The organism is Sphingomonas sp. BT-65 (genome assembly GCF_026107375.2).
Lineage (GTDB): Bacteria > Pseudomonadota > Alphaproteobacteria > Sphingomonadales > Sphingomonadaceae > Sphingomonas.
Window position 1 is genome coordinate 1914840 of the sequence record NZ_JAPCIA010000001.1, and the last position, 57671, is coordinate 1972510.

49 protein-coding genes, 1 tRNA gene and 1 pseudogene (2 of these 51 cut by a window edge) are annotated in these 57671 nt (G+C 65.9%); 24 read left to right on the forward strand and 27 right to left on the reverse strand.

Going from position 1 to position 57671, the window contains the following annotated elements; translation table 11 throughout:
- The 4 genes from OK349_RS09225 to OK349_RS09240 all read left to right on the forward strand — a co-directional run.
- Positions 1-356: the final stretch of a glycosyltransferase family 2 protein gene (locus OK349_RS09225; protein ID WP_265117520.1), read on the forward strand. 373 nt of this gene lie to the left of the window's left edge; the window shows 356 of its 729 coding nt (coding positions 374-729); its start codon lies beyond the left edge, outside the window; the stop codon is at positions 354-356.
- A gap of 27 nt (positions 357-383) precedes the next feature.
- Positions 384-1538 (forward strand): NAD-dependent epimerase/dehydratase family protein, encoded by a 1155-nt coding sequence (locus OK349_RS09230; protein WP_265117521.1) that lies wholly within the window; start codon positions 384-386, stop codon positions 1536-1538.
- A gap of 66 nt (positions 1539-1604) precedes the next feature.
- A complete protein-coding gene (locus OK349_RS09235; protein WP_265117522.1) occupies positions 1605-2126 on the forward strand; it encodes a serine O-acetyltransferase in 522 nt (173 codons plus the stop codon).
- Positions 2107-3120, forward strand: a complete 1014-nt coding sequence (locus tag OK349_RS09240; RefSeq protein ID WP_265117523.1) for a WaaS/CpsH family glycosyltransferase — start codon at positions 2107-2109, stop codon at positions 3118-3120. The genes OK349_RS09235 and OK349_RS09240 overlap by 20 nt, the downstream gene beginning before the upstream one ends.
- A gap of 15 nt (positions 3121-3135) precedes the next feature.
- Here OK349_RS09240 and OK349_RS09245 read toward each other — a convergent pair whose 3' ends face one another.
- From OK349_RS09245 to gmd, 6 genes are all read right to left on the reverse strand, one after another.
- Positions 3136-4497, reverse strand: a complete 1362-nt coding sequence (locus OK349_RS09245) for a lipopolysaccharide biosynthesis protein (protein ID WP_265117524.1) — start codon at positions 4495-4497, stop codon at positions 3136-3138.
- 50 nt (positions 4498-4547) lie between these two features.
- Positions 4548-5495: a GDP-mannose 4,6-dehydratase gene (locus OK349_RS09250; protein WP_265117525.1), complete on the reverse strand. Its 948-nt coding sequence runs from the start codon at positions 5493-5495 to the stop codon at positions 4548-4550.
- Positions 5492-6601: a glycosyltransferase family 4 protein gene (locus OK349_RS09255; RefSeq protein WP_301531113.1), complete on the reverse strand. Its 1110-nt coding sequence runs from the start codon at positions 6599-6601 to the stop codon at positions 5492-5494. The genes OK349_RS09250 and OK349_RS09255 overlap by 4 nt, the downstream gene beginning before the upstream one ends.
- A complete protein-coding gene (locus tag OK349_RS09260; RefSeq protein ID WP_265117526.1) occupies positions 6598-7317 on the reverse strand; it encodes a class I SAM-dependent methyltransferase in 720 nt (239 codons plus the stop codon). The genes OK349_RS09255 and OK349_RS09260 overlap by 4 nt, the downstream gene beginning before the upstream one ends.
- A 151-nt stretch (positions 7318-7468) precedes the next feature.
- Positions 7469-8458, reverse strand: a complete 990-nt coding sequence (locus OK349_RS09265) for a GDP-L-fucose synthase (protein WP_301531114.1) — start codon at positions 8456-8458, stop codon at positions 7469-7471.
- Entirely contained in the window at positions 8451-9527 is a 1077-nt protein-coding gene (gene gmd / locus OK349_RS09270) for a GDP-mannose 4,6-dehydratase (RefSeq protein WP_265117527.1), read from the reverse strand. Before gmd ends, OK349_RS09265 begins: the two co-directional genes overlap by 8 nt.
- A gap of 414 nt (positions 9528-9941) precedes the next feature.
- On the opposite strand from gmd, the pseudogene OK349_RS09275 reads away from it, so the two are divergent.
- A pseudogene (locus OK349_RS09275) lies at positions 9942-10630 on the forward strand (IS5 family transposase); the annotation flags it as partial.
- A gap of 84 nt (positions 10631-10714) precedes the next feature.
- Here the strand turns inward: OK349_RS09275 and OK349_RS09280 are convergent.
- The 3 genes from OK349_RS09280 to OK349_RS09290 form a co-directional block, all read right to left on the reverse strand.
- Positions 10715-11884: a DUF2235 domain-containing protein gene (locus OK349_RS09280; protein ID WP_265117529.1), complete on the reverse strand. Its 1170-nt coding sequence runs from the start codon at positions 11882-11884 to the stop codon at positions 10715-10717.
- Positions 11885-12004: 120 nt separating this feature from the next.
- Positions 12005-13375, reverse strand: a complete 1371-nt coding sequence (locus tag OK349_RS09285) for an exopolysaccharide biosynthesis polyprenyl glycosylphosphotransferase (RefSeq protein WP_265117530.1) — start codon at positions 13373-13375, stop codon at positions 12005-12007.
- 206 nt (positions 13376-13581) lie between these two features.
- Positions 13582-13746, reverse strand: coding sequence for a hypothetical protein (locus OK349_RS09290; protein WP_265117531.1), 165 nt, complete (start codon positions 13744-13746; stop codon positions 13582-13584).
- Between the two features lie 197 nt (positions 13747-13943).
- Here OK349_RS09290 and OK349_RS09295 point away from each other — a divergent pair, with 197 nt between their 5' ends.
- The 4 genes from OK349_RS09295 (at position 13944) to OK349_RS09310 (ending at position 19427) form a co-directional block, all read left to right on the forward strand.
- Positions 13944-14879 (forward strand): hypothetical protein, encoded by a 936-nt coding sequence (locus tag OK349_RS09295; RefSeq protein WP_265117532.1) that lies wholly within the window; start codon positions 13944-13946, stop codon positions 14877-14879.
- Positions 14880-15010: 131 nt separating this feature from the next.
- Positions 15011-15868 (forward strand): UTP--glucose-1-phosphate uridylyltransferase GalU, encoded by an 858-nt coding sequence (galU, locus tag OK349_RS09300; RefSeq protein WP_265117533.1) that lies wholly within the window; start codon positions 15011-15013, stop codon positions 15866-15868.
- Positions 15869-15914: 46 nt separating this feature from the next.
- Positions 15915-18047 (forward strand): GumC family protein, encoded by a 2133-nt coding sequence (locus OK349_RS09305; RefSeq protein WP_265117534.1) that lies wholly within the window; start codon positions 15915-15917, stop codon positions 18045-18047.
- A 6-nt stretch (positions 18048-18053) separates the two neighbouring features.
- On the forward strand, positions 18054-19427 hold the full coding sequence (locus OK349_RS09310; RefSeq protein WP_265117535.1) for a hypothetical protein: 1374 nt from the start codon (positions 18054-18056) through the stop codon (positions 19425-19427).
- Here OK349_RS09310 and OK349_RS09315 read toward each other — a convergent pair.
- The 4 genes from OK349_RS09315 to OK349_RS09330 are packed head-to-tail and all read right to left on the reverse strand — an operon-like array spanning position 19369 to position 23371.
- On the reverse strand, positions 19369-20097 hold the full coding sequence (locus tag OK349_RS09315) for a TylF/MycF/NovP-related O-methyltransferase (RefSeq protein ID WP_265117536.1): 729 nt from the start codon (positions 20095-20097) through the stop codon (positions 19369-19371). The genes OK349_RS09310 and OK349_RS09315 overlap by 59 nt on opposite strands.
- Positions 20084-21100, reverse strand: a complete 1017-nt coding sequence (locus tag OK349_RS09320; RefSeq protein WP_265117537.1) for a polysaccharide pyruvyl transferase family protein — start codon at positions 21098-21100, stop codon at positions 20084-20086. The genes OK349_RS09315 and OK349_RS09320 overlap by 14 nt, the downstream gene beginning before the upstream one ends.
- Positions 21097-22578, reverse strand: coding sequence for an oligosaccharide flippase family protein (locus OK349_RS09325; RefSeq protein WP_265117538.1), 1482 nt, complete (start codon positions 22576-22578; stop codon positions 21097-21099). The genes OK349_RS09320 and OK349_RS09325 overlap by 4 nt, the downstream gene beginning before the upstream one ends.
- Positions 22568-23371 carry a glycosyltransferase family 25 protein gene (locus OK349_RS09330; RefSeq protein ID WP_265117539.1) on the reverse strand — a complete coding sequence of 268 codons (804 nt, stop codon included), beginning with the start codon at positions 23369-23371 and terminating at the stop codon, positions 22568-22570. The genes OK349_RS09325 and OK349_RS09330 overlap by 11 nt, the downstream gene beginning before the upstream one ends.
- Positions 23372-23584: 213 nt before the next feature.
- Between OK349_RS09330 and OK349_RS09335 the strand changes: the two genes are divergently transcribed.
- The 4 genes from OK349_RS09335 to OK349_RS09350 are packed head-to-tail and all read left to right on the forward strand — an operon-like array spanning position 23585 to position 27634.
- On the forward strand, positions 23585-24460 hold the full coding sequence (locus OK349_RS09335) for a glycosyltransferase family 2 protein (RefSeq protein ID WP_265117540.1): 876 nt from the start codon (positions 23585-23587) through the stop codon (positions 24458-24460).
- Positions 24457-25413, forward strand: coding sequence for a glycosyltransferase family 2 protein (locus tag OK349_RS09340; protein WP_265117541.1), 957 nt, complete (start codon positions 24457-24459; stop codon positions 25411-25413). The genes OK349_RS09335 and OK349_RS09340 overlap by 4 nt, the downstream gene beginning before the upstream one ends.
- Positions 25410-26333 carry an endonuclease/exonuclease/phosphatase family protein gene (locus tag OK349_RS09345; protein WP_265117542.1) on the forward strand — a complete coding sequence of 308 codons (924 nt, stop codon included), beginning with the start codon at positions 25410-25412 and terminating at the stop codon, positions 26331-26333. The genes OK349_RS09340 and OK349_RS09345 overlap by 4 nt, the downstream gene beginning before the upstream one ends.
- Complete coding sequence (locus tag OK349_RS09350) at positions 26330-27634, forward strand: outer membrane beta-barrel protein (RefSeq protein WP_265117543.1); 1305 nt, start codon at positions 26330-26332, stop codon at positions 27632-27634. The genes OK349_RS09345 and OK349_RS09350 overlap by 4 nt, the downstream gene beginning before the upstream one ends.
- Here the strand turns inward: OK349_RS09350 and OK349_RS09355 are convergent.
- The 3 genes from OK349_RS09355 to OK349_RS09365 are packed head-to-tail and all read right to left on the reverse strand — an operon-like array spanning position 27621 to position 30120.
- Entirely contained in the window at positions 27621-28379 is a 759-nt protein-coding gene (locus OK349_RS09355; protein WP_265117544.1) for a serine acetyltransferase, read from the reverse strand. The genes OK349_RS09350 and OK349_RS09355 overlap by 14 nt on opposite strands.
- On the reverse strand, positions 28379-28933 hold the full coding sequence (locus OK349_RS09360; RefSeq protein ID WP_265117545.1) for a polysaccharide biosynthesis/export family protein: 555 nt from the start codon (positions 28931-28933) through the stop codon (positions 28379-28381). The genes OK349_RS09355 and OK349_RS09360 overlap by 1 nt, the downstream gene beginning before the upstream one ends.
- A complete protein-coding gene (locus tag OK349_RS09365; RefSeq protein WP_265117546.1) occupies positions 28933-30120 on the reverse strand; it encodes a glycosyltransferase in 1188 nt (395 codons plus the stop codon). The genes OK349_RS09360 and OK349_RS09365 overlap by 1 nt, the downstream gene beginning before the upstream one ends.
- A 204-nt stretch (positions 30121-30324) precedes the next feature.
- Between OK349_RS09365 and OK349_RS09370 the strand changes: the two genes are divergently transcribed.
- Positions 30325-30657 (forward strand): hypothetical protein, encoded by a 333-nt coding sequence (locus OK349_RS09370; protein ID WP_265117547.1) that lies wholly within the window; start codon positions 30325-30327, stop codon positions 30655-30657.
- Here the strand turns inward: OK349_RS09370 and OK349_RS09375 are convergent.
- From OK349_RS09375 to OK349_RS09410, 8 genes are all read right to left on the reverse strand, one after another.
- The gene (locus OK349_RS09375; RefSeq protein ID WP_265117548.1) at positions 30635-31783 is read right to left on the reverse strand and encodes a glycosyltransferase family 4 protein; all 1149 of its coding nucleotides are present in this window, start codon (positions 31781-31783) and stop codon (positions 30635-30637) included. The two genes, OK349_RS09370 and OK349_RS09375, sit on opposite strands and share 23 nt — an antisense overlap.
- Before the next feature lie 11 nt (positions 31784-31794).
- Positions 31795-32802 carry an NAD-dependent epimerase/dehydratase family protein gene (locus OK349_RS09380; RefSeq protein WP_265117549.1) on the reverse strand — a complete coding sequence of 336 codons (1008 nt, stop codon included), beginning with the start codon at positions 32800-32802 and terminating at the stop codon, positions 31795-31797.
- A gap of 11 nt (positions 32803-32813) precedes the next feature.
- Complete coding sequence (locus OK349_RS09385) at positions 32814-34172, reverse strand: UDP-glucose dehydrogenase family protein (RefSeq protein ID WP_265117550.1); 1359 nt, start codon at positions 34170-34172, stop codon at positions 32814-32816.
- Positions 34173-34411: 239 nt separating this feature from the next.
- Positions 34412-35575, reverse strand: coding sequence for a Gfo/Idh/MocA family protein (locus tag OK349_RS09390; protein ID WP_265117551.1), 1164 nt, complete (start codon positions 35573-35575; stop codon positions 34412-34414).
- Positions 35576-35611: 36 nt separating this feature from the next.
- Entirely contained in the window at positions 35612-36874 is a 1263-nt protein-coding gene (locus tag OK349_RS09395) for a Gfo/Idh/MocA family protein (protein ID WP_265117552.1), read from the reverse strand.
- Positions 36871-37722 (reverse strand): FAD:protein FMN transferase, encoded by an 852-nt coding sequence (locus OK349_RS09400; RefSeq protein ID WP_265117553.1) that lies wholly within the window; start codon positions 37720-37722, stop codon positions 36871-36873. The genes OK349_RS09395 and OK349_RS09400 overlap by 4 nt, the downstream gene beginning before the upstream one ends.
- An 8-nt stretch (positions 37723-37730) precedes the next feature.
- Complete coding sequence (locus tag OK349_RS09405) at positions 37731-39044, reverse strand: Gfo/Idh/MocA family protein (protein WP_265117554.1); 1314 nt, start codon at positions 39042-39044, stop codon at positions 37731-37733.
- A gap of 13 nt (positions 39045-39057) precedes the next feature.
- Positions 39058-40464 (reverse strand): 3-keto-disaccharide hydrolase, encoded by a 1407-nt coding sequence (locus OK349_RS09410; RefSeq protein ID WP_265117555.1) that lies wholly within the window; start codon positions 40462-40464, stop codon positions 39058-39060.
- A 289-nt stretch (positions 40465-40753) separates the two neighbouring features.
- On the opposite strand from OK349_RS09410, the gene OK349_RS09415 reads away from it, so the two are divergent.
- Together OK349_RS09415 and OK349_RS09420 are read left to right on the forward strand one after the other, a co-directional pair.
- Positions 40754-41500 (forward strand): FadR/GntR family transcriptional regulator, encoded by a 747-nt coding sequence (locus OK349_RS09415; RefSeq protein WP_265117556.1) that lies wholly within the window; start codon positions 40754-40756, stop codon positions 41498-41500.
- A 317-nt stretch (positions 41501-41817) separates the two neighbouring features.
- Positions 41818-44802, forward strand: coding sequence for a TonB-dependent receptor (locus OK349_RS09420; RefSeq protein ID WP_265117557.1), 2985 nt, complete (start codon positions 41818-41820; stop codon positions 44800-44802).
- A gap of 122 nt (positions 44803-44924) precedes the next feature.
- On the opposite strand, the gene OK349_RS09425 is transcribed toward OK349_RS09420, so the two are convergent.
- Positions 44925-45011, reverse strand: a tRNA-Leu gene (locus OK349_RS09425).
- Positions 45012-45144: 133 nt separating this feature from the next.
- On the opposite strand from OK349_RS09425, the gene OK349_RS09430 reads away from it, so the two are divergent.
- The 7 genes from OK349_RS09430 (at position 45145) to OK349_RS09460 (ending at position 54930) form a co-directional block, all read left to right on the forward strand.
- On the forward strand, positions 45145-46077 hold the full coding sequence (locus OK349_RS09430; protein ID WP_265118573.1) for a complex I NDUFA9 subunit family protein: 933 nt from the start codon (positions 45145-45147) through the stop codon (positions 46075-46077).
- 57 nt (positions 46078-46134) lie between these two features.
- Positions 46135-46935, forward strand: coding sequence for an undecaprenyl-diphosphate phosphatase (locus OK349_RS09435; protein WP_265117558.1), 801 nt, complete (start codon positions 46135-46137; stop codon positions 46933-46935).
- A 140-nt stretch (positions 46936-47075) separates the two neighbouring features.
- Complete coding sequence (locus tag OK349_RS09440) at positions 47076-48545, forward strand: NAD(P)-dependent oxidoreductase (protein ID WP_265117559.1); 1470 nt, start codon at positions 47076-47078, stop codon at positions 48543-48545.
- The gene (locus tag OK349_RS09445) at positions 48542-49192 is read left to right on the forward strand and encodes a DUF2059 domain-containing protein (RefSeq protein ID WP_265117560.1); all 651 of its coding nucleotides are present in this window, start codon (positions 48542-48544) and stop codon (positions 49190-49192) included. The genes OK349_RS09440 and OK349_RS09445 overlap by 4 nt, the downstream gene beginning before the upstream one ends.
- On the forward strand, positions 49185-53699 hold the full coding sequence (gene gltB / locus OK349_RS09450; protein ID WP_265117561.1) for a glutamate synthase large subunit: 4515 nt from the start codon (positions 49185-49187) through the stop codon (positions 53697-53699). Before OK349_RS09445 ends, gltB begins: the two co-directional genes overlap by 8 nt.
- A 70-nt stretch (positions 53700-53769) precedes the next feature.
- Entirely contained in the window at positions 53770-54198 is a 429-nt protein-coding gene (locus OK349_RS09455; RefSeq protein ID WP_265117562.1) for a hypothetical protein, read from the forward strand.
- 63 nt (positions 54199-54261) lie between these two features.
- Positions 54262-54930, forward strand: coding sequence for a glutathione S-transferase family protein (locus OK349_RS09460; RefSeq protein ID WP_265117563.1), 669 nt, complete (start codon positions 54262-54264; stop codon positions 54928-54930).
- Positions 54931-54939: 9 nt separating this feature from the next.
- Here OK349_RS09460 and OK349_RS09465 read toward each other — a convergent pair whose 3' ends face one another.
- Positions 54940-55512, reverse strand: a complete 573-nt coding sequence (locus tag OK349_RS09465) for a hypothetical protein (RefSeq protein ID WP_265117564.1) — start codon at positions 55510-55512, stop codon at positions 54940-54942.
- Positions 55513-55604: 92 nt separating this feature from the next.
- Between OK349_RS09465 and OK349_RS09470 the strand changes: the two genes are divergently transcribed.
- The gene (locus OK349_RS09470; RefSeq protein WP_265117565.1) at positions 55605-56480 is read left to right on the forward strand and encodes a bifunctional helix-turn-helix transcriptional regulator/GNAT family N-acetyltransferase; all 876 of its coding nucleotides are present in this window, start codon (positions 55605-55607) and stop codon (positions 56478-56480) included.
- A gap of 9 nt (positions 56481-56489) precedes the next feature.
- Here the strand turns inward: OK349_RS09470 and OK349_RS09475 are convergent, their stop codons facing one another.
- Positions 56490-57671, reverse strand: the 3' portion of a protein-coding gene (locus OK349_RS09475) for a transglycosylase domain-containing protein (protein WP_265117566.1). It continues 918 nt past the right edge of the window; 1182 of the gene's 2100 nt are visible here — the last part of the coding sequence; its start codon lies beyond the right edge, outside the window; it ends in the stop codon at positions 56490-56492.

Below are 57671 nucleotides of genomic sequence, written 5' to 3' on the forward strand. Positions count from 1 at the left end.
CGGCGCCGTCGCGACTGCGCGCACAGATCCTTTTCCGTAACTGGTGCCAGCAGAGTCTATTCTACAGCCGCCAGTATCTCGCTGCGCATCCATTCGACACGCGCTATAGGATTCAAGCAGACCACAAGGCGAATATCGAGATCCGCGCCGATCGGTTGCGCCGCTTTGGGCTGTCGCGCGAAGTGGTGGCCTATTTTTCCACCGGCGGGACGTCTCAGACCAGCTATGACATCGCGTTCAGGCGCGACCTGCCAGCGATCGCGCAGGCAAATTTCGGAACGACGTATCGGCTCGCCGTCCAGCTCAAGCAGCGGCTCGCCGATCTTATCAAGGGGCCGCCGGATGCTCGGTGCTGATGGGGCCGGTTAATAGGAGTATCGGATGTGACCACCAAGAACGTGCTGATCACAGGCGGTGCCGGGTTCATCGGTGGAGCCGTCGCGCAGCGGCTTGTCGCGGCGGGGCACGCTGTAACGATTCTCGACAATTTCAGCGAACAGGTCCACGATACGCAGCAGCTTCCTCAGGCCTTGGCCGATGCGGTGACGCTCATCCGCGCCGACGTCCGCGATGCCAATGCGCTACGCGAGGCGATTCGCGGCCAGCATTGTATTGTCCATCTCGCCGCCGAGACCGGCACCGGCCAATCGATGTACCGCATCGAGCATTATTTCGACGTCAATGTCCAGGCGACCGCGACGCTGCTCGACATTCTTCAAAACGACCCCGATAAATCGCTCGAGACGCTCGTGGTGGCGTCAAGCCGAGCGATCTATGGAGAGGGTGCCTATGCCTGCGCTAAGCATGGCACCGTCTATCCCGCCGCCCGCGGCGCGGCGGAAATGGCGGCCGGACAGTTCGACCCGCTCTGTCCCCGATGCGGCGGAGGGGTTACGCTGGTCCCGACAAGCGAGACGGCGCCATTCTCGCCCTCATCCTTCTATGGGCTGACCAAGCAGGTGCAGGAGCAGGCGGTGCTGCTGTTTGCGCAGACGCGCAACATCAACGGCTTCGCGCTACGCTATCAGAATGTCTACGGTCCGGGACAATCGCTTCAGAACCCGTATACCGGCATTCTGGCTGTTTTTTCTAATCTTGCGCGCCAGGGCAAGGATATCGAAATCTATGAGGACGGCGCGGAGTCGCGCGACTTCGTCTATATCGACGACATCGCTGAAGTTACAGCGCGTTGCGTCGAGTATGACAACCGCTTCGTCGGTGCCGTCAATGTCGGTTCGGGGGTCGGCACCGATGTGCTGACGGTCGCATCGCGCATCGCAACCTTTTTCGACAGCCCTGGAAAGATCGTCGTGACCGGCGCCTACCGCATTGGCGACATTCGTCACAATGTCGCCGACGTCGCGCAGCTCGAAGCGCTGCTGGACATCCGTCCAGCGACGCCGTTCGAGGCTGGCCTCGAAGCATTTCTGTCGTGGGCTCAGGGACAAAATGCGCGCGACAAAACTGCATATGACCGTTCGGTCGGTGAGTTGCGGCGTCACAACTTGTTAATCGATACCCGTTCCGACGGAGGTTGATCGGTGGAACGACCCAGTTTCCGCCTACGGGCGACTCTCGCCGCAGATCTCACGGCGGCACATCGCATGGTCCACGGTCCCGATGTCACGCCGCCACGGGGTTGGCGCCTGTGGCTCGGCTTGGCGTCGCCGCGGTTCGTGCCGATCTTGAACTGCCGACTCGCCTATTTTTTCTATATCCGGCGTTTGGTGGTGATCGCAAAGCTGTTCTCGACGGCGAACTTTTTTCTTTATGGGCTTGAGATCGCGATCCGCTGTCCGATCGGCCCTGGACTATTCCTACCGCATACACAGGGAACCGTGATCGGTGCCGCGAGGATCGGGGCGAACGTGACGATCTATCAAGGCGTTACGCTCGGGGCACGTGAAGTTGATTTTGCCTATGGTCAGGATACACGTCCGATCGTCGAGGACGGCGTCATCATTGGTTCAGGCGCAAAGGTGATCGGTGGCGTGACGCTGGGACATGGTGCGCGGATTGGCGCCAATTCAGTAGTGCTCGCTTCGGTACCCGCCGAGACGCTGGTGATCGGCATTCCCGCGCGTGACACGGCGCTGACCGTTAAGGATGGTCATGCCAATACTTAAAGGTCGTCGAATCCTATTTATCGCACCGCGTTTCTTCGGGTATGATCTCGAGATCGCGAATGGGTTGCGCAAACGCGGCGCCCATGTCGATTGGCTGGCCGATCGTCCCTACGACACAGCGGCAATGGCAGCGTTGACCCGCTTTGTGCCCCAGATGATCCTGCCCTTCGCCGACCGGCTTTATGATCGACAGCTGTCTGCCCTGGGTCCAGCCAGCTATGACCATATCCTCGTACTCAATGGGCAAACCGTTTCACGCGAGTTCCTGAAATCGCTGCGCGCGCAGTTTCCCTCGGCAGTTTTCACGCTGTACATGTGGGACTCACTCGAAAATCGCGGGCGAACGATCGAGAATTTTCCGCTGTTCGATCGGCTCCTCAGCTTCGATCCGCAGTCGGCAGACCGATATGGCATGCAGTTGCGGCCATTGTTTTTCACACGCGTCGCACCGCCGGTGGCGCTGCAAGATGCTCGCTACGATGCGAGTTTCGTCGGCACCGCACACAGCGACCGTTACGCCGTGATCACACGCTTGAAGCAAGCATTGAGTCCTGAACTACGAGCCTTCTGGTATCTGTATCTTCAGTCTAATTGGCTTTTCAGTGTCTACAAGACGATCAAGCCAGGCATGCGCTCCGCCAAGCGCACCGATTTTCGGTTCGTCCCGATTGATAAAGACCGACTACAACAGGTAGTCGAGCAATCACTCGCAGTCGTAGATATCGAGCATCCCCGTCAGCGCGGTCTCACCATGCGAACCTTCGAAACGATGGGCCTCCAGCGCAAGCTGATAACGACCAATCGGTACGTGGAGCAGTACGAGTTTTTTGACCGCGACAATATCATGGTGATCGATCGGCAATCTCCAGTCGTCCCAACGTCCTTCTTCACGACGCCATATCGACCATTGTCACCCGAAATGTACCGTCGCTACAGCCTGGAGGGCTGGATCGACGATGTGCTTGGGACCGATGAATCCTGCGGTCGGCATTGATGTCGCGTCTGCGGGCTACGCCGGCACTGACAGGACTCGCGCGATACTGCGCCGAAGCGTGAATGCGTAAACGATCGCCAGCGTGCCGAGATAGATGACGGCGGTTACAAACGGGATCATCGAAAAGCTTATATTGACGATCACCCACGCCTTGAGCGGAATCGACAAAAGCACGAAGACGACCACCGTCCAGAGCTGCTCTTTCAGCAGATGGGCACCGTTCAGGAACATCGCCAGCGCGTTGGCCGCGCAATCGATGGCAGTCCAGATTGCGAGCCCCCAAATCAGGACGCGATCGTAACGAAGCGCTCCACCGCTAAACAATTGCCACAGAACGGGACTTGCCAGCACCATCGCAAGTCCAAACATGGTCGCGCCGCCTAGCGTTGCCAGCAACGATATGCGCAGCGTCCGCCGCGCATATTCGCGATCGCCGCGATCCAGCGCTTCGGCATAGGCGGCCCACAAAGGGGCATTGATGATATAGAAGGGAATCGAGACCAGCATGAAGATCCGCGCTCCCACCGCATAGACCGCCGCGTCGGCGGGGCCGCTGAGCGCGGAAACGAGGATCTGGTCGCTTCCCCAACCGATCAAGGCACCGAATTGAAGCGCGAGGAACAACCCGCCTGCCGAGAACATCAGCCGGAAGTCGCCGCCAGCACCGCATCTGAGCGCCGCTGGACGGATCAATCCTTCGCGCGCGAGAAATCCAAGTGCAATGAGGCCGGGAAGCTGGGCGATGCCGAGCGTGAGCAGGATATAGCCGACGAGGTCAAATTTCTGGGACTGGGTGGCGAACAGGACGATGAGCGACAGCGTCGAGCAACCCAGCGAAAGGAAATGAGAAAGATATGCGCGTTGCATTCCTGCCAGGATGCGGTGCACTGTCTGGAGCGGCAGCGACAGGCCGAGCAACGTCGCGAAGACGAGTAGCGCCTGCCCCGCTTCGACCAAAGCGCCCGAACTGGCGCTTTTGAACAGCCACCGCCAATCTGCATAAAGTGCCGCGGCCACCAGTAACAGCGCCGCGATGGCGCCGATCACGAGCGTGGTGAGCAGCCCGAGCGTGACGATCCGCTGCAGACCGGCGACGTCGTTGCGTCCGACCCGGCCAGCGACAGGAACGACCAGCCCATTGCCGATGCCGAAATCAAGCAGATTGAGGACCGACAGCAGACTCGCGATTGTCATCCAGATACCAAAGCGCTCCGTTCCGATGTCGGCCAATGCAAAACGTGAAGCGACGAGGATGACCGCAAACGAGGCGACGCGCGCCCCAACATTGCTCGTGATCGACAAGAGCACGCGGCGTCGGCGTTCGGCCGCTCGCATCAATGCCTCGCCTGCTGTGCCATCCGCCGGCGCGGTCATCATCGGCGCGTGACCTCCTAGCCAACCAATCAGTACCGAAAAGGCGCGCAAGATTAGGGCTCGATGATCATCTTGGCGATGAGTTCGGGCATCCGGGTGCGCGCGCGCCAGCCCAATTCGGTCGCCGCCTTGCTCGGGTCGCCCGCGCTGATCATGATGTCACTGGGCCGGATCATCTGGTCGTCGATTGCGACGTGGTCGCGCCAGACCAAGCCTACACTGGCGAAGGCATCGGCGACGAACGATTCGAGCGAACAGGAATGGCCGGTTGCTACGATGTAGTCGTCAGGTTCGGTGCGCTGGAGCATCATCCACATGGCTTCGACATATTCGGGTGCCCAGCCCCAGTCGCGCACAACGTCGAGGCGTCCGAGTTGGAGCGTCTCCGGCGAGCCGGCCGCGATCCGGTGCACTGCACGAACGATTTTTTGGGTTACGAACCGCTCGGGCCGTAGCACTGATTCATGGTTGAATAAAAAACCGGTGCAGGCGAATAGGCCATATGCTTCGCGATAGTTGTGTACTAGCCATGCTGCAGACGCCTTTGCGATCGCATAGGGACTGCGCGGATTGAATGGTGTGTCTTCGCGGGCGGGCGCGTGAGTGCAATCGCCGAACACCTCGCTCGATCCGGCGTGATAGAGGCGTGCACTCGGATGTGACAGACGGCAGGCCTCAAGTAGATTGAGCGTCCCTAGAACGATGCTGTTCATCGTCTCGCTGGGCTGTTCAAACGACAGCGCGACCGACGATTGGCCCGCCAGGAAATAGACTTCGTCGGGTTCGACCCGGTCGATCGCCACGAGCACCGATCGGAAGTCCTCCGGTACCATCGACAGGCGAGCGACACGGTCCAAGATGCCGAGCCGTTGGAGATTGGTGAACCGGTTGCCTTCGGCGTCTCGCGAGGTCCCAATTACGTCATAGCCTTTGTCCAGCAACAACCGGGCGAGCCACGCCCCGTCCTGACCGCTGACGCCGCAAATCAACGCACGAGTCATCGTTGTCCCCGCACTGTCTGATAGACAGCCAGCGTTTCGCGCGCGCACTTCTGCCAGGTCAAGACGCGCACGCGTTCGCGGCCGCGTGCGACCAGCGTGCGGCGTCGCTTTTCGCTGCTAAGAACGGTTTCGATCGCGCGAGCCATTGCGGCTTCGTCGGCAGGATCGAATGTCTCCGCAGCATCCTCGACCACTTCGGGCAAGGAACTGGTGTTGCTGCAGACGACCGGACAATCGTGCATCATTGCCTCAAGAGGTGGCAGTCCGAACCCTTCGTAGCGTGATGGATAGACCAGAGCAGCGGCGGCGGCATAATGCGCCGCCAATGCCATGTCGTCGCCGGCCACCTGTCGGATGCGCGGAGTCAGACGAAGTTTTGCGATCAGCTCAGCTTCGCCGGTAGTGAACGCACCACCACCGAACGCGACGATCTCCACCTCCTTGCGAAGCATCGGGCTCGCCGCAACGGCGCGCACGAAGCCGTCGAAATTTTTGTATCCGGCGCGGACGCCGACAAAGAGAAGCGTCGGACGGCCGGACGGTGAAGCAACGGGCACCGGCACGGCCGCCGTTGCGGGAGCGTCGACACCAAGCAGCACGGCGGAGGTCTTCTTTTCGTCGACACCGAAGAGATCGATCAGATCGCGCTGGGTCGAGCGCGATATGCAGATGATGTGATCGGCGCGAGCGACCGCTTTGCGCTTCGCTTCGGAAGTCGGATCATCTGCAGCAAAATCGGCGCGGCAGACCTCGTGCGTCATATCATAGACGGTCAGGATAAGGGGAACGTCCCGGACGCGGGAGGAGGAGGATGCGTAATAGGTCTCGTGGACGATGTCGGGCCGCCAGCGATGGAGACCCGGCCGACTAACGACGCGATTGAGAGCCAGAAAGGGGCGCGTAGTCCGGCGCGGATATCGATCGACATGGCGGCCGTGGATAGCGCTGGATGGCAGATCGCCGAGATAGCCGTTCTGGTAGAACGGGGCGAAGATGCCTACTTCCTCTCCCGCGATGAGCAGTTCGGCCGCGGTGCGGGCAAAATAGCGGGAAATCCCTCCATAGCGTTGTAGCGTGAAGGTCTGATGGTCGAACGCGATCCTCACGAAACCTCGTCCGATGCCATCAGTAGGTGATCGCTATGGACGCGTGTCGTATAGCGACGCTTCAGCACGGGCGCGATCAGACTGCTCCAACGCAGCGCGGCCTTGAACGCCGCCGGCGACACCTTGCTGTCGGTGATCAGATGATAGTTGCGCCCGTTGGACAGGACATGCTTACCGGATTGACCCGCCAAGCGCTGGAGGCTGTCAATGGTGAAGAAGCCGATATGCTGGCCATGCTCACGGCCGAAATACCACCAATCGTCGGGAATGTTCGTTGGCGCAAATTCGGTCGAGATCAGCACATTCGGGGAAAGCGCAAGCATCCGTTCGAGTTCGGATCGAGGGTCGATTAGATGCTCAAATACCTCGAAGGCGGTCAGAAGGTCATAAGACACGCCCGCGCTGTGTTCGAAGCCGGCGGCCAGCTTGTTCTCACAATAACCGTCCATCCAATATGCATCGATCCCGAAATCACGCAGCAGCCGCACCAATACGCCATAGCCGCCGGCGAAATCGATCACCTTTCCTCGCGGTTTGCCCAGCAGTGTCACAACGGTCGCGACCACGCTTCGATTGTACAGGTTTCGCGCCATGATCCCGGTATCGCTGAGGTTGATCGGAACCGCATAAGCTTCGTCCAGCCAATAAGGCTTCTCGGTCTGCAGATAGCCACATGCCGGGCAACGGAAATATGCGACTCGATGACCGATCAACATACCCTCCATCAGCCGGCGCGCGGACGTCTTGCATATCCGACATGGTTGTTCAGTATCATCAATCATCGCATCGTTTCCGGATCTGGAAATGACCTTTTGGTCAGCTAGTCTCGCACTTTCGCAGGACGTCGAAGGAAAGGAACGGGCGCGCTCAGGCGATCGAGCGTAATTCACTCTGATCGAGGAACCAGCGATAGGTAGCGGCGATGCCATCCTCAAGGGTGATCCGCGACGACCAGCCCAAGCCCGTCAACCGCCCGGTATCAAGCAGCTTGCGCGGCGTCCCGTCCGGTCGCGTCTGATCGAGCACAATCTCTCCCCTGAAGCCGATGATTCGCGCAACCAACATTGCCAGTTCGTGGATGCTGATATCGCTCGAAACGCCAACATTGACGTGATCGTCGTCCGAATAATGCTGCAGGAGATAAACCAAAGCGTCGGCGCAATCATCAACATGCATGAATTCGCGTCGCGGCGTACCCGATCCCCACACAGTCATGCTCTCGGCCCGCGCGATTTTGGCCTCATGCGCTTTGCGGATCAGTGCGGGCAGCACGTGGCTGCTATTAAGATCAAAATTGTCGCCTGGACCATAAAGATTGGTCGGCATCGCCGAGATATAATCGCGTCCATATTGGCGTCGATAGGCTTGGACAAGCTTGATCCCAGCGATCTTAGCGACCGCGTACCATTGGTTGGTCGCCTCGAGCGGGCCGGTGAGCAAGGCATCCTCGCTGATTGGCTGATCTGCTAGGCGCGGATAGATACAACTCGATCCGAGGAACAACAGCCGCTCCACGCCAATACGATGCGCGGTACCGATAATGTTCGTTTGGATCAGCAGATTGTCTTCGAGGAAATCGACGGGATAAGTGTCGTTGGCAAGGATGCCACCGACACGTGCCGCGGCAACGACGATCGCATCGGGTCGAGCTTCGCTAAGCCAGTCCGCAACTTCGTCCTGGCGTCGTAGATCGAGCCTGTCGGGGCGGTCAGGCACGACTACGCAACCCAGCGCGGCAAGTCGGCGGGCAACCGCCGAACCGACCATACCGCGCTGCCCAGCGACCCACACGCGCTTGCCGGACAAGGGATAGATCGGATCTCTCGCGGGTAGGGCCTGCTCCGTCTGATCAACCATTGCCACGCCCTTCGTGTGCAACGACCTTGAGATCCTCCGCAACCATCTCGCGGCACAGGCTCTGCCAGTCGGTCTGGTGCTCCCAGCCCAGCTTCTCACGAGCCTTGGTCGGGTCACCGAGCAAGAGCTCGACTTCAGTGGGGCGAAAATAGCGAGGGTCCACCTCGACGCGAACCGCGCCGGTCTTGCGGCACACGCCCTTCTCGTCCACGCCGCTACCCTGCCAATCGAGGTCGATGCCAGCTTGTTGAAACGCCAGCGTAACGAAATCACGGACCAATGTAGTCACACCCGTGGCTAACACAAAGTCATCGGCTTTCTCTTGCTGCATCATCAGCCACATGCCGCGGACATATTCGCGCGCATGGCCCCAATCTCGCTTGGCGTCGAGATTGCCGAGATAGAGCCGCTCGGCGATGCCATGTTTTATCGCTGCCGCGCCGCGCGTGATCTTGCGCGTCACGAAGGTCTCTCCGCGAAGCGGACTTTCGTGATTGAAGAGAATCCCGTTCGCGGCGTACATTTCATAAGCCTCGCGGTAGTTCACCACGATCCAGTATGCGTAGAGCTTGGCAGCAGCGTAGGGGCTGCGTGGATAGAAAGGAGTAGTCTCGCGCTGAGGAACTTCTTGGACGAGGCCGTAGAGTTCCGAGGTCGAGGCTTGATAGAAGCGGGTCTTCTTCTCCAGCCCGAGGATGCGGATAGCCTCAAGCAACCGTAGCGTACCGACGGCATCGGCATTAGCAGTGTATTCAGGAGTTTCGAAGCTAACCGCAACATGGCTTTGTGCGGCAAGGTTGTAGATCTCGTCAGGTTGGACAGCCTGCACAATGCGGATCAGATTGGTGCTGTCCGTCATGTCGCCATAATGTAGGATGAAGCGCGAATTCTCAACATGCGGATCGCGATAGAGATGCTCGATGCGACTCGTGTTGAACGACGACGACCGACGCTTTAGGCCGTGAACCGTATAGCCCTTTGAGAGCAGCAATTCGGATAGATAGGCACCGTCTTGGCCGGTAACGCCTGTAATCAGTGCAACCTTTCCATCATGGTCGTGCTTCGGCATTCATGGACTCCTGAAAATCATTGAGAACAGTGACAGGGCCGGACAACATATTCACACCGGCGAGGGGGTACCTCGCCGATGCCTTGGAAACCGACGAACGCCCCCGTTATACACTGACCGGTACTCACTCGGCCGCGTGCTTAATGCCAATTACGCGATGTTGCCATAGCGCGATGCGCCTGTGCGGCGTGCCGACGACACGAGTGGGAGAATTCCACTGCGGCTTGATCGGGGCCGGTCCGGATCGTTCCTAACGTTCCCCTGCCGCCCGAGTTCCGGGCTGTCCGACGGTTTGATGACAAGCTGTTTGATCCCGGGCTTTGATCGTGCGGATTTAGGGTTAAAACCCAATCAATAGGTTGATTATATTGCCTGATTCTGATTCGATACAGCGTGAGACTGAGGAGGCGGCAGATGTCGGATCTGTATTGGTTGAGCGATGAGGCCGGGGCGGTGATCGAGCCGCATCTGCCGCACGGCGAACCTGGCGCGCGGCGGGTGGACGACCGGCGCGTGATCTCGGGCATCCTGCATGTCCTGAAGTCGGGCTGTCGCTGGCGCGATGCGCCTGCGCAGTACGGGCCGCGCACCACACTGTACAACCGCTACAACCGATGGGCTCGCCGTGGCATCTGGCGCCGGCTGTTCGAGCAGGTGGCGGGCACCGGCGGCGTCCCCGATGAGCTCGCGATCGACGCCACGCACGTCAAGGTCCATCGCTGCGCAGGCGGCGGAAAAAGGGGGAAACCACAGAGGCGACCGGCCGCTCGCGCGGTGGCCGGGCGAGCAAGATCCACGCGCTGGCTGACGCTTGCGGCAGACCCGTCGCCTTCATCCTGACACCCGGAAACACCGCCGACAATATCGTCGCCCCCGCGCTATTAGCCACCGTCACGCCGCCGCGCCGCCTGCTCGGCGACAAGGCCTATGACACCGACACGATCAGGCAGCTTCTCGCTCAGCGACAGGTCGAAGCGGTCATTCCCTCCAGCGCTCACCGCACCAGGCCAATCCCCTTCAACCGCATCGCCTACAAGCGCCGAAACCGCATCGAACGCATGTTCTGCCGCATCAAAGACTGGCGACGCGTCGCTACACGATACGACCGGCGAGCCGACAACTACCTCGCCGCCGTCGCCCTCGTCTCCACCGTCACCTTCTGGTGCTGATTGAGTCGTGACCCTAGGTCAGCCGTCCACCGAATAGTCGACAGGAATGTTCGAGCTTCGACCGCCAAGCTTCCGCTCACGCTCGACAACGGAGGCATGTAGCGTTGCGCCGGCGGAGATGAAGCGCCGCTCGAAAAGGGGCAGCGTCATGCCCAGAAATGCCGGGCGCGACGAATTCTTCGGTTTGCGCCGCGGCACGAACTCGAGCAGCGCCCAGCCGAACGTCATGGTGTTATGCGCCGCTCCGAGCGCGTCGGGCTTTACATATTCCGAGTTGACCGGCCGCCCCATCACCACCGCGTTCACGCTCTGCTGACGGAAGTTCAGGCCGCAGAGCTTCGCGCGCTCGATCATCCATAGAAGCGGCACCTTGCAGAGGGCGCTTTCCGCCTCGGGGTGGCCGCCACCCACATCGCCATGGCCCCCCGCGAACCAGACTTCCTTGACGTCCTGGGGTCGCGCCGCGGCGCGGTTGAACGGATTGCCCCAATATTCCTGGCCGGCCGGCCAGAGCTGCGGCTCGAACATCGTGCGCTTCTCGTCGATCGCCACGGCATGCGATACCGCTTCGACGCTGGCGTTCCTGCTGGTGAACGCGTGCGATTTGAGCCGGATGCCGTGCCGCCCGCTTTCGATTACCGACGCGACGGTGTCGAACAACCCCAGCATCCGGATCGGCGGCCGGTCGGGATTGAGGATGCGCTCGTAGAGACGCACTTCGGCGAAGGCCGCCTGCTTCTCGTCCTCGCCGATCGACTTGTATGCCCGATAGACATAGTCGAGCAGGTTCAGGTTGCGCGGCTCGATCAATCCCACCGCATGGATAAACCCGGCGAGCACGCGCGCGGCATAGGCGCCCCGGCTGAACCCGAAAATGAAGATGCGGTCGCGCTCCGCCGCCTTGCTGCCCCGTTTTTTGCCGCTGTCGTAATTCTCGACGAGGAAGCGATAGGCCTCCTTCACATTCTCATCGAACCCCCAGCCGGTGGCGAGGCCCCAGACTTCATGCGCCTTGCGCCAGAAGCGCAACCACGCGCCCTCCGCGCCGAATGTCCCAACGCCCGGATCATAATAGACGAGTTGCTCCGCGTCCTTGGCAAGAACGCCATAGAGCCGGAGGATATTGCTGCGATCGCACTCGATCTCGTTCGATGTCCCATCGAGCAGGATGACGATGTTCTTGGACATGGTTGCCTCGCCAGGTCAGGATAGAGAGGCTATCGCTTCAGTCAAAGGGCAGGAATACGTCGCGCGCCAGCTCCAGGCAGCGATGGCCGCGAGAACCGCGGCTTCAAGCCGGTCCTCCAGTCAGAAGGCCTTGCGATGTACGACCACCATCGCGGTCGAAACGAGGATGCTGATCTCGCGCCATATCGACCAGTCCTGGAGATATTCGAGGTCGGCTGCCAGCCTGTCCTCGAGATCCGCTTCGCTTTCGGTCGCGCCGCGAAAGCCGCGCACCTGGGCGAGGCCGGTGATGCCTGGTTTCAGCGCATGACGGAGCCAGTAGCGCTGGTCGATCTGCCAGAACAGCTTGTCGCCGGCCAGCGAGCCCAGGGCGTGCGGCCGCGGGCCGACCAGGCTCATGTCACCCTCGAGAACGTTGAAGAGCTGTGGCAGTTCGTCGATGCTGGTCCGGCGCAGGAAACGGCCGACCCGCGTGATGCGGTCATCGTCGCGGCTCGCCGACCGCGTGCCGGAATGGTCGCTCTGCTCGGTCCGCATCGTTCGGAACTTGTAGATGCGGAACAGCTGATTGCCGCGGCCCACGCGCAACTGGTTGAAGAAGACCGGCCCCGGGCTGTCGAGCTTGACCGCCAGCGCCACGATCAGCAGCAATGGGGTGAGCAGGAGGATCGCCGGCACCGTGATCGCAAGGTCAAGACAGCGCTTGGCGGCGCGGTTGCTGGTGCTGAGCGGCCCGCGCGACACGATGTGCGTGGCGTAGGACCCGACCCGGCCCAGGGCCATGACATCGGCCACCATCCGGTCGCTCAGCAGGAATTCGCCGTCGATGTTCGCGCCGCGCAGGAGCAGGGTCCAGGCGTCGCGCCGCTCGGGCGGGCACGACACCACCACCCGATCGAATCCGCGAAGGTGCCGGCCGATACGATCGAGCATCTCGGGGTCGTCGAGATCGGGGCTGAGCCGCAATGCGCGGGCGTTCAGCCGATGGGGAATGGGAAGCGGCGGCGTCTCCATGCCATCGCAGATCACCAGTTCGTTGAGCAGCGACCCCTCGAGACGGCGAAGCGCGACGCGGACGAACAGAGCGCGGCCGGTGACCAGGAAAGCGAGGGCCAGCACCGCGCCGAAACCAAAGGCGAGCCGCGAGATCTGCTGGCTGGCATGCGCGACATAGGTGAAGAACACCATCGCCACCAGCGCATAGAGAAGAGCCGAGACCGAGCGCCTGAGACTGGCGCGCGGATCGGTGAAGTTGGTCGCGCTATAGACATCGGCTGCCAGCGCGAAGCCCAGATAGCCAATCAGCGCCATCAGGGCGAGCTGCCAGCCGTCGAACACATTCGTGTCACCGCCGACGCCGCTGGAGATCAGGAATGCCGAGACGATCGCCACGCAATCCAGCGCCAACAGCTCGAGATAGAGCTGTATGCGCTGGAGACGTTTCGATCGCACACGCGGGGCGATGAACTCTCCGTGCGTAGATGCGTCCATCGTTGGCGGGATCCCTTTGGCTAGGACAGCTGTCCGGGCGGCCCCCAAGGGATATTTATATTGCGGTGCAAAATGCAACCCGCGGCACCGGCCGTCAGCGCCTATTAGCGACTGACCGTTTGCTCCGCCCGACGACGTGTTTGTCGCGGAGCAGGGATCGCGCATTCATCCGCAAGCACCGGCTCATCGCGGCGACGCGTACACGATCAGCGAAGAAGGAAGAACAGCACCCCGCCCGCAGCTGCCGCCAGCGCAACATAGCCGGCCAGCCGCGACAAGCCGCGAATGATTCGCTCGATGGGATCATCGTCGTGCGCCGCGGGCGGCGACAAATCCTGACGCTGCGCCAACGGAACGATCGGATCGTCCACGAACACGTCCATCCTCTCCAATGTCGATCTCTTGCTTAAGACAAGACGAGCTATAGCCGAGATGAGCAGAGGAGTAAAACCCTCTTGACGCAATCCTGCCGGTCGCAAAACGGGTCGGCCGCTCGTCCGGGAACGGGCTGCCGCACGCCCCGGCGCTCTCGTCGCATCAGCGTGGCGCAGCACGCCATCTCAAGTAGATGGACGCAATGCCCAGCCCCCCGCGCTCCCCCATCCTGATCGCAGCGGATGGCGAGCCCGTCTATCGCGTGCGGAGCGGCAGCGCGTATCGCACGGTCCGCGCGCACGACGTGGGCAACGGCCTGTTCGTGTTCGATTCGCCCGTGAACAATGTGGAGATCAGCGATGTCGAGGTGACCGGCGGCTATCGGGTGATCGAGAACAGTGCGAGCGGCGGCGGCAAGGCTTCGTGCGAGCAGCTGCTCGTGGCCGATGTGCGCGCGACGGGCCTGCGCCGCGGCTTTGCCCGCATGCGTTACGCCAGCCGCGGCGGACGGTTTCGCAACATCACGGCGGAGGGCGTGATGACGACCGGCGCGACCGACCTGCCCGTGGGAATCGCGCTCGACGGCACGGCAAATGATTTCCGGTTCGAGCGTTGCGTGATGCGCGGCTTCCGCTGGCAACGGCGGGCGAACAAATATTGGAACGGCGACGGCTTTTCGACCGAGCGCGGCAACCGCAATATCCACTTCGCCAGCTGTGAAGCCTGGGATAACAGCGACGGGGGTTTCGACCTCAAATCGAGCGGCACGGTGCTCGACGACTGCGTCGCCGGACGCAATGCCCGCAATTACCGTTTGTGGTCGGACATCACCGCCACGCGCCTCACCAGCATCGATCCCGCCAAGCTCGGCGGGACCGGCGATACCAACCATATCTCGCTGATGGCCTCCAAGACGGCAGGCGCCCCGCCGCTGGTGATTCGCATCCAGCACCTGATCGTACGCAGCGAGCGGGGCTGGCCGATCTTCGACATCCATGACGGATCGGCCCGGATCTTCGTCGAGAGTCACGACATCACCGTGCCCCCGGGCACGCCGCTTACCCGCTCGCGCGGGGGTGGCAAGGCGGTGGGCGGCGTCCAATTCGCAGGCGCGCCGCCACAGCTCTAGCGGCGGGGCTCGTGCCGGGCACGTTTCGGCGACAAGCGCTTGCTGCAACGCAGCGTAGCGGCTCACATCAAGGCACTTGATTTTCCGCGGTTGCGAAGGGCGCCGCATCGATCAGGGAGGATCATCGAGCAATGAAACCTGTACGCAAGGCGATACTGCCCGTTGGCGGACTCGGCACACGCTTTCTTCCCGCGACGAAGGCGATGCCAAAGGAAATGCTGCCGATCGTCGACCGGCCACTGATCCAATATGCCGTCGATGAGGCGCGCGAGGCCGGAATCGAGCAGCTGATCTTCGTCACCAGCCGCGGCAAGAGCGTGATCGAGGATCATTTCGACCATGCGTTCGAACTCGAAACCACGATGGAGCATCGCGGCAAGTCGATCGACATCTTGGAAGGCACGCTCGCTACGCCGGGCGACTTCCTGTTCATTCGGCAGCAGCAGCCCTTGGGCCTTGGCCATGCCGTGTGGTGCGCGCGCCGCGTGATCGGCGACGAGCCCTTCGCGGTGCTTCTGCCCGACGACCTGATGCAGGGTAGCCCGGGTTGCCTGCGGCAGATGGTCGAAGCCTATGCCAAGGTCGGCGGCAACCTGATCTGCGCTGAAGAGATCGCGCCCGCCGACACCCGCAAATACGGCATCATCACTCCCGGCACGCGCGACGGCGTGCTCACCGAGGTGAAGGGGCTGGTCGAAAAGCCGGATCCGGCCGAGGCGCCGTCCAATCTGGGGATCATCGGCCGCTATATCCTGCAACCCGAGGTGATGGACATCCTCGCGAACCAAGAAGAAGGGGCCGGCGGCGAAATCCAGCTGACCGACGCGATGGCGCAGCTGATCGGACGCCAGGCCTTCCACGGGGTCACCTTCCAGGGCCGACGGTTCGATTGCGGCGACAAGTCCGGCTTCGTCACCGCCACGGTCGCATTTGCGATGGAGCAGCGCGAAATCGCGCCGGCGCTGCGCGATTTCATGGCCCGGTACTGAACCTATGGATGCACGCGCCGGCCGCCGCGCCCCGATTCGTCCCGAAATGGCGGAGCCCGACGTCGATCAAGGGGCGCTGATCGACGTCCGGGCGATCGCCGGCATCCTCCGGCGTCGCGCGCTGATCATCGCCGTCGCAGTCGCGGTCGGCGTGGTGCTCGCACTGTCCGCCTATGTGGCGGCCGAACCGCGCTACACGGCGATTGCGCAAGTCGCGCTCGACCGCACTTCGGAACGAGTCATCAATGTCGATCAGGTGATCCCCACGGTCGACCCCGATTCGGCGGCGGTCGATACCGAAGTCGAGATACTCCGCTCGCCCGAGCTGATCGGGCGCGTCGTCGATGTGCTGCGGCTCGATAGCGATCCGGACTTCAACAGCGTGCTCGCCGATGATGCGACGCCCTCCCCCAATGTCCGTGCCGATCCCGTGGCACGCCAGCGGGCGATCGGCGCCGTGCTGGGCAACCTCGACGTGAAACGCGACGGCCTGTCCTATGCCATCAGCGTCGCCTTCGAGCATCGCGATCCCGTCAAGGCCGCGCGGATCGCGAACACGGTGGTCGAGCAATATGTCGCACAGCAGGTCGATTCGAAGTCGGGCGCCACTGGCCGCGCGACCCGCTTCCTCGAAGGGCAGCTCAACAATCTGCGCGGCCAGGTGCTCGCGGCCGAGCGCGCCGTCGCCGACTATCGCGCTGAGACCAGCCTCTTCGCCGTGTCCAAGGCGAGCACGGTCAGCCAGGAGGAGATCTCAAACCTCTCGACCCAGCTCGCGCAGGCGCAGGCGGAGAATGCCGCTGCCCAGGCACGGCTCAGCACCGCGCGCGCGCAGCTGCGCCGGGGACGAAGCGGCGAGGAGCTGGGCGAATCGCTCGATTCGCCGGTGGTGAGCCAGCTCCGCTCGCAGCGCGCCCAGATCGGGCGTGACGTCGCCTCGCTCCAGACGCGTTACGGTCCGCAGCACCCCCAGCTGCGCCAGGCGCTGAAAGCCCAGGCGGATACCGACGCGCAGATCCGTGCAGAAGTCGGCCGCATCGTCGCCAACACCACGATCCAGGCCAATATCGCCAGCCAGCGCGCCGCCTCGCTCGAGGGATCGATCGCGCGTGCGGAAGGCAAGCTCGCCAGCGACAATTCGGCGACGGTCCGGCTCAACGAGCTCGAGCGCAACGCCGAATCGGCGCGGACCCTCTATCAGTCGTTCCTCGATCGCTATCGCCAGACGGTCGCCCAAGCGGGGCTCGAGCGCAGCGATTCCAACGTGATCGCGAAAGCGCGCGTCCCGGGCGCGCCGACCTCGCCCAATCTGCTGCTCTATCTGGCGGCGGGCCTGGCAGGCGGAATGAGCGTCGCCGCGCTGCTCGTCCTGCTGCTCCAGATGCTCGAAGGCGGGATCACAAACGGCGAGGCGGTCGAGCGGCGGCTGGGCTTCGCATCGCTGGGGATGATCCCGGACGCGAAGTCCCTGCCCGGCTATCGCAAGACCGGCCTTCCGGCGCCGCCGATCGAGCTCGTCGTGCAGCGGCCGCAATCCGTGTTCTCCGAATCCTTCCGGTCGCTGCGAACCTCGATCCTTTCCGCCACGCCCAACCTCACCAGCCGCGTCATCGCGATCACCTCGGCCGTACCCGACGAAGGCAAGACGACCAGCACCATCGCCCTGTGGCGGTCGGCCGCTCTGTCGGGAACGCGGACATTGCTGATCGACGGCGATTCGCGGCGCCGCGCGGCGACCCGCGAGTTCGCCGGATCGGCCGCGATCGGCCTTGCCGATGTGCTCGCCGGAAAAGCCGAGCTGTCCAGGGCATTGGTCGAGGATCGCGCGACCGGCGCACATCTGCTGCCGCAGCGCTCCGATGGAGACGGCGCGCCGGTCGATGCGCAAGCGCTGGCCGCGCTGCTGCAACAGCTGCGCGAACGCTATGACCTGATCCTGATCGACACGCCGCCGGTGCTTGCGGCCGACGAGGCGCGAGTCACGGCCAGCCTGGCCGATGGCGTGGTGTTCCTCATGCGCTGGCGCAAGACGATGGCCAAGTCCGCGACGCTCGCGTTGAAGCAGCTCGACGACGTTCACGCGAACGTCCTGGGCGTGGTCCTCACGCTGGTCGATCTGCGTGAACGGGCCAGCGCGGCCGGCTATTTCCACGAGTATCGCAGCTATCACCAAGATTGAGCGCGAATGATGGAATCCGGCGCTTCCAGCTTCGGACCGGCCTTCGGGCTCGGGATCCTTATTCCGGTCACGCTGCTGCTGGCGATCCCGCTGTGGCTCGGGCTCAGCCGCATCGGCAACGCGCCGGCGCGCTTCGTATTGGCCGCGCTATGGCTGCGCTACATCGCCGGGGCCTATCACCTCTACATGTTCCGCCCGCTCCCCGGGGGACTTTCGGGCAATGCGCTATTGTCGATCCTGGTGACCGGCATCGGCCTGGCCCTGATCGTCCGGCCGGCCAACCTCGCCATGCGCCAGCTGGTGCCGGTCTGGCTGCTGATCCTGCTCGCACTGACAAGCGCAATCCTCAACGGCGATCCCAAGGCTGCGCTCGATGCGGTCGTCAAATACGCCTATTTCATCGTCATCACGCTCGCGACCTTCCAGGCGTTGCGCCGCGATCCCAGCGAGCGGATGGTGAGCTGGCTGCTGGTTGCGTTCCTGCCGCTGCTGGTGTTCCAGGCGCTTTCGCTTCTCCTGAACCTGCCCAAGGGATCCGAAGCCGGCGACGGACTGGTATGGATCGGTGGATATAATCATGAGGGCGCCTTCTCGGTCGCGCTGTTCGCCGGCTTCGTCGTCGCCTGCTTCGCGCGCACGGCAACGCCGCTGCTGCGCTTCCTGCTCCTCCTCTGGATCCTGGTGGGAATCCAGCTGGCGGGCTACCGCACCGCGATCCTCGCGCTCGCGCCGCTTGCCGCCGCGACCTTCTGGGTGGGGATGGCGCGGAGCGTCCGGCGCGAGCAGCGGATGCTGGTGGCGACGGCCGGCGGCGTCCTGGCCGTGGCCGCCATCGCGACGGCGGGAATCCTCTACGGCGATCGCTTCGTCGACCTTGCCGTGCTGCTGCATGATCCCGGCAGTTTCATCAAGCCGCCGCGCGAGTTCACGATTGCCGAGCGCCAGATCATGTCGGCGCGCGCCTATATCTGGAGCGGCTATCTCTACGCCTGGGCGGAAGGTGCGCCGTGGCAATATCTGCTCGGCTTCGGGCCGGGCAGCTGGGAAGGGCTGTTCAAGGTCTATCCGCACAACACGCTGGTCGCGATGCTCTACGAACTGGGGCTGGCGGGCGTGGCGGCCGTGCTGCTGCTGTGGGGGGTGATGCTGCGCGCCGCCTGGCGCGCCAGGGGCGAACGGCTGAAGCTGGTCGCCGCCCATCTCTCCTTCCTGATCCTCAACATGGCGACGATGCCGATGTGGCAGGTCGAGGGGCTCGGCCTCTATGGCTTCCTGTGCGGCTACACCCTGTACCGAGCCCGGGCGGCCGCCCGGAAAGCGGTCAGCTCGCGGCGCCTGCCACACGCTTCAGCAATGGATTTGCGCCGGGCTCCATCGTGAAATCCCGATGCTCGCGCAGAAAGCGATCGACGGCCACGCGGCAACCTTCATAGTCGTGATAGTCGTCGATCACGACGACACCGCCCGGCGAGAGCCGCGGCGCGACCGCCTCGAGGCAGAAATGCACCGGATCGTGCCAGTCGCAGTCGATATGGGCAAAGGCGATTGCCGTCACGTTATCGGCGATGCGCGGCCAGCTCTCCTCGAACAGGCCCGGGACCAGCCGGATACGATCGTCATCGACGGGCGCACCCTCGCGCGCCAGCAGCGCCGCGACATGCTCGACCAGATCGTCGCGATAGCCATAATAGGTATCGCCGCCGAGCCCCTGCGCCTCGCCCGCGGCGATCTTGGCATAGCGTTCTCGCGACTTGATATCGTCATGCTCGGATTCGGGCGGCGGGATCATCCCGAACACGTCGAACCCGATGAAACGGGCTCCCGCGCGACGGGCGGCGGGGGCGATCAGCGCCGATGTTCCTCCCAGCGCGACGCCGAACTCCAGATAGTCGCCCGGAACGCGCTGGCGCGCCACCGCTTCCAGCGCCCGCTCGATGCGCAGCAGCTTGATCGGCTTGAGATAGGTCATGCCGCCGCGCGCCAGGCGGCGTGCCGCCGGGCTCAGCTGCGCCTGGCGATACGTCCGGCGGAGTTGGTCAACCAAGCCCATGCGCGGTCTCCGTGTGGCGGCGAAGTTGGAGTGCCATGTCGATTGCTTCCCTTCTCGTTGTGGCGTGCGACAGTCCGGCATAGGCGCCGGTCCACTGCTCAGCGAAACCGCGGACCTTGCCGTAGCTGTTGTCGAGCAGGACGTGCGGGATATCGAGCAACAGCGACAGGATATGCGCGTGCAGCCGATCGGTCACGACCGCTTCGCCTTGCGAAAGCATCGCCAGGCCGCGTGCCAGCCGCCATTGCGCGAGCATCTGCTGGCGGGCGAGCCGCATCGCCTGCGGATCGCGCGTGAACAGACGGCGCAGCCGTAGCGACAGGCGGATGCGCCGGCGCTCGCGCGAATCCTCCTCCAGCCAGTCGTCCGCGATCACGCCCGGGGGGACTGCCTCCTCCTCGCTCCCTGCCCGCTCGTGATCGGTGCGCAGCAGGGCCATGACCGGGACGCGCGCCGGCGCCCGTCGCTGCCGGCCGAGCATCAGTGCCGCGTCCGGGCACAGCGCGACACGGCAATCGAAATGCCGCTGCGCAAAGGCGAGCGAACGCGCATCGCGGACCAGCAGCGTGAAATTGCCGTGCTCACGGATCGCGCCGGCCATTTCGGCGATCCCGGCCTCACCGGCATAATGGATCGACTGGGGCATCTGGACGATCGGCCGCCCCTTGTGGCTGCGCAGCAGGTGGAGCCGGAATGCTTCGTGCCTGGGCCACAAGGTGCCGAAATTGCCGCCCCCGTGGATCAGGATCGCGCCATCGCCGATCGCGGCGCGCATCGCCGTGTCATCGTGGTTGCCCAGCGCGGAGTGATAGGCCGGCAGCCGCGCGCGGGCGCGCAGATAGGCCATCTCGCCGAGCCAGATCGCCGAATCCCCCACATTGCTGTGATCGGGGAAGTCGACCAGCGCGAGCGGGCCGGGCGGCAATACAGCATCGACGCCAGCGGCGAAGCGACCGGCGAGTTCGGGCACGAGCTGGTCAGCGGGTTGGACAGGAGAAGTCATGCTTTGGCCTTTCGCAGGCTGCGGCCGGCATTGGCGACCATGGCCCGCCATTGCGGGGAAAAGAGAAGAAGCGTCACAACATAGACCGCGCCGCCTGCGGGGATGAGGAGCGCGAGCAGCGTGACGTCCGCGACCCTGCCGGTGAGCAGGGCGCGCCCGGCGAACAGCAGGATGCCCATCACGGTTGAGGCCGCCAGCGGCGCCGCGATGGCCTCCATTGTCGTCGCCGGTCCGATGCCCGACGCGCGGCGCAGCAGCAGCATCTGGAGCGGCACGGTCAGATAGGCGCGCGCCACATAGGACCAGGCGACGGCGAACAGGCCGAATGGCAGCGCTGCGAGCGTCAGCAGGCCGCTCGCGGCGAGCTGGACCGTCGATAGCCCGATCAGGCTGCGCCCCGCGCCCAGCACGCTCAGCGAGGGCGACGCGAAGAAGTTGAGCGTGAACGGAAACGCCATGAACGCAAAAATCTGCGCGAGCTCGCCTGCCTCGGTCCATTTCGCGCCGAACACCAGCGGCACGATCGTCGGCGCCAACGTGCCGAAGCCGACCAGCGCCGGAAAGGACAAGGCAGAGGCGCGCGCGATCATCCACTGATAGGCACGGATCAGCTCCGCCCGATCGTTCCGGACGCGCGCCAGGGTCTGCGTCGCGACCTGGCTGAAGGGCTGGATGGCGCCCCGTCCGATCAACTCGACGACGCGCCAGGCGGTTCGATAGATGCCCACCGCGGCCAGACCCAGGCCCGCGCCGATCGCCATTTCCTGGATCCGCGTCGTCGCCAGGAACGCCAGCTGGACATAGATGAGACTGGCGTTGAGCATCAGGTTGGCGCGCAGGATCGACCAGTCGAACCGCCAGCCCGGCTTCCACTGATAGGAGCGGCGCGACAGGACCACGCCCACCGCCTCGGCAACCAGCCGCTGCACCACCAGCGCCCAGACGCCCCAGCCCGCCAGCGCCGCTGCCACCGCCGCAACGCCGCCGAGCAGGCCGCTCACCACCGATCGCAGCGCGGTGGTGCGGTGGCCGAATTCGCGCAGCCGCAACGCCATGTGCGTGGTGCCGAGCGTGGAGAGCGGCAGCACGAGGCTCATCGCCATCAGCGGTCCCGCGATCAAGGGCGCATCCATCCAGCGGGCGATCGGGTGGGCGAGCAAGCAGATCGATACGGCGGACAGCAGCGCCAGCGCCTGCTGCCCGCGATACACGGTGTCGAGAAATTCCGGCCTCAGCCGATCCGCGCGCGCGATCGTCTGCACCAGTCCAGCGGTACTGAGGATACGGAACGCCTCGGCGGTGAACGCCATGATCGCGAACGCGCCGATCTCGCTGGGGGAGAGGATGCGCGCAAGGACGACGAAGACCGCGAAGGAAAAGAACTGATCCGACAGGAAGCGCAGCAGCGTCCAGCCCACCGATCGCTTGCTGTGCGACCGCAGCCTGGTGTCGAAGCGCGTGGGCAGCTCAGCGTCCAAGGAGACGCCTCAGCTTCAGCAGCCTGATCCGTTGCCGCTCCAGCTGCCGCCAGCCGCGCTGGCGAAGGCTGCGGAAGCTGGGATGCACTTTGGGCTGAAAACGATCGGCGCCGATGTCAGAAGGCACGGCCGCCTCGAACAACGGGGCTGGAAACAGCGCTAGATTCCGCAGGCCATGCGCCCAGGACCGATCCATCGCGTCATCGACCGGCCGTTCGATCACACGCAGCCGGTCGGCCAGCACGCGCGCGCCCGCCAGAGTGATCGCATAACCCTGCGTGCCATAGGCCGGGCCGATCATCTCGACCACGGTGCGCGAATGCTGGAGGAAGTCCTTGCGCACGACGCGCTGGAAGGTCGGCCGCTTGGCATAGAGCCGGAGATAGTCGAACCCCTCGGACGAAAGATCCGTGGCCGCCAACCGCGCCAGATAGGCCCAGTCGGCCACGACATCGTCCTCGAGCACGATCGCCTGGGGCGTGCCGCGGTCGATCATCTCGCGCCAGATCGAGTAATGGCTCGCATAGCAGCCGATCTCGCCGCGCGTCAGGGCCCGTCCCTTGTTGCGCAGCACCGCCGCCTCGTCGATCGCGAGCCATTCGGGGCGGGCGGTACAGGCGTCGAGGAAGCGCCACGAAAGGCTTGCGCCGGCGGCGCCAGCCGCGAATGCCGCACGCCGGGCATCGGCAGTCGCCAGCGAGATGACGATCACCTCGGTTAGCGGCTCATCCGGCGCGGGCGCTCGAGCGGGAGCAGACGGCATGACGATCGGTTCGTCCCTTGGCTGGAGCATCGGGGGGCGGATCACTGGCAAAGTCTAGTTTGCGCTGCAGCACAAGCCGGTGCTGCGACGATGCGAGGCTTTCGGGCGATAACCTCTCGGACAAAGGGGTATCCATCGAACATTTGGGGCAGTTGGCCTTCGCATGTGCAGCAGAGGATTGACCCCCGGGCACCTCGGGGAGAGATTGCAGCCTCTCCCCAGCGTCTGACGAGGTGACGATTCGTGACGGCGCCCAAAATCAGCGTCATCGTACCGGTCTGGAATGGTGAGGCAGTGCTCGCGCGCTGCCTCGCCGCGTTGGCGGCGCAGACGCTGCCGCGCCAGGCCTATGAAGTGATCGTCGTCGATAATGGATCGACCGACGCCACGCCTGGAATCGCGCGCGGCTTTGCCGGGGTGCAACTGCTCAGCGAGCCGGCGCCCGGCTCCTACGCCGCGCGCAATATGGCGATCGGCGTCGCCGCCGCCCCGCTGATCGCCTTTACCGATGCCGATTGCGTTCCCGACCCCGACTGGCTGGAGCGCGCGCTCGCCGCCGCCGAGCGTCATCCCGACTTCGGCGTGCTGGCGGGCCGGATCGACCTCTTCGACGAGGGCCAAGCCGATGCGCCCGCCTATGGCGATTACGAGCGGCTGTTCAGCTTTCCCCAGGCCCATGCCGCGCGCGGCAATTGCGCCACCGCCAACTGGATCAGCCGGACCGCCCTGCTACGCACGCTGGGCGGATTCGACGCATCACTCAAATCGGGCGGCGACCGCCAGATGGCGCTGCGCATCCGCACGGCGGGCCATCCGCTGATCCATGTCCCCGAGATGATCGTGCGCCATCCCGTGCGTGCGACGCGCGAGGCGTTGGTCCGCAAGCGGCGGCGGCTGAGCGGCGGCCGGTGGGACCGTACGCGCGCCGCGCCGCGGCTCGGCCGCGTGCTCTTGGTGACGGCGGTCGATACGGCACGGCGGCTGCGCCGGGCCGCCATCGCCCCCGGCCTGACGATCGGCCGCAGGATCGAGGTGATGAAGCTGACTCTAGAACTGGCGGGCGTCGCGACGGGCGAGTTCTTCCGTCTGGCACGCGGACAAGGAGCGCTGCGCGAATGACCGGCATGCCACGTTTCTCGGTGGTCATCCCGCTGTTCAACAAGGCGTCGCACGTCGCCGATGCGCTGGCGAGCGCGCTCGGCCAGTCCTGCCCCGCGCATGAAGTGATCGTGATCGACAACGGATCGACCGATGGCAGCCGCGAGATCGCCGCGGCGACAAGCGATCCGCGCGTTCGCCTGCTCGATCTCGCGACGCCGGGGCCGGGTGGCTATGCCGGGCGCAATTTGGGCATCCGCGCCGCCAGCGGCGACTGGATCGCGTTTCTCGATGCGGACGATCTGTGGACCCCCACGCATCTCGCCGATATCGCGCGAGCCATTGCTGACGATCCGGCCGCCGGATCGATCGCGACCCGGTTCGATCACGCCTTCGAGCGGCGCGCCCAGCCGCAGCGCACCGCACCGGCGCTGGGCGCGCCGGTGACGCTCGACTTTGCCGCCTTTCTCGAGGCCTGGCTCGCGGTCCGCGAATGCCCGATGTGGACGGGCGCGATCGCTGTGCGGCGCGATCTGCTGCTCGACGCCGGCCTGTTCGCAGAAGACCGGGGCGTGCGCGGCGGCGACAAGGAGTTGTGGCTGCGCCTCGTGCGCCGCGCGCCGCTTCGATATGTGCCACGGATCAGCGCGGTCTTTCATCGCGATTCGGAGAACAAGGTCAGCAAATCGACCACGACGCTCGATCTGCCGATGCTGGCCGGCACCGCGCGGGCGATGATGGACAGCGCGAGTCCCCGTGAAATCGCGTTGCTGCGCCGCCTGGTGAACCAGGAGATCGACCATTACGCGCGCTATTCGATGAAATATCCGGGCCGGACCGCGATTCGCCCCGGCGACGTCTATCTCCCCGAGGGACTGCGCACCGCCGCGCTCGTCCTTGCCGCGCGAATCCTGCCTCCAACGCTGCGGCGGGGCGGCCACGCGCTGCGCGACCGGCTGCTCGCCCGCGCGTGACACTGGTCCGCATCGCCGGCCGCCTGCTCTCAGCGGCGGGAGTGCTGGCCATCTGGCTCGCGGCGCTGGGTGCGTTCGTCCCGCCGCTCGACGCGCTGGCAAGCTTTCTGCCGGTCTCTCTGACCGTGATGGTGGCAGGGCTGGCCGCGGCCGGGCTGTGGCGGCACGGGTGGTGGATCGCAGTGGCATTGCTGACGCTGATCCCGGCGTTCCATGCCATCGGCTATGAAGCGATGCGACCGATCCCCGCCGCGGCTGGCGGCGGCGATCGGATCCGGGTGCTGACGCACAATCTTTACAAGGGGAATCGCGACCTGCCCACGACCGCGAAGGCCATCGCGAACGCGGACGCCGATATCGTGCTGCTGCAGGAGGTGACGCCCGGCACCCGCGCCCTGATGACCGGCCCCGGTGGTCCCTATCCTCATGCAACGCCCTGCCCTGGCGACCGCTGCGGGCTGCTGATCCTGTCGCGCTGGCCAATCCTGGCAAGCGGCTATTTCCTCGAGGACGCGCGCGGACGCCGCATGGGCCCACCGCTCTTGTGGGCGCGGATCGCGGCACCGGGCGGCGCGCTGGTCGCCGCCACAACCCATTATCCCTGGCCGCTTCCCGCCGCGGCACAGGCAGCGAAGCGGCGCTCGCTCGCGCAAGCGCTGGCTCGGACCGACCGCGACGCGCTGATCCTGGGCGGCGACATGAACCTGACGCCCTGGTCGGCGGCGATGCGCGAACAGGACGCCGCCTTCGCGCCGCTGACCCGGATGACGCGCGCCGCGTTCAGCTGGCCCGCGCAGCTGCCGCTGCTGCCGATCGACCAGCTCTATGCCGGGCCGGACTGGGCCAAGGCGGGCGTCCGGCGGCTGCCGGCCACGGGTTCGGATCATCGTCCAATTCTGGTAACGCTGGTGCGGCGATGAAGGCGCAGCTGTTCCTCCTTGCCTGCGCGGCAAATGCGGCGCTTGCCGGCACTGCGGCCGCCCAGGCTGGCGATGCGACGCGCGGGCTCGGTTCGCTTACCGCCGATGATCCGCTCGAGGCCGACGACCGCTATGTCACCGTGCGCGAGCGGCGGCATCCCGAATGGGAAGCGGAGCCAATCCGCTTCGACTCGCTCGAACTGATGCCGCAGCTCGCGGCCAGCACCGGCTATGACGACAATCTGTTCGCGACGCGCACGCAACGCGTCGGCGACGCTTTCCTGACCGTGCGCCCGCGCCTCACGCTCACTCGGCCCTCACCCAATCTCAGGCTGGTGCTCGACGCCACCGCCGATCTGACGCGCTATGCGCGGCGCACGAGCGAGAATGTCACCGACTATGCCCTTGAGGGCCGCGCCGACTACCGGATCAGCCAGGCGACGCGTTTCGATCTTGCCCTGACGCATGCGCGCGCCGCCGAGGAGCGCGTCTCGCCCGATTCGCCGAGCGGCGTGATACGCCCCAACCGCTTCACTGTCAGTCAGGCGGCGGCCACGATCAGCCATGGCATCAACCGGCTGCGGCTGCGCGGCGGCTTCGATATCGAGCGCCGCGACTATCGCGATGGCGAGACGCCCGCGGGAATCGAGGTCGATCAGGATTTCCGCGACCGCACCACCATCACCGCCACGGGCGCCGCCGAATATGCGCTGAGCCCCAGCGTCGCGCTGTTCGGCGCAGCATCGTTCAACCGGCGCGACTATCGCGAGCGCCAAGGGCTGGTCCCGGCCCGCGATTCACAGGGCTATGAGCTGGCGCTCGGCACGACCTTCGATCTCGGCCAGCGGATGCGCGGATCGGTCCGCGCGGGCTATCTGAAGCAGGATTATCGCGACTCCTTCTTCCGCGACATCGACGGGCTGCTGGTGCGCGGCGAGGTCGCCTATCTGGCGACGTCGCTGCTGACGCTCACCGCCTCCGTCGACCGCTCGGTCTCCGAGACGGGGATATTGGGCGCCGCGGGCTATCTGAAGACGGTGACCAGCCTGCGCGCCGACTACGAGTTGCTGCGCAACCTCATCCTCTCCGCCGAAGTGGAGCGCGAGCAGCGCGACTATGTCGACCTGACGCGGGAAGACGATCGCTGGACATTGCGCGGGAGCGCCAGCTACCGGCTGAGCCGTAGGGTGGCATTGAACGCCGGCTTCCAGCATCGCAACCAATCGAGCACCGGCACGTCGGCGGGGCGCGAGTTCGAGAAGACACGCTTCTCGCTCGGCGTGACGCTTACGGGAATGTAGCTCCGGCGGCAGTCGCCCTCAGCGCATCGGGATCGGCGAAGGCGCCTTCGCATGCCGCCAGCATCGCGGGCGGCGCCATCCGGTTGATATAGCCGTCCGATCCCGCCTGCGAGAGCAGCTTGGCGGGAATGCCAGCCGCCACGCCGCGATCGGGCACGTCCTTCGTCACCACCGCGTTGACGCCGATCGCAGCTTCGGCCCCCACCCGGATGCCACCAATCAGCTTCGCGCCCGAGCCAAGGAAGCTGCGGTCGCCCAGCACCGGCGAGCCGGCCCGCGCGCCGCGGTTCATATAGCCCAGCATCGTGCCGTGCGTGAGGTTGACGTTGCAGCCGATCACCGCGTCGCCATGGATATAGAATCCGCCGAAGCGATTGAGGAACAGGCCCGGCCCGATCACCGTATACTCTGGAATCGCGAACCCGTATTTGTAGCGGGCGCGCAGCAGCAGCCACTTGACCAGGGGATAGAGGCCGAAACCCATCGCCGGCTTCAGCTTGAGCCAGCCGCAGCTGCGCATCAGCACTGTGTATTTGAAGCCCGGGGTAAACAGATAGTGCCGGACGAAGCTCCCCGCATCCGCACGCCCGGCATAGCGATAGAGGTCGCAGGCCAGCAGCGCCTTGAGCTTGGCGAAGCTGACCGGGCAGCCGCGTCGGTGCGGCTGCCCGGTCTCCCGCTCGGCATCGGCAGGCGCGGGCGCGGACTCGGCGGCGTCCGCCACGCGCGGGGCGTGCGTCGCCATCAGAAGTAGCGCTCGCCAAAGCGGATCGTGTCGCCCGGCATCACGAGCAGATCGGCCGTCAGAGATACCATCTCTTCGCCCGCCGCGCCGGCGCGCTTGAGGAACACGCGCTTCTGGTTGGCGCGATAGGTGAAGCCGTTCGCCTTCGCGACCGCGCCGCGCACCGTCAGCCCCTGCGTATAGGGATATTCGCCCGGCTTGTTCACCTCGCCCAGGATATAGACCGGGCGATAGGCGGCGACCTCCACCGACACGCGCGGGTCGATCACATAGCCGCCCTCGCGCAATGCATTCTGGATCGACAGGGAAAGCGCGCCGGTATCGAGGCCGGCCGCCTTCACGCTACCGATCAGCGGGAAGGCGATGGTCCCAGCCGGGGTGATCGCGAACTCGCCCGCCAGCGATTCCTCGCCGAAGGTCGCGATCTTGAGCTTGTCGCCGGGCGCGAGCAGCATCGCCTGGGCCGGCGGGGGCGGCGCGCCGCCCGGCAACGGCTTCTGGCCGGTGCATCCGGCGGCGAGCAGCAGCAATGCCGGAAGGATCACGAACCTCATCACATCGTCTCCGATTGCGGAATTAGCGTGGCGGCCGAGACGCGCGCGTCCGCCGGGGTTGGCAACACGGCTTCGATCCGGCGCCAATATTCGATGGTGGCGCGCTCGACCCCATAGTCGAGCGATCGTGCCAGTGCGGCGCGCCCCATCGCCGCTCGGCCGGGTGAATCATAGACGCCGCGCAGCGCCGCGGCGAACGCGTCGACGTCGCCCGCCGGCACCAGCGTGCCGGCCTCGACCTGACATGTCCCCGCAACTGCTTCCCGGGATGTCCGTGCCAGGATCTCGGAGGGGCCGGAGGCGCAGTTGGTCGCGATCACCGGCAGGCCGCACGCCATCGCCTCCACCAGCCCGTTGGGGAATCCCTCGGCATTGGAGGACATGGCGAACAGGCGGGCGCGCGAAAGCACGGCGAAGGGGTTGGCGACGAAACCGGGCATGAGGACGCGTTCGGCGATCCCCAACTGCTGCGCCAGCGCCTCGAGCGCCGCACGTTCCGGCCCCTCGCCCATCAGGACGAGGCGGCCGGATACACCCGAGGCGGCGAAGGCGGTAAGGAGCATGGCGAAATTCTTGGCCGGAACCAGGCGCCCCGCGGCCACCACATCATCGGCGGTGACGGCCACCTCCGGCGGTTCGGCGGCGAGCGCCGTGATCCGATCATGGTCCACCGGATTGGCGATCGCGGTGATCCGGCTGCGCGTGACCCCGAAATTGCGCGTGAGGTCCTCCACCACCCCCTCCGACACGGCGATGACATGGGTCGCGCGGGGATAGGCGAGGCGCACCATCGCGTGGGCGACCGCCGCCGCCCGGCCATGACCGAGATGGGCACTGGTGTTGACTCGCTCGCTGATCAGCCAGGGCCGGCCGCTGCCAAACATCGCCACGGCATTGGCGACGTTGGCGCGCGTGAGGAAGCTGAGCGTCGCGGCCGGGCGAAGCCTGCGGACCAGGCGGCGCAGCTGGACGATGCTCGGGCCCAGCCGGTGACGGGCATCGAGCTGGTGCATCGTGACGTGCGCAAGCGGATGATAGGCGGCCGGCTCCTGGTCGAGCAGGGCGAGGTGAAGATCGTAGCGCGCGGTCCAGCGACCGGACGCGTTCAGGATCGTCGTCAACACCCGCTCCGCGCCGCCTCCGGCCAGCGAGTTAATGACGAACAGGATGATTGGTTTCGATGTCATGCACGCTCGCTAGCAGTGGCGGCTCGAAATCGCCCGCGGCAGGAATACCATGGAGACTGCTGCAGTGCACCATTGCCGGCTGCATCCGCCGCCGCAGCCGGGCGCTTCATCGCGCTACACCTTTCGCCCGGCCGCGCCGGATGCACAATCTGTCCCCGGCGCCGATGCGCACGTGCTCGCCGCGAGTCTGAATCGGAGATTGCCATGAACCGGTCCCGTCATTTCAGCCGCCGTTTCGTGCTGGCCGCGGGAGCAGGAGCGCCAATCCTCGCCGTGGGCGGCGCCGATCCCATGCGAGCGGCCGCGCCCGAGGGGCGGCCGGACTTCCGGGTGAGCGAGGCTGGCCCTGGCCGCTGGCGATGGCTGAGCTGGCGACACGATGGCGAATATTGGCGGCCGGTTCGCGGCGACATACGCGCCGCCGGGCCAGCATTGGTTGTCCGGGGCGCGCTGCCAGCAGCCGACCGTGCAGCGATGCTGGACGCGCTCGGCGCCGCCGCCGCCGGCCGGCGGGTCAGCTTGGTGCGGGAATCCTGAGCAGCGGCTCGCGAGGCGCCGGTATCAGCTCGCGATAGACGGCGAGGGTCTCGGCTGCAGCCCTGTCCCAGCTGAAGCGGCTGCGAATGCCCGCCGCATCGACGGCATAGGCGCCGGACGGGCGTTCGATCGCCTTGCGCAGCGCCGCGACGTCACCGACCGGGAAATAATGCGCGTCGCCGAGCCCGAGATCGCGGTTCGCGCGGATATCGCTGAGCAGCATCGGCGCGCCGCAGCTTCCCGCCTCCAGCGCGGCGATCGGCAGGCCTTCATGATAGGAGGGCATGACGAACAGATCGGCATGTTCGAACAGGTGACGCAGAACCGCGCGCGGCTGAACGCCCGCGAAGATCAGCCGTTCGCTCTCCTGCGACAGCAATCCGCGCGCATAATCGTCCTGATGATCCGCTCCGCCGACGATCACCAGCTTGCGCGGCGTCGCCGAAGCCGCATGCGCGGCGATCAGATCGTGCAACGCCTTTTCGGGTACGAGCCGCCCGACTGCCAGCAGATAGGGCGATGCGCCGATCCCCAGTCGATCGAGGGTTTCCTCCGCGCGGCCCTCGTCGGGCAGGATCGGCGCGCCATTGGGGATATCGTGAATCTGCGCAGCCCTGCTCGGAAAGTCACGCCGCAGCTTGTCGGCCAGCGACGGGGAAATCGCGATGACGCGGGTTGCGAAGCGCAATGCGATTCGCTCGCCCATGCGCAGCGCGGCCTTGGCGGTGGGGCCCCATTTGGCGCGCTCATAGTCGGTGCCGTGGTGCGTCACGATCACGCGCATCCCCAGCAATCGCGCGAGCGGCGCCAGGAGCGCCGGACCAATGGCGTGGATGTGGACGATCGCGGCCCCACGGCGGCGCGCCTCCAGGATCGCGGCGAAGGTCGAGAGGATCGTCTCGAAATGCTTCGAGCGCGGGCAAGGAACGCCCACCACTTCGATGCCGCGATACGCCTGCCGGGGTACGGGCAGATAGGGCGCGCGGCCGAGGACAGTGAGCGACAGCCCGGGCGCTGACGCTTTGATCCGCGGCAGCAGCTCCTCGCAATGGCTCTCGATCCCTCCCATCACGCCGGGGATGCCGCGCAGGCCGGTGACACAGATCGTGACAGGGCGTTCAGCCATAGGGTCCCCCTTCAGGCGACTGCCGCGGGTGCTGCGATGCCGTGATAGTCGCGATACCATAAGACGAAGCGCTTCAGCCCCTCCGCCAGCCGGACCTGCGGCCGATAGCCGGTCAGCTGCTGGATGGCGGAGATGTCCGCAAAGGTCGCCGTCACGTCGCCCGGCTGCATGGGCAGCATCCGCCGGGCGGCACGGACGCCCAGCTCGGCTTCGAGCGCAGCGATCATTTCCATCAGGCCAACCGGCTGGTTGTCGCCGATGTTGAGCAGACGATGGCCGCCGGCCTGGGGCGGCCGATCGAGCACGCCCACCACGCCATCGACGATATCGTCGATAAAGGTGAAATCGCGCGCCATGCGCCCCTCACCGAACACGTCGATCGTCTCGCCGGCCAGGATTTTCCGCGTGAAGCCAAAATAGGCCATGTCCGGGCGCCCCCAGGGGCCGTAGACGGTGAAGAAGCGCAGCCCGCTCTGCGGCAGGCCGTAAAGCGTCGCATAGCTCTGGCTCATCAGCTCGCAGCTTCGCTTCGTCGCGGCATAGAGCGACACGGGGGCGACGCAGGGATCGTCCTCGCGAAAGCCCTGCCCGGTCAGTGGCCGGTCGCCATAGACCGAGCTGGACGAGGCATAGACCAGATGCGCGCATCCGCCCGGCGCGTGACGCGCTGCCTCCAGTACTGACAGGTGGCCCTGGAGATTGGCATGGCCATAGGTCAACGGGTGATCGATGCTGTAGCGGACCCCGGCCTGGGCGGCGAGGTGGGCGATTCGGCGAATGCCGTGTTCCGCGACAAGGCCCGCGACAAGACCGGCATCGGCCACATCCCCCCGCACCATTGTGAAGCGCGGATCCGCGGCGACCTGGGCAACCCGGGCTTCCTTGAGCGCGACATCATAATAAGCGTTGAAATTGTCGAGGCCGATCACCTGTTCGCCGCGCGCGAGCAGCCGGGAGGCCACCGCCTGTCCAACAAAGCCGGCAGCGCCGGTGACCAATATTGGTGCCGGATGCGCCATGGGCTCGCCCCCTATTGCAGTTCGGAGACGAGCGTTCGGGTGTCAGCCGGCCGGGCCGGCATGTCGCCTGGACGGCCGATCGACAAGTAGCGGAAGCCTGCCTTCTCGATTTCAGCGGGGCGGTAGATGTTGCGCAGATCGACCAGGACGGGCTGCGCCATGCTAGCCCGGAGACGCGCGAAATCGAGCGCGCGGAAGGCGTCCCACTCGGTGACGATGACCAGCGCCGACGCCCCCTCGGCAGCGGCATAGGCATTCTCGACATAGGTGACGTCCGGCATCAGCGCGCGCGCGGCATCCATGCCCTCGGGGTCATAGGCCTGGATCTTCGCCCCGGCATCCTCGAGCGCCCGGATGATCGAAAGCGCTGGCGAATCGCGCATGTCGTCGGTGTTGGGCTTGAAGGTGAGGCCGAGCACGCCGATCGTCCTGCCGCGCACGTCGCCGCCGGCTGCGGCGATCACCCTGCGCCCCATCGCGCGCTTGCGCTGGTCGTTGACCTGCACCGTCGCCTCGACGAGGCGGATCGGCGCGTCATGGTCCTGCGCGGTCTTGACCAGCGCGAGCGTGTCCTTGGGAAAGCAGGAGCCGCCATAGCCCGGTCCCGCGTTCAGGAATTTCGGGCCGATACGATTGTCGAGGCCGATGCCGCGCGCGACGGCTTGGACATCGGCGCCGACCCTCTCGCACAGATCCGCGATCTCGTTGATGAAGGTGATCTTCATCGCCAGAAAGGCGTTGGCGGCATATTTGATGAGCTCGCTGGTGCGCCGGCTGGTGAAGAGGAGCGGCGACTGGTTGAGGAAAAGCGGGCGATAGACCTCGGTCATCGGCGCGCGGGCGCGTTCATCCTCGATGCCGACGACGATGCGGTCGGGGCGCTTGAAGTCCTCGATCGCGGCGCCCTCGCGCAGGAACTCGGGATTGGAGGCGACCGCGAAATCGGCCGTGGGGTTCACCTCGCGAATGATCCGTTCGACCTCGTCGCCGGTGCCGACCGGCACGGTGGACTTGGTGACGACGACGGTGAAACCCGTGAGCGCCGCGCCGATCTCGCGCGCGGCTGCATGGACATGGGAGAGGTCGGCATGACCGTCGCCGCGCCGGGCAGGCGTGCCGACGCCGATGAACACCACTTCCGCTTCCCCCACGGGCCCGGCAAGGTCAGTGGTGAAGGAAAGCCGCCCCGCCGCGACATTGCGCGCCACAAGTTCGTCCAGCCCCGGTTCGTAGATCGGAATGTCGCCCGCTTTCAGCCGGGTGATCTTTTCCGCGTCCTTGTCCACGCACACCACTTGGTGCCCGAAATCGGCGAAGCACGCCCCGGAGACCAGGCCGACATAGCCCGATCCGATCATCACGATTCGCATGGTGGTACTCCCTGACCGAGCGTCGCCCTCCCCTCCGCAGCCGACGGCACCGGAGGGAAGAATGCTGCACCTGCGAAGTGCTTTGTGTGAAGGGCGCCGTCAACGCCCACGCTTTGGAACGAACGATCGGGACGACGAGCCGAGGGAGCCCGCCCGGGTCGGCACGGCGGCTGCACAGCGGTTGGGAGCGGTTCGAGATAACGCCTCCCGGTTCAGGTGGCGCGGGAAGGTGCCGCCGTTTAGCTCACGACCGCCCTGGCCGGCGTTGCGCGGGCCTCGGCGGTGAGCACGAGTTCGGCGGCAAGCAAGGCACCTTCCTGGTCCTGCGCCGCCGATGTGCGCTCGACGATATCCGTCACGAACTGCGGACCGAAGGGCAGCGGCACCTTTGAGCAGTCGAGATAACGCGTGCCCTTCCGGTCAGCGATGAACAGATGGTTCCCGCCCGGCCGCCCGGCGATGTCCACATATTTCCGCAGCTCGATAAAGCCCTCGGTCCCGAGGATGAACAGGCGGCCGTCGCCCCAGGTCGAAAGGCCATCCGGCGTGAACCAGTCGACCCGGACATAACCCGTGCCGCCGTCGCCGCTCAACACCATGTCGCCGAAGTCCTCGAACTCGGGATGCTCGGCATGGTTGAAATTGCCGGTCTGGGACGCGACGACATGGGCGCGCTTGCTGCCCGTCAGATAGACGAACTGATCGGCCTGGTGGCTGCCCACGTCGGTGAGGATGCCGCCATTGCGCGCCGTGTCCCAGAACCATTCGGGCCGGCTCGGCGCGGAGAGCCGGTGTGGCGCAAGGTTGACGGTCTGGATCACCCGGCCGATCGCGCCGTCATGCACGAGCTGGCCCGCCATCACCGCGGCCGGCACCTCGAGCCGCTCCGAATACATGATCCCGTATTTGCGGCCGGTCTCTTTGATCGCGCGCCTGACGTCGGCCAGCTGCTGCAGCGTCACGACGGCGGCCTTGTCGCTCAGATAATCCTTGCCCGCGCGCATGACGCGGATGCCGAGCGGGGCGCGCAGGCTGGGGATCGCCGCGCTGCAAACCAGCTTGATGGCGCGGTTCTCGATGATCTCGTCTTCCGATCGGGCCAGCGGGACGCCCGGATAGCGTTTCTGGAACATCGCGATCTGCTTGGGATCGGCTGCGTAGAAGGCCGTCAGCACGCCGCCGCCGCGGATCACGGCGTCGGTGATGCCGTAGATATGGTTGTGGTCCAGCCCGATCACGGCGAAGGGCACGCGATACTTCGCCTCGGGCGCAGGCCGCGCCGGCGCGCCTTCGGTCGGCGCATCGCCGCGGGTGGCGGATTGCGCGAGCGCGTCGGTGGCGAAGCCGGCGGCGACGCCCGCAGAGAGAAGGCTCAGAAGCTCGCGGCGGTTGGATTCGATCACAGCTTGCTCCTCTTGGTGATGCCCATCGTTCGACCGTCAAACCGTGACGAGGTCGGCCGGCCAGGTCACGGCCTCACCGCGGTCCATCGCCTGTTCGCCGAGCAGCGAGGCGACGCTCGCGTGATAGGCTTGCGCCAGCAGTCCGGGAAGCGGCTTGCCCGACCGCACCGCCTCGCCGAAGCCCTCGAACTGGAGCATCGTCTCGTCATATTCGCCCCAGCCCAGCGATTCCCCCGGCGTCGTCACGGGAAGCTCGGGGAACCAGGTGGCGCCGCCGATCGGAATGGCGCGCTTGTGGCCGCGCTTGACGTCCTCCCGCATCCGCTGGAGCGCCAGAACCTTGGGCGGCACTTCCTGATAGATGCGGCCGAGCTCGGGCTCGATCGACCCCTTGCTGCCCTGGATCTGTTCCTCGCAGCCGTAGCGCGCGTTGTTCAGGAGCGAGGTGTAAACGAGTTTGCGGCCGCCCGAATACTCAAAGACCAGCGCGACATGGTCATAGACCTCGCGCCCGTCCTTCCAGAAGCAGATGCTGCCCGATCCGATCACGCGCGCCGGCACCGCGTCGAGGAACCAGTTGCCGATCTGGAGCTGATGCGTCGCGAGCTCGGTCATCAATCCCGCCGAGCTGTCGCGATACAGGCGCCAGTTGATCTGCCGGTCGTTGCTGTCGGGCGGGACTGGACGCCGCCAGCTGTTGTTGCGGTGCCAGCTCGCCCGGATCTGCGTGACCGGGCCGATCTCGCCCGCCTTCACACGGCGCAGCGCGTTCAGATAGGTCGGGTGGAACATGCGCTGATGACCGATCTGCAGCACCTTGCGGCGATCCTGCGACCTCTTCACCATCGCCCCGCAATCGGCGATCGTGCGCGCCATCGCCTTCTCGCACCATACGTGCAGCCCCGCGTCGAACGCATCCAGCGTCTGGCGTGCGTGGCCATGGAGCGGGGTCGCGATGACGACCGCGTCGAGACCGCCGGCATCGAGCATCGCGCGATGATCGGTGAAGGAGGGTGTGGCCGCGGAGACCAGCGCCTTTCCCTTCGCCAGATGCGGCGCATAATTGTCGCAGATCGCCGCGACGATGCAGTTGCGGGTCTTGACGATGTTCCGGATCAGCGTCCGGCCCCGATCGCCCGTGCCGATCACGCCCAGCCGCACGCGGTCGCTTCCCGCCGGTTGGGCTTGCGCGGCGGAGATCGCCCAGGGCGCGGCAGCTGTCATGCCCGCGGCAGCCGTTGCCCCGAGCACGCCGTCGAGGAAGGCGCGTCGCGAGAGGTCGAAATCCTTGTCGGTCATTGCAGGGCCATCTCACCTGGTTGAACGGGCATTGTCGTCTCATGGCTGAAATCGAACACGAAGCGGCGCGCCGGATCGCCATCGAGCAGGCGGCCGGCCTGATCGTCATCGGCCACGAGCAGCGCGGTGCTCATCGCCTCGGCGCGCGCGCCGCTGCGATCGATGGCCACCGTGCAGCGTGGCGCCGTGACATGGGATGCGTCGGTCGGGCGGATCATCGCCGCGCGCTCCGGCGCATTCGCACCTGCGCCCACGGTCGCGGAGATCGAAAGCGCTTCATCGCGAAGCTCGAATTCCGCGAGAAACCGATCAGGGTGAAGCGGATGCGGGATCGCAACCGGCCAGCCGCCCCCGAGCGGATGTTCGCCAACGACCGCGATGGAACTCTCGCCCGCGCACAGAAAGGCGGATGTGGCGCCCGCCTCTTTCAGCACACGGCACGCCCGATCGAGCGCGAAGCCCTTGCCAAACCCGCCAAGGTCAAGCGCCACGCGCCGCGACGCCTGGATGCGGGCCGCGTCCCGATCGAAGGAAATCACACCCCATCCCACACCGGGCCTGGCGATATCGGCCGCCGGATCGAACAGGCCGCGCGTCAACGCATGAGCCGCCTCAATCTCGATCAGCGCATCGAGCAGCACCGGGTCGTCGACAACGCAGGACAGCCCCGCCATCAGGCATTCGTTGATCATCGTGGTGGCCGACGGGCGATGAATCGTGAGGGCATCGTCGACGGCCTCGATCGCGCGCCGTGCGGACAGCAGCGCGTCGCGATCACCCGGGCCGAAGAGATGCAGCTCGGCCCGCGTGCCCATTGCGGCGAACCGCTCGGTCTGTATCGCTTTCACCGGGGTGGTCAGGCCTTCAGCTCCCAGCCCGGCTCATAGTCGACCGACCAGAGCTTCATCGCCTCGGGGCCGGACGGCTTGCCGGTGGCCGGGTCGACGGCGAGCGTCGATTTGGTGCGATACGCGATATTGCCCAGGTGGCAGAGCGTCGTGCTGATATGCCCCTCGCGGATCGGGGAGGCCAGCGCGCTGGCGCGGCCGCGGATGACGTCGACGAAATTGCCCGCGTGGAGGATGTCGAGCGCGCCCTCCCCGACCGTGCCCGTGGTCTCGGAACTCGCGGGCGCGGCCACCTGTCGCAGCTGCTTGCCCTCCAGGTCGAAAAGCTCGAACCCATTGCGATCGACGATCGCCGAGCCCTTTGTGCCGAGCAACAGCACGCCGCGACCGCGGCCGTAGCGCAGCATCCCGTTGCAGCTGTTCCCGTCCCACCGGATCATCCGCCCGTCGTCATAGGCGAGATCGAGCGCAAGTGTGTCGTACATCTCCCAGTCGTCGCCGCGGAAGAATTGACGGGAGCCGCGCGCCGATACCGTGTGCGGATAGGTCAGCCCCATCAGCCAGCGCGCCACGTCGAGCTCATGCATCGCATTGTTGCAGATCTCGCCGGTCCCGTATTTCCAGAACCAGTGCCAGTTATAGTGGACGAGGTTCGAGCGATAGGGCCCGCGCGGACGCGGCCCCTGCCAAAGATCCCAGTCGAGATGCGCGGGCGGCGCGGTTTCCTGTCCACGCCCGATCGACTCGCGATGATTGGCGTACCAGGTCTGCGCCTCGAACACGTCGCCCAGCTCGCCGGCCTTGACCAGCACGGCGAGTTGCTGCGTCTCGCGGCTCGAACGCTGCTGATTGCCGACCTGCAGCGTGCGGCCGGTGCGTTGCTGCGTCGCGATCAGCGCTTCGCCCTCGGCCGGCGCGATGCCGATCGGTTTTTCGATATAGACGTGCCGGCCAGCATCCATCGCGTCGATCGCCAGCTTGGCGTGCGAATGGTCGGGCGTCGCCACCGTGACGATATCGATGTCCTTGCGGCCGAGCATGCGGCGATAGTCGCGTTCGGTCTTCGGCTGGGCATGTCCCTTGGCGGCGAACTCGGCCGCGCGCTTGGCAAGCACCTGCGAGTCGACGTCGACGAACTCCGCGACCTCGACATTCGGCAGCTTCGAGAACGCGCTCATATGCGCCTGCCCGCGGCCGTTGACCCCGATTACGGCCACGCGCAGCCGGTCGTTGGCCCCCATGACCCGTGCATAGCTGCGCGCGCTCATGGCGATACCCAGCGTCGCGCCCGCGCCCTTCATCATCGTGCGGCGATCCAGCATGGTCTTGCCCCTCTCAGAATTCGCGAAGCTTGATCGAACGGAAATCGACGTGATTGCCGTGGTCCTGCAACAGGATCGGCCCCTGCTCCCACTCACCGAATCTTGGCCATTTCGCATATTTGCTCTTGGCGACGAGCGCCCGGAACTCGGGCGAGCCGCGCTCATATTCGACGACCTTGAAGCCGTTCAGCCAATGCTCGACATGCGTTCCTCTCACGACGATCACGGCGCGATTCCATTCGCCGGGCGGATTGAAGCGCTTGTTCGGATTGGCCGGGTCGGCGAGGTTGCGCGCGGTGATCAGGTCATAGAGCGACGCCAACGTCCGGTTGCCGTCGCGGCCCATCTTCGCGTCGGGATGGCGCGCGTCATCGAGCAGCTGATATTCCAGGCCGATCGCCGATCCTTCGCCCTTGAGCAGGTTGGGATCGACGAAATATTTGATTCCGCTGTTGGCACCGCGCGCCAGCCGGAAGTCGACCGACAGCTCGAAATTGCGATAGTCCCGCGTCGTGATGATGTCGCCGCCATTGGTCGATTCAGCGCCATCCGAGCCGTTGACCGACAAGGCGCCGTCGCGGATCGTCCAGCCCCGTTTCGGGAAATCGGCCGCCTTGGCGCTGCGCCAGCCCTTGGTCGTCTGCCCGTCCCACAACAGCGTCCATCCCGCGCGCCGCTCCCCGTCGCTCAGGCGATTGGTGAGCCAGCTCTGCTGTTCGAGCGCCGTCGGCGCGGACGCAAGGCGGGCCGCGCCTTCGCTGACGATCCGGATGTTGCGGAACCGCACCTCGGGTTGACGGCCCGCCTCTGCGTCGGGGATGGCATGCACCTGAAACGCGATGAACCCCTTCGCATCGGTCTCGTCGACCAGATCCGCCGCCGGCACGCCATTCACCCAGGTGCGCAGGCGATTGCCGATCGCCTCGATGCGATAGTGGTTCCAGTCGCCGGAACGGAAGGCGCGCCGCGCCGCATCGTTGCGGCCGAGCGTGTAGAGCCATTGGCGGCGCTGCTCGTCATAGATGCCACCGCTCCACGCGCGTTTCGACGGATCGATCTCCGCCTGGTATCCAAAGACCACGCCATCGCGATAATCGGGCCGGCTCTGACCGCGGATCATCGCCCCCGAGTTGAGCGCCGGATCCGTTTTGGCATCAAATTCCAGTATGAAATCGTCATATTGCGCATCGGATACGAGCCAGCTGTTCTTCGGACCCGGCGCAGCGCGGCCGATGAGTTCGCCTCCGGCAACCTCGAACGTCGCCGTTCCGCCGGTCATGTGCCAACCGGCCAGCCCTGCGCGCGGCGTGATGTCACGCCATGATCCCTGATCCTGCCCCTGATCCTGCCTTGCCGAAGCAGGCGCCGTCATGATGACCGGTACGGCAAGCAGGCCCAGAATCGCGGCCCCGCGGACCATCGCACCTCTTCGCATCGCACCTCTTCCCATCGCGTTTTTATACGGGCAGACCGAGCGCCGTCGATGCAGGCGACATCGTGCGCCCTCATCTTGCCGCAGACCGATCCCTGATCACCGACGTTAAATAGTGGTCGGACCACATGCAATAGGGATGTCAGACATTTCCTGCAGAAAGCGATATGACTGGTTTGTCTGCCAAGGCTTGACGATGGGCACCCCGGGCGAAGTAATATGGAGCCAATGAGCAATTCAGGGCGAAAAGCGCTCGGTCCATCGAATGAGGAATGAGATGTCAGCCGAAGAACGGGGCGGCAAACTTTACCGCAAGATCGTGCAGGCGATCGTTGCCGACATCGCCAACGGCGTATTCCCGGTCGGCACGCGCCTGCCTGCGGAACGCGACCTGACCGAGCGATTTGCGGTCAGTCGCCCGACCATCCGCGAAGCGATGATCGCGCTCGAGATGCAAGGCCTGGTGGAGGCGCGCAAGGGATCGGGCGTCTTCGTGCTGGCCTCCTCGACCGTCAACGGCGACCGGGAACTCGACATCGGCGCATTCGAGATCACCGAGGCACGCCGGCTGCTCGAGGGCGAAGTCGCCGCGGTCGCCGCGACGGAGATCGACGAAGCCCAACTTGCCGAGCTGCGCATGCTGCTGGTCCAGATGGAGCAGGAGGATACCGCCGCAGCCGAAGAGGCTGACCGGCGCTTCCATATCGCCATCGCCGAGGCGACGGGCAACGCCGTGATCATCGCGGCCGTCACGGATTTTTGGGACATGCGCTTCCGGTCACCGCTGGCGCGCGAAGTTCTCGTGAAGGCAGGCAGCCTGGGGACAGAGAGTCGCCTGTCCGAGCATGGCCGCATCCTAAATGCGCTCGAAGCGCGATCGCCGGACGGCGCGCGCAACGCGATGCGCGACCATCTTTCCAGGGTCATCGAGCATCTTCTCGACGTGACCGAAACTGAGGCGGTCGAGCGCGCACGCTCGGAGACCGACCAGCGCCGGCGCGCGCTTGCCCGCCGCACGGTCTGATACCCGAAACTCGATCACCTCCCCATTTCACCGGACCCAAAACACCGGTTCACCGGGCGAATTGCCGTGCATGCGCCATGGCGGCCGTACGCGCGTCACGGTAGCTGCGCGCGGCGGCAGCCTGCCGTTCCGAAAATCGGTCAGACGCTATTGCGATAGTTGCCTGACAGTGATAGCTGACAATCGAACTGACAGGTCAAATCGATCTTCAACAATCACATAGAGCGACGGATCATGCCGATCGCTCAGACCGACGGGAGAGAGGAATGAGCCGGGATAGCTGCAGCAGGGGCCGCCTGCTTATTTCAACGAGCCTGGTGAGCTTTCTGATCGCGTCGCCAGCATTTGGCCAGACGGCTCCGCAACCCCCCGCAGAGCAAACCGGCCAGACAGGCGGTACTGCCGAACCTTCCCAGGCCGACTCGCAGGAAGCGGAGATCACCGTCACCGGCTTCCGCGCCTCGCTCGACAACGCGTTGAACCTGAAGCGGCAGGAAACCGCGGCGGTCGACAGCATCGTCGCCGAGGACATCGGCAAGTTTCCCGATTCCAATCTCGCGGAATCGATGCAGCGCATTCCCGGCGTAGCCCTGTCGCGCGGCGACGGCGGCGAGGGGCGCAACATCTCGGTCCGCGGCCTCGGCGCGCAATTCACGCGTGTGCGCATCAACGGGATGGAGGGCGTGTCGCAGGTGAGCGGCAGCGATATCCGCGGCGGCGTCGCCACGGGGCGCTCGTTCGACTTCGTGACCTTCCCGACCGAAATCTTCTCGAGCCTCGCGGTGCGCAAGACGCTTTCGGCCGACGTCGAGGAAGGCTCGCTCGGCGCGACCGTCGACCTGCGCGCGCCCAAGCCGTTCGACCAGAAGAAGGACTTCGTCTTCTCGGGCACTGCGCGCGGCATCTACAACGACATCAGCAGGAAGGTCGATCCGCGGCTGTCCGCGCTGGTTTCCAAGAAGTTCGGCGACACGTTCGGCGTGCTCGGCACCATCGCCTATTCGAAGCGCCACATCGACGAATATGCCTATTCGGCCGTGGACATCCTGCCGTCCTACGTCGCAGGGCAGTCGCAATCGGTGACACTGCCGGGCAGTTCATCCCCGACGACCATCATCTTCCCTTTCTGTACGCCCGTCGGCTACACCTATCAGGGCGTGCCGGTGACCAGCCCGTCACCGGGCTATGCCAATAGCGGCGTCTCGGTGGGTGCCGACGCCAACAACTGCAGCGCCAGCAATCCCCGCACCAGCACGCAGGCGGCCTATGACTATATCATGAGCCGCACGGGCGTGTCGGGTCGTCCGGGTGGCGGCGTGTTCCTGCCGCGCCTGCCGCGTCCGGTGAAGGGCAGCCAGGAGCAGGAGCGTCTGGCCGGGTCGCTGACGCTGCAATGGAAGCCCACCGACGACACCGACATCTCGATCGACGGCCTGTATTCGCGCTTCAAGGTCAATCGCCTCGACACGATGCTCGATGCGCGCTCGATGGGCCGCACCGCCTCGAACAACGGCCAGCCGATGATGTCGATCCGCGACATCGAGGTCGACGATAACGGGTCGCTGATCTACGGCCTGTGGGATGGCGTGGACCTGCGCTCGGAGATGCAGGACGAGCGTTTCACCTCGACCTTCCGCCAAGTGAACCTCAACTTCGACCACCGCTTCTCCGACACGTTTCGCATCTTCGGCCTGGCCGGCATCAACGAATCGAAATTGGAGGTGGACCGCCTGCAGGTCGCGATCGATTCGAACGATACCGACAATTTCTCGATCGACTTCCGCGATAACCCGGACGTCCCGAAGATCAGCTACGGCATCGATCTGACCAATCCGGCCAACTTCCTCTACGGCCCGCCGCTGCCCGACGGCACGCAGCGCGGACAGATCTCGAGCTTCATCCGCAGGAACACCATCGTCAGCAAGACGTTCGAGCTCAACACCGAGTGGGAGGCGGCGCCGAACTTCACCGTCCAGCTGGGCGGCCAGTATCGCACCAACAAATATACCGCACGCGAGCGCCAGCTGATCCCTGCCCAGTCGTTGCCGCAGTTGCTGCCCGCAGGGGTGTCGCTCGCCGATATCACCTTCGTGACGAAGGGAATCGGCAATAATCTGAACGGCCAGATGCAGGATTTCGTCGCGATCGATCCCGACAAGTTCCGCGAGGCGGTGAACTTCAGCAGCTATCAATATTGCAGCGTGGAGTGCGCCAAGGGCACGTACGGCGGGGTCGATGAGAAATACAGCTCCGGCTACGTCATGGTGAAGTTCAACACCGAGGACGTCTTGCCGTTCGCGCTGCGCGGCGATGCCGGCGTCCGCTACGTCCACACCTCTCTCGACACCTACGGGCCGATCCCCACCGCCGCGCCGGCCGGGTCGCCCTATCCCACGCAATATGTGATCTCGACGGTGAAGCGCTCGTACGACGACTGGCTGCCGTCGGTAAATCTCGCGCTCAACATCACGCCCGACCTCATCGCGCGCTTCTCCGCGGCGCGCGTGATGTCGCGTCCGTCTTACGGCCAGTTGATCCCCAGCGGCAGCGCGAACATCGTGATCCGCACCGCCTCGATCACCAATCCCTATCTCGATCCGATTCGCGCCAATACCCTCGACGCCGCGCTCGAATGGTATTTCGCGCCCGGTTCGCTGCTGTCGGTCGCCTATTTCTATAAGGATATCGAGACCTATATCCAGAACACCAACCAGTTGGTGCCGTTCCGCGAGCTCGGACTCCCGCTGTCGCTGCTCCAGGGCACTGGCACCGGCGTCACTCCGGACGAACTGTTCAGCGTGACGCGCAGCAACAACACCGACGGTGGGCCGCTGCGCGGGTTCGAGGTGAACCTCCAGCTGCCGTTCCGTTTCCTGCCGGGAGCGCTCAGCAATTTCGGCGTGCTCGCCAATTTCACGCGCGTGCGCTCGAGCATCAACTACATCATCTCGCCGACCATCACGCGCAGGGCGCCTCTGGTCGGTCTCTCGCCGGAAACCGCCAGCGGCACGCTCTATTATGAGGACAGCAAGTTCAGCATCCGGTCGACGGTCAACTACCGAGCGGCCTTCCTCACCGGCGTCCCGGGCCCGACCGACAGCGACGCGAACGTCAATGCGAGCTCGGTCTTCGTCGACGCATCGGCGTCGTACAACATCAGCGACAACATCAAGCTGATCGCCGAGGTGTCGAACATCACCAACGAGACCAACCGCCTTTACACCGACACCACGCGGAAAGACCCGCTGTACACCGCCTATTTCGGGCGGACTTACAGCCTCGCGGTAAACTTCCAGTTCTGATGCCCCCTGTCGCCATGGGCATCCGCCCGTTTGGGCCGTTTTCGTAGCAATTGGCGTAGCAAACGCTCTCTGGGGACCGTCTTTTGACGATCCCCCAGCATTTTCAGCGCTTTGAGAGTATATGGTGCCCAGAAGAGGACTCGAACCTCCACGGCCTTGCGACCGCCAGCACCTGAAGCTGGTGCGTCTACCAATTCCGCCATCTGGGCACGGGGTAGGCGGGCGCCTCTAGGGGACCGGCGGGGGGCCTGTCAACCGCTTCTCGCCGCCCGTCGCGGCACGGTTGCCCTTTGCCGCGTCACGCGGCATTGGGGGGCATTGGAACAGACTTTCGAGGGCGCGATGAAGGACAGGCTGGTGACGGTGATCGGCGGCGGCGGGTTCGTCGGGCGCTATGTCGCACAGGCGCTGCTCAAGGCGGGCGCGCGAGTCCGCGTCGCCCAGCGCGATCCGCGCGAGGCGTGGTTCCTCAAGCCGCTGGGCGGGCTCGGCCAGACCCAGTTCGTCGCCGCGGACATCACCCGCGCCGACTCGATCACGCGCGCCGTCGCCGGATCGGATGCGGTGGTGAACCTCGCCGGCGCGTTCGGACGCCGCGCCTATGCGGTGAACACCGCCGGCGCCGAGAATGCCGCCAAGGCCGCCGCAGCGGCCGGCGCAACTGCCTTCGTGCAGATCTCCGCGCTCGGCGCCGACGCACAGGCCGCGTCGGAATATGGCCGCTCCAAGGGCGAGGGCGAGCAGCTGGTCCGCGATGCCTTCCCTGCCGCCACGATCGTCCGGCCCTCGTTCATCTTCGGGCGCGAGGACCAGTTCGTGAACCGGTTCGCCGCGCTCGCCGCGCAGGCGCCGTTCGTGCCGGTGCTGCGCGGACAGGTGCGGATCCAGCCGGTCTATGTCGCCGACGTCGCGGCGGCGGTGGTGAAGGCGCTCGCCGACCCGCAGGTTGCCGCGGGCCGTACGCTCGAGCTCGGCGGACCCGACGTGATGACCTTCGCGCAGTTCCAGCGCTGGCTGGTCGAGGCGACCGGCCGTACCAAGGGCGTGGTCGAGCTGCCCGATTTCATCGGCGCCGGCATCGCGACGCTCGGTTTCCTCCCGGGCATGCCGATCAGCTGGGACCAGTGGCTGATGCTGCAGCAGGACAATGTGACGGCGGCGAACGCGCTGCCCGAGCTCGGCATCACGCCGACCCCGCTTGGCACGGTCGCGCCCGGCTGGCTGGTCCAATATCGCCGCCACGGCCGCTTCGCGGGCTCGCACCAGGCCGCCTGACATCCGCCGCACCGGCAAGCGTAACGCCGGGCGCGCCCTGGCAAGGGGCGTACCCAGATGAACGACATTCTCACCTACATCCTGCTCGGCATCATCGAGGGGCTGACCGAGTTCCTGCCGGTCTCCTCGACCGGGCATTTGATCCTTGCCGGCGAGTTGTTCGGGTTCAACGACACGAGCTCGGTCACCTTCAAGATCGCGATCCAGTTCGGCGCGATCCTGGCGGTGCTGGTCGCCTATTGGCGCACCTTCTGGGACCGCGGCATGGGCCTGCTGCGCCGCGATCCGCAATCGGTGGCGTTCGTGCGCAACATTCTGATCGGCTTCGCGCCCGCGCTGGTGATCGGCGTGATCGCCTATGACGCGATCCGCGCGGCGATGCAGACGCCGGTGATCGTCGCGGTCGCGCTGATCGTCGGCGGCATCGCGATCCTGCTAATCGAGCGGATCGTGAAGATCGTGCGTTACAGCCGCGTCGAGGCGATTCCGACCGGCACCGCGGTGTCGATCGGCCTGGTCCAGTGCATCGCGATGCTGCCCGGGGTCAGCCGATCGGGCGCGACGATCATGGGATCGCTGCTGATGGGCGTCGAGCGCAAGACCGCGGCCGAGTTTAGCTTCTTCCTCGCCGTGCCGACGATGCTCGCCGCGACCGTCTATTCGCTGTGGAAGGACCGCGCGCTGCTCAGCCTCGATGATTTCGGCGCGATCGCGATCGGCTTCGTCTCGGCATTTGTGGTGGCGCTGCTCGTGGTGCGGGCGTTCGTGAAGGTCGTCGGCCGCTACGGCTTCGCGCCCTTCGCCTGGTATCGCATCGCCGCCGGCACGGCCGCATTGATCTGGTCGCTCGCACGATAAGGCCGTAACGGACCTAGTATTGAAAGTAAATTACACGGATAGAGATTGTCCGCCGCACCCCTCCAAATATAAGACAGCATTATTGACCTATATGCCGGTTTTTGCGTGACTCGCCTCGCGAAACCTGCCAACGGCGCGGCATGGCCAAGGAAGTCATGCTCAAATTCGTCGATCGTGCGCAGGCGTTCCCGTCCAAGCGCGAGCCCCAACTGCGCGCGCAGGACTTTCGCGAGATCGCGGAACGCTATGCACCGCCCTCCGCCGAGGAACAGGCCGGGCGCTGCGCGCAATGCGGCGTGCCGTACTGCTCGGTGCACTGCCCGCTGCACAACCATATCCCGGACTGGCTGCGGCTGACCGCGGAGGGGCGGCTGCGCGAGGCGTATGAGCTGAGCAACGCCACCTCGACCATGCCCGAGATCTGCGGCCGCATCTGCCCGCAGGATCGCCTCTGCGAGGGCAATTGCGTCATCGAATTCTCCGATCACGGCGCGGTCACGATCGGATCGGTCGAAAAGTTCATCACCGACACCGCCTGGGAAGAAGGCTGGGTCGAGCCGCTGATCCCCGGCCCTGCGCGCGGCCAGTCGGTCGGGGTGATCGGCGCCGGCCCGGCCGGCCTCACCGCGGCGGAGTATCTGCGCCAGTTCGGCTATGAGGTGCATGTCTACGACCGGCATGACCGTCCGGGCGGGCTGCTGACCTATGGCATCCCGGGCTTCAAGCTCGAGAAGCAGGTCGTGATGCGCCGCACCGACCGGCTCGCAGAAGGCGGCATCGTCTTCCACCAGAGCTTCGAGGTGGGCCGCGACGCGACGCTCGAACAGCTGCGCGCCAAGCATGACGCGATCCTGATCGCCACCGGCGTGTACAAGGCGCGCGCGATCAAGGCGCCGGGCGTCGGCGCCGCGGGCGTGGTCGAGGCGCTCGACTATCTGATCGCGTCCAACCGCAAGGGCTTTGGCGACGCGGTCCCGGCGTTCGACGACGGATCGCTCGACGCCGCGGGCAAGCATGTCGTGGTGATCGGCGGCGGCGACACCGCGATGGACTGCGTGCGCACCGCGGTGCGCCAGGGCGCCGCGTCGGTGAAATGCCTCTATCGCCGCGACCGCGCCAATATGCCGGGCAGCCAGCGCGAGACCGCCAATGCCGAGGAGGAAGGCGTCGAGTTCGTCTGGCTCTCCGCCCCGCACGCGTTCGACACCAAAGATAATGGGGGCGGCGACCAGGTCAGCGGCGTGCGCGCCACCGGCATGCGGCTCGGCGCGCCCGACGCCAGCGGCCGCCGCGCGCCCGAGCCCGATCCAGGCTCCGGGTTCACCGTCCAGGCCGATCTGGTGATCAAGGCGCTCGGCTTCGACGCCGAGGACCTGCCCGCGCTGTTCGGCGCGGCCGAGCTCGGCGTCACCCGCTGGGGCACGATCCGCACCGATGCGCGCAGCATGATGTCCAACCTCGACGGCGTGTTCGCCGCAGGCGACATCGTCAAGGGCGCGAGCCTGGTCGTCCAGGCGATCCGCGACGGCCGCGACGTCAGCGAGCGGATGCACGCCTGGCTCAAGGCGCAGGCCGCGGCGCCGGGGCGCAAGGAGCGGGAGGCGGCATGATGCGCCTCGTCCTCGCCGCCAGCCTGGCGCTCGGCACGCCGACACTGGCACAGACCGCGCCCGCCGCGCCGCGCCCGCCGCTCGCCGCGTCCGATCCGGCGCGCCTTGCCGCGGCGGAAAAGGCGGTCGCCGTGCTGGTGCCCAAGGGCATCTACAACCGGATGATGCGCGAGCAATATCCCAAGATGATGGACGCGATGATGGCCCAGATGATGGGCAAGACCGCGGATGAGCTCGGCATGCCCGCCGGGAAGGGCGAGGGCGGCAAAACGTTCGGCGAGACTGCCGCGACCGCCGATCCGCATTTCCAGGAGCGGATGCGCATCATGTCGCGTGTGTTCGGCGAGGAACTGGGCGCGGTGTTCGACAAGATCGAACCGCGGGTCCGCGCCGGTCTCGCGCGTGCCTTCGCGCGCAAGTTCACGACGCAGCAGCTCGACGACATGAACGCGTTCTTCGCGACTCCGTCGGGCGCGGTATTCGCCGACCAGTATCTGGTGACCTTCATGGATCCCGAGCTGACCCAGGAGATGATGGCCGCGACGCCGGAGATGATGAAGGCGATGCCGGCGATCATGAAGAAGGTAGAGGACGCGACGGCCCACCTCCCGCCCCCGCCCAAGCCGAAGACCGACGAGAATGACTGACATGACGACCGACCAGCGCGCCTATCTCGCCGAGCACGGCATGTACCGCCCCGAGTTCGAGGGCGATGCCTGTGGCGTTGGCATGGTCGCCGCGATCGACGGCCAAGCCTCGCGCCGCGTGGTGCAGAGCGCGATCGACGCGCTGAAGGCGGTGTGGCACCGCGGCGCGGTCGATGCCGACGGCAAGACCGGCGACGGCGCGGGCATCCATGTCGACCTGCCGCTGCGCTTCTTCGATGACGCCGTGCTCGCCTCGGGCCACCGCGTGCTGCCCAACCGGCTCGCGGTCGGCATGATCTTCATGCCGCGCGTCGATCTCGGCGCGCAGGAAGCGTGCCGCACGATCGTCGAGAGCGTGATCATCGAGGCCGGCTACACCATCTATGGCTGGCGCCAGGTGCCGGTCGACGTTTCGGTGATCGGCCAGAAGGCGCAGGCGACGCGTCCCGAGATCGAGCAGATCATGATTGCCGGGCCGATGCCCGACGCGGTGTCCGAGGCCGAGTTCGAGAAGAACCTCTATCTCGTCCGCCGCCGGATCGAGAAGCAGATCATCGCGGCGCAGATCAGCGGCTTCTACATCTGCTCGCTGAGCTGCCGCTCGGTGATCTACAAGGGACTGTTCCTCGCCGAGAGCCTCAGCGAATTCTATCCCGACCTCAAGGACGAGCGCTTCGTCAGCCGCGTCGCGATCTTCCACCAGCGCTATTCGACCAACACCTTCCCGCAATGGTGGTTGGCACAGCCCTTCCGCTGCCTGGCGCACAATGGCGAGATCAACACGATCCGCGGCAACAAGAACTGGATGCTCAGCCACGAGATCAAGATGGCGAGCCTGGCGTTTGGCGGGGATTCGGAGGACATCAAGCCGGTGATCCCGGCGGGCGCGAGCGATACCGCCGCGCTCGACGCGGTGTTCGAGGCGATCTGCCGCTCGGGGCGTGATGCGCCGACTGCTAAGCTGATGCTCGTTCCCGAGGCGATGGGCCCCGAGACGCCGGCCAACCACCTCGCGATGTACAAATATCTGGCGAGTGTGATGGAGCCGTGGGACGGCCCCGCAGCGCTGGCGATGACCGATGGCCGCTGGGCGGTCGCGGGCGTCGACCGCAACGCGCTGCGCCCGCTGCGCTACACGCGCACCGCCGACGGGCTGCTCGTCGTCGGCTCCGAGACCGGCATGGTCCAGATCCCCGAATCGACCGTGGTCGCCAAGGGCCGGCTGGGGCCAGGGCAGATGATCGCGGTCGATCTCGACGAAGGCCGCTTCTACGCCGACGCCGAGGTCAAGGACCGGATCGCGGGCGAATATGACTATGCCAGGATGATCGGCGAGTTCCTCACGATCGACGATCTTAGCGCCGCGGACGAGGCGGGACCGCGCTTCGACCGCGCCGAGCTGACCCGCCGCCAGGTCGCGGCCGGGCAGACGCTCGAGGACATGGAGCTGATCCTCTCGCCGATGGTGACCGATGCCAAGGAAGCGGTCGGATCGATGGGCGACGACACGCCGCTGGCGGTGATCAGCGACAAGCCGCGCCTGATCAGCCAGTTCTTCCGCCAGAATTTCAGCCAGGTCACCAACCCGCCGATCGACAGCTTGCGCGAGCGGCACGTGATGTCGCTCAAGACGCGCTTCGGCAATCTCGCCAACATCCTCGACATCGGGGAGACCGCGAACAAGGTGCTGGTGCTCGAAAGCCCGGTGCTGACCAATAGCGACTGGGCGCGGCTCAAGACCCATTTCGGCGATCTTGCCGCCGAGATCGACTGCACCTTCCCCGCGGGCGGCGGACCGGAGACGCTGCGCGCGGCGATCATCGACATCCGTTTCAAGGCCGAGCAGGCGGTGCGCGCGGGCGCGACCGAGCTGTTCCTGACCGACGAGCATGTCGGGCCGGATCGCGTGGCCATCGCCGGCGTGCTGGCGGCGGCGGCGGTGCACACCCATCTCGTGCGCAAGGGGCTGCGCAGCTACGCCAGCGTCAACGTGCGTTCGGCCGAATGCCTCGACACGCATTATTACGCCGTGCTGATCGGCGTCGGCGCGACGACGGTGAACGCCTATCTCGCCGAAGCCTCGATCGCCGACCGCCATGCGCGCGGCCTGTTCGGCGATCTGGCGTTCGAGCAGTGCCTCAGGAACCACCGCAAGGCGATCGACGAAGGCCTGCTCAAGATCATGTCGAAGATGGGGATCGCGGTGATCTCCAGCTATCGCGGCGGCTATAATTTCGAGGCGGTCGGGCTCTCCCGCGCGCTGGTCAACGACTTCTTCCCGGGGATGCCGGCGAAGATCTCGGGCGAGGGCTACGCTTCGCTGCACCTCAACGCCAAGCTGCGGCACGACGCTGCATTCGACACGGGCGTTGCGACGCTGCCGATCGGCGGCTTCTACCGCCAGCGCCACGGCGGCGAGACGCACGCCTATTCGGCGCAGCTGATGCACACGCTGCAGACCGCGGTCGCGACCGACAGCTATTCGACCTATCTGCAATTCTCGCGCGGGGTGCGCGACCTGCCGCCGGTTTACCTCCGCGACCTGCTCGAGTTCAACTTCCCGAACGAGGGCGTGGCGATCGACCAGGTCGAGGCGATCACCGAGATCCGCAAGCGCTTCGTCACGCCGGGCATGTCGCTCGGCGCGCTCAGCCCCGAGGCGCACGAGACGCTGGCGATCGCGATGAACCGCATCGGCGCCAAGGCGGTGTCGGGCGAGGGCGGGGAGGATTCGATCCGCTACCAGCCCTATGCCAATGGCGACAACGCCAACTCCTCGATCAAGCAGATCGCGTCGGGCCGCTTCGGGGTGACCGCCGAATATCTCAACGCGTGCGACGAGGTGGAGATCAAGGTTGCGCAGGGCGCCAAGCCCGGCGAGGGCGGCCAGCTGCCCGGCTTCAAGGTTACCGAGTTCATCGCCCGGCTGCGCCACTCGACGCCCGGCGTGACGCTGATCTCGCCGCCGCCGCACCACGACATCTACTCGATCGAGGACCTGGCGCAGCTCATCTATGACCTGAAGCAGATCAACCCGCGCGCGCGGGTCTGCGTCAAGCTGGTCAGCTCGGCGGGCATCGGTACGGTCGCGGCAGGCGTCGCCAAGGCGCATGCCGACGTGATCCTCGTCGCCGGCCATGTCGGTGGCACCGGCGCCTCGCCGCAGACGTCGGTCAAATACGCCGGCACGCCGTGGGAGATGGGCCTTTCCGAGGTCAACCAGACGCTGACCCTCAACGGCCTGCGCGGCCGGGTGCGGCTGCGCACCGATGGCGGGCTCAAGACCGGGCGCGACATCGTCATCGCCGCGATCCTCGGCGCTGAGGAGTTCGGCATCGGCACGCTCTCGCTGGTGGCGATGGGCTGCATCATGGTGCGCCAGTGTCATTCGAACACCTGCCCGGTCGGCGTGTGCACCCAGGACGAGCGGTTGCGCGCCAAGTTCACCGGCAGCCCGGAGAAGGTCATCAACCTGATGACCTTCATCGCCGAGGAGGTGCGCGAGATTCTCGCCAAGCTCGGGGTCAAGAGCCTCGACGAGGTGATCGGCCGCACCGAGCTGCTCCGCCAGGTCAGCCGCGGCGCCGAGCATCTCGACGATCTCGACTTGAACCCGATCCTCGCCAAGGTCGATGCCGACGAGAGCGATCGCCGCTTCAGCCTCGACACCTGGCGCAACGCGGTGCCCGACAGCCTCGACGCGCAGATCATCGCCGACGCGAAGGCGGTGTTCGAGCGCGGCGAGAAGATGCAGCTCGCCTATAATGTCCGCAACACGCACCGCGCGGTCGGCACGCGGCTGTCGAGCGAGATCACGCGCAAGTTCGGCATGTCGAAGCTCAATGACGGCCATGTCCAGGTGCGCCTGCGCGGCTCGGCGGGGCAGTCGCTCGGCGCGTTCCTGTGCAAGGGCGTGACGCTCGAAGTGTTCGGCGACGCCAACGACTATGTCGGCAAGGGCCTGTCGGGCGGCACGATCGTGGTGCGCCCGCTGGTGAGCTCGCCGCTCGACAGCCGCGCCAACACGATCATCGGCAACACCGTCCTCTATGGCGCGACCTCGGGCAAGCTGTTCGCGGCGGGCCAGGCGGGCGAGCGCTTCGCGGTGCGCAACTCGGGCGCGCAGGTCGTGGTCGAGGGCTGCGGCGCCAATGGCTGCGAATATATGACGGGCGGCGTCGCGGTGGTGCTGGGCAGGACCGGCGCGAATTTCGGTGCGGGCATGACCGGGGGCATGGCCTTCGTTTATGACGAGGACGGCGCGTTCGAGGCCGGCGCCAACCCCGACAGCATCGTGTGGCAGCGCCTGTCGTCGATGCACTGGGAGGCGGTGCTCAAGAACCTCGTCGCCGAGCATCACGCCGCGACCGACAGCAACTGGTCGGGCGGGCTGATCGAGGACTGGGAGCGCATTCGCGGGCATTTCTGGCAGGTGGTGCCGAAGGAGATGCTCACCCGCCTGTCCCACCCGCTCGACGACAGCGTCGAGCTGGTTGCTGCCGAATAGACGGGTCCGGGAGCGGCGAATATGCTAGGAGTCGCGGAACCAGTTGTCCCCGCGACTCGGGAGTATCGTCGTGCGTATGATCCTCATTGCCCTCGCCGCCTCCGGCCTCGCCGCACCCGCGCTGGCGCAGGAACGCGAGGCGCAGATCGCCGACCGGCTGAATGATCCGGTGGTGCAGGACGGCATTACCGCCGCGGTTTCGTCGCTTGCCGGCATCCTGCTCGATACGCGAGTCGGCAGCCTCGCGCGCTACAGCGACGGGCGCGTGCGCCCGGGCGACACGCTGCGCGATGTGAAGCAGCGAGAGGATCCCGGCTTCGAGCGCCGCCTGCGCCGCGACACGCGTCGCGCGGTCGGCACCGCCGGCGCGGTCACCGCCGATCTCGCGGCGACCGCTGCCGCGCTTACGGAGACCGCCATGCGGCTGAAGACCGTGCTGGCGCCGCTGGCGGCGGCAGGCGATGCGCTCCCGCTCGACGAATACGACGATCAGGACTGATCGATCCCCGCGGCCGATTGTCCGCTTGCCGCCGCCGCTATCCGCCGCCTAAAGCCTTGAGCCATGTGGCAGCTCTACCAGTTCCCGCTTTGCCCGTTCTCGCGCAAGGTCCGGCTCGTTCTTGGCGAGAAGGGCGTCGGCTATGAGCCGGTGCGCGAATCCCCCTGGGCGCGGCGCGACGAATTCCTCGACATGAACCCCGCCGGGCAGACCCCGGTGATGGCCGACGACCGCGGCGTGGTGCTGATCGATTCGGTCGCGATCTGCGAGTTCTTCGAGGAGACGGTGAGCAAGGCCGCGCTCCTCAACGGCACCGCCGCCGACCGCGCCGAGATCCGCCGCCTGGTCGCCTGGTTCGACGTCCAGTTCTTCCGCGACATCACCGGGCCGCTGCTGCACGAGCGCATGCTCAAGCGCATCGTCCACCGCGCCACGCCGGACTCGACCGCGCTGCGCGAGGCGATGAAGGCGGCGGTCGCGCATCTCGACTATATCGACTTCCTGCTCGATCATCGCACCTGGCTGGGCGGCGCGACGATGAGCCTCGCCGATCTCGCCGCCGCGGCGCAGATCAGCGTCGCCGATTATCTCGGCGGGATCGACTGGAAGAGCCACGAGCAGGCCAAGCGCTGGTATGTCGGCATGAAGAGCCGGCCGAGCTTCCGCCCGCTGCTCGCCGAGCGGATGGAAGGGATCAACCCGCCGCCGGATTACGAGAAGCTCGACCTCTGAGCGAACGCGTCAAGGGATCGAGATCGCTTCGTCCGACTGGGCGGGAAAGCGCCGGATCACCGCGGGTGCGAGCTTGGCGGCGAGCGCGGCCGGGGCATCCGCCTTCGTTCCCTCGGCCTGCGCGGTGACCGCGCGCCCGCTCCATACGCGCTGCATGCCCTCGCGCAGGAGAATCTCGACCTCAAGCTCGGTGACGATCAGGCCGCGGAGCTGGCGCTTGTCCGAGGGCAAGGTGACGCCGATCGCCGCGCCCCAATTGCCGATCGCGGTGGCCATGCCCTCTTCCTTGGCGTTCGAGGTCACCGCGCCGCGCGCGGTGCGGGTGAGCTTCATGCGCGCGACATAGCGGCTGCGGCTGGTCGCCGGCAGCGCGGTGAACCGGGCGTCCATCAGTGCGCGCTCGACCGCATCGGCGAAGACCTGCCGCACCGTTGCCGGCCCCGCCTCCTTCGCGAGCGGCTCGATCGCGACGGTGCCCGGACGCGGCGCCTCGGGCGCTTCCTGCGCGGCCGCCGGCGCCGCGGCGGCGAGCGCGATCGTCATCATCCAGTAATTGTGCATCGCTTGCCTCCACACCGCCATCGGGCAGATTTCTCGCACAACCCCCAGACGGAAACCAGCCAAAGAGCCCGCTTTACTTGACCGGTCGATATTATCTGACCTAAGTCAGATAAATGGCTCCTGATGCTGTTTCCCGCTTCCGCCGCTTCGCGCGTGTCGTGACCCGCGAGGTCGGCGCGCTCGACAGCTCGTTCCTCGGGCGCGGCCGTCCGCTCGGCGCAGCGCGGGTGCTCAACGCGATCGGTGCGGGCCGGTCGGACGTGGCGGAGATCCGGGCCTATCTCGGGCTCGATTCCGGGCTGATGAGCCGGCTGCTGCGCGGGCTGGAGGATGAGGGACTGGTCCGCACCGTACCGCATCCGGACGATGCCCGGTGCCGGATCGCCACGCTAACCGCTTCCGGCAGGCAGGAGTTCGAGGCGTATGAGGCGCTGTCCGATACACGGGCATCCATGCTGCTCGAACGCGCGGCCGATGCGGACGAGCTGTTGCGCGCCATGGACCTCATCGCCTCCGCCCTCGGTCGCGACATCATCACGATTGAGGAGATCGATCCGGCGAGCGACGCGGCGCGCGATTGCCTGGAACGCTATTATGCCGAGCTCGCGGCACGCTTCCCCACCGGCTTCGAGGTCGCCCGCTCGCGCGATCCCGACGCGGCGGACATGATCCGCCCGCGCGGCGCCTTCCTGGTCGCCATGTCGGACGGCATGCCGGTGGGCTGTGTCGGCCTCAAGGGCGGCACCGGTGATACTGCCGAGATCAAGCGGCTATGGGTCTGCCCCAGCGCGCGCGGGCTCGGCCTGGCGCGCAAGCTGATGACGGCTGCGGAGGACGCCGCACGCAACCTGTCGATCGCGACGCTGCGGCTCGACACCAACCGCGCGCTGCCCGAAGCGGCGAAGCTCTATCGCGCCACTGGCTGGACCGAGATCGAGCGGTTCAACGACGATCCTTATGCCGAGGTCTTCTTCGAAAAGAAGCTGTGACGGCTTCTGCTAGAAACCCTCGTCGTCCGGCACCGGCTCGCGGCGGCGGCGGTCGCGTTCCAGCGGCGGTTCGCTCAGCCCCTCCTCTTCCGGAGCTTCACGATCCGGTCGGGTCATCTCGATGCTGCCGTCGCGGTTGACGCGCACGCCGACCCCCTCGCCGCCCAAGCTGCCCTCGATCTCGATCGGCGCGTCGATGAAATTCTCGCCTTCGTCGGTCAGCACGTCGGAGAGGTTCTCCGCCACCGGCTCCGCCCTGGGCCGCGCGGTCACGCCCAGCGCCTGCGCCATGAAGTCGCGCCACACCCGCGCCGGGGCGCCGCCGCCGGCAAGGCCGGGATTGGGGGTATTGTCGTCATTGCCCATCCACACCCCGGCGACGATGCCGCCGGCATAGCCGAGGAACAGCGCGTCGCGATTGTCCTGCGTCGTGCCGGTCTTGCCGAAGGTCTCGACCGACAGCGCCGCGCTCTGCCCGGTCCCCTCGCTCACCGCGGCCGCCATCAACTCGCGAATCCCCTCCAGCTCGCGGTTGCCGAGCGGGCGGTTCATGTTGGCGAAGCGCGAGAACCAGCCCGGCTCGTCCTCGGCCGACAGCCCGCGCGGCCGCACCGGCGCCTCGCCCGCGGCGATCGCGGCATAGGCGGCGGTGAGCTCGAGCAGCGACACGGTCGAGGTACCAAGCGCGATCGACGCCTCCTCGGCGATCGGGGTCGAGATGCCGAGATCGCGTGCCGCGCGGATCACCGCGCGCGGGCCGACATCCTTGATCAGCCGCGCCGCGGCGACGTTGCTCGACCGGGCAAAGGCCTGGCGCAGCGTGATTTCGCCGCGATAGCGCCCGTCATTGTTCTTGGGGCTCCACTCGCCGATCGTCACCGGCTCGTCGAGCACGGTCGAGTCCGGGCGCATGCCATTGCGCAGCGCGGCGAGATAGACGAACAGCTTGAAGGTCGAACCCGGCTGGCGCCGCGCCTGGGTCGCGCGGTTGAACGGCGAGTCCGCATATTTCTTGCCGCCGACCATCGCGATCACCCGCCCGTCGGGCCGCATCGCGACGATCGCGATCTGCGACTGGCGCAGCCCGGCGTTGCGCACCGCACGCTCGGCGGCGCGCTGCATCCGCGTCTCGAGCGTGGTCGTGACGGTCTGCTCGGTGGCGATCTCGCCCGAGCGGTCGCGCGCTTCGGG

Coding starts and splice junctions, on each gene's coding strand:
- OK349_RS09235 (WP_265117522.1), top strand. CDS start 1,605: ATGGTCCACGGTCCCGATGTCACGCCGCCACGGGGTTGGCGCCTGTGG.
- OK349_RS09240 (WP_265117523.1), top strand. CDS start 2,107: ATGGTCATGCCAATACTTAAAGGTCGTCGAATCCTATTTATCGCACCG.
- OK349_RS09245 (WP_265117524.1), bottom strand. CDS start 4,497: ATGATGACCGCGCCGGCGGATGGCACAGCAGGCGAGGCATTGATGCGA.
- OK349_RS09250 (WP_265117525.1), bottom strand. CDS start 5,495: ATGACTCGTGCGTTGATTTGCGGCGTCAGCGGTCAGGACGGGGCGTGG.
- OK349_RS09260 (WP_265117526.1), bottom strand. CDS start 7,317: ATGTTGATCGGTCATCGAGTCGCATATTTCCGTTGCCCGGCATGTGGC.
- OK349_RS09265 (WP_301531114.1), bottom strand. CDS start 8,458: ATGGTTGATCAGACGGAGCAGGCCCTACCCGCGAGAGATCCGATCTAT.
- gmd (WP_265117527.1), bottom strand. CDS start 9,527: ATGCCGAAGCACGACCATGATGGAAAGGTTGCACTGATTACAGGCGTT.
- OK349_RS09280 (WP_265117529.1), bottom strand. CDS start 11,884: ATGTCCAAGAACATCGTCATCCTGCTCGATGGGACATCGAACGAGATC.
- OK349_RS09285 (WP_265117530.1), bottom strand. CDS start 13,375: ATGGACGCATCTACGCACGGAGAGTTCATCGCCCCGCGTGTGCGATCG.
- OK349_RS09295 (WP_265117532.1), top strand. CDS start 13,944: ATGGACGCAATGCCCAGCCCCCCGCGCTCCCCCATCCTGATCGCAGCG.
- galU (WP_265117533.1), top strand. CDS start 15,011: ATGAAACCTGTACGCAAGGCGATACTGCCCGTTGGCGGACTCGGCACA.
- OK349_RS09305 (WP_265117534.1), top strand. CDS start 15,915: ATGGCGGAGCCCGACGTCGATCAAGGGGCGCTGATCGACGTCCGGGCG.
- OK349_RS09310 (WP_265117535.1), top strand. CDS start 18,054: ATGATGGAATCCGGCGCTTCCAGCTTCGGACCGGCCTTCGGGCTCGGG.
- OK349_RS09315 (WP_265117536.1), bottom strand. CDS start 20,097: ATGGGCTTGGTTGACCAACTCCGCCGGACGTATCGCCAGGCGCAGCTG.
- OK349_RS09320 (WP_265117537.1), bottom strand. CDS start 21,100: ATGACTTCTCCTGTCCAACCCGCTGACCAGCTCGTGCCCGAACTCGCC.
- OK349_RS09330 (WP_265117539.1), bottom strand. CDS start 23,371: ATGCTCCAGCCAAGGGACGAACCGATCGTCATGCCGTCTGCTCCCGCT.
- OK349_RS09340 (WP_265117541.1), top strand. CDS start 24,457: ATGACCGGCATGCCACGTTTCTCGGTGGTCATCCCGCTGTTCAACAAG.
- OK349_RS09350 (WP_265117543.1), top strand. CDS start 26,330: ATGAAGGCGCAGCTGTTCCTCCTTGCCTGCGCGGCAAATGCGGCGCTT.
- OK349_RS09355 (WP_265117544.1), bottom strand. CDS start 28,379: ATGGCGACGCACGCCCCGCGCGTGGCGGACGCCGCCGAGTCCGCGCCC.
- OK349_RS09360 (WP_265117545.1), bottom strand. CDS start 28,933: ATGAGGTTCGTGATCCTTCCGGCATTGCTGCTGCTCGCCGCCGGATGC.
- OK349_RS09365 (WP_265117546.1), bottom strand. CDS start 30,120: ATGACATCGAAACCAATCATCCTGTTCGTCATTAACTCGCTGGCCGGA.
- OK349_RS09370 (WP_265117547.1), top strand. CDS start 30,325: ATGAACCGGTCCCGTCATTTCAGCCGCCGTTTCGTGCTGGCCGCGGGA.
- OK349_RS09375 (WP_265117548.1), bottom strand. CDS start 31,783: ATGGCTGAACGCCCTGTCACGATCTGTGTCACCGGCCTGCGCGGCATC.
- OK349_RS09380 (WP_265117549.1), bottom strand. CDS start 32,802: ATGGCGCATCCGGCACCAATATTGGTCACCGGCGCTGCCGGCTTTGTT.
- OK349_RS09385 (WP_265117550.1), bottom strand. CDS start 34,172: ATGCGAATCGTGATGATCGGATCGGGCTATGTCGGCCTGGTCTCCGGG.
- OK349_RS09395 (WP_265117552.1), bottom strand. CDS start 36,874: ATGACCGACAAGGATTTCGACCTCTCGCGACGCGCCTTCCTCGACGGC.
- OK349_RS09405 (WP_265117554.1), bottom strand. CDS start 39,044: ATGCTGGATCGCCGCACGATGATGAAGGGCGCGGGCGCGACGCTGGGT.
- OK349_RS09410 (WP_265117555.1), bottom strand. CDS start 40,464: ATGGTCCGCGGGGCCGCGATTCTGGGCCTGCTTGCCGTACCGGTCATC.
- OK349_RS09415 (WP_265117556.1), top strand. CDS start 40,754: ATGTCAGCCGAAGAACGGGGCGGCAAACTTTACCGCAAGATCGTGCAG.
- OK349_RS09430 (WP_265118573.1), top strand. CDS start 45,145: ATGAAGGACAGGCTGGTGACGGTGATCGGCGGCGGCGGGTTCGTCGGG.
- OK349_RS09435 (WP_265117558.1), top strand. CDS start 46,135: ATGAACGACATTCTCACCTACATCCTGCTCGGCATCATCGAGGGGCTG.
- OK349_RS09440 (WP_265117559.1), top strand. CDS start 47,076: ATGGCCAAGGAAGTCATGCTCAAATTCGTCGATCGTGCGCAGGCGTTC.
- OK349_RS09445 (WP_265117560.1), top strand. CDS start 48,542: ATGATGCGCCTCGTCCTCGCCGCCAGCCTGGCGCTCGGCACGCCGACA.
- gltB (WP_265117561.1), top strand. CDS start 49,185: ATGACTGACATGACGACCGACCAGCGCGCCTATCTCGCCGAGCACGGC.
- OK349_RS09460 (WP_265117563.1), top strand. CDS start 54,262: ATGTGGCAGCTCTACCAGTTCCCGCTTTGCCCGTTCTCGCGCAAGGTC.
- OK349_RS09465 (WP_265117564.1), bottom strand. CDS start 55,512: ATGGCGGTGTGGAGGCAAGCGATGCACAATTACTGGATGATGACGATC.
- OK349_RS09470 (WP_265117565.1), top strand. CDS start 55,605: ATGGCTCCTGATGCTGTTTCCCGCTTCCGCCGCTTCGCGCGTGTCGTG.